The 56,768-nt window shown below is 71.5% G+C and carries 50 protein-coding genes (1 of these 50 running past the window's edge); 30 read left to right on the top strand and 20 right to left on the bottom strand.

Annotation, left to right across the window (positions count from 1 at the left end; translation table 11 throughout):
- The 5 genes in view from ACWD6P_RS16240 to ACWD6P_RS16220 are tightly spaced (at most 7 nt apart) and all read left to right on the top strand, a layout consistent with a single transcriptional unit that may run on beyond the window.
- Positions 1–763 carry the 3' portion of a hypothetical protein gene (locus tag ACWD6P_RS16240; RefSeq protein ID WP_451444732.1) on the top strand. It extends 521 nt beyond the left edge of the window, so the window shows 763 of its 1,284 coding nt (coding positions 522–1,284); its start codon lies beyond the left edge, outside the window; the stop codon is at positions 761–763.
- Positions 760–1,716, top strand: coding sequence for a glycosyltransferase family 2 protein (locus tag ACWD6P_RS16235; protein ID WP_451444731.1), 957 nt, complete (start codon positions 760–762; stop codon positions 1,714–1,716). The genes ACWD6P_RS16240 and ACWD6P_RS16235 overlap by 4 nt, the downstream gene beginning before the upstream one ends.
- Positions 1,713–3,008 (top strand): polysaccharide pyruvyl transferase family protein, encoded by a 1,296-nt coding sequence (locus tag ACWD6P_RS16230; protein ID WP_451444730.1) that lies wholly within the window; start codon positions 1,713–1,715, stop codon positions 3,006–3,008. Before ACWD6P_RS16235 ends, ACWD6P_RS16230 begins: the two co-directional genes overlap by 4 nt.
- On the top strand, positions 3,005–3,556 hold the full coding sequence (rfbC, locus tag ACWD6P_RS16225; RefSeq protein ID WP_451444729.1) for a dTDP-4-dehydrorhamnose 3,5-epimerase: 552 nt from the start codon (positions 3,005–3,007) through the stop codon (positions 3,554–3,556). Before ACWD6P_RS16230 ends, rfbC begins: the two co-directional genes overlap by 4 nt.
- Positions 3,557–3,563: 7 nt before the next feature.
- A complete protein-coding gene (locus ACWD6P_RS16220) occupies positions 3,564–4,916 on the top strand; it encodes a glutamate-1-semialdehyde 2,1-aminomutase (RefSeq protein ID WP_451444728.1) in 1,353 nt (450 codons plus the stop codon).
- A 42-nt stretch (positions 4,917–4,958) separates the two neighbouring features.
- Here ACWD6P_RS16220 and ACWD6P_RS16215 read toward each other — a convergent pair whose 3' ends face one another.
- From ACWD6P_RS16215 to ACWD6P_RS16205, 3 genes are all read right to left on the bottom strand, one after another.
- Complete coding sequence (locus tag ACWD6P_RS16215) at positions 4,959–5,666, bottom strand: phosphatase PAP2 family protein (RefSeq protein ID WP_451444727.1); 708 nt, start codon at positions 5,664–5,666, stop codon at positions 4,959–4,961.
- 110 nt (positions 5,667–5,776) lie between these two features.
- Entirely contained in the window at positions 5,777–6,256 is a 480-nt protein-coding gene (locus ACWD6P_RS16210) for a hypothetical protein (protein ID WP_451444726.1), read from the bottom strand.
- 219 nt (positions 6,257–6,475) lie between these two features.
- A complete protein-coding gene (locus tag ACWD6P_RS16205) occupies positions 6,476–7,633 on the bottom strand; it encodes a magnesium and cobalt transport protein CorA (protein WP_451444725.1) in 1,158 nt (385 codons plus the stop codon).
- Positions 7,634–7,854: 221 nt separating this feature from the next.
- Between ACWD6P_RS16205 and ACWD6P_RS16200 the strand changes: the two genes are divergently transcribed.
- The 10 genes from ACWD6P_RS16200 (at position 7,855) to ACWD6P_RS16155 (ending at position 21,732) form a co-directional block, all read left to right on the top strand.
- The gene (locus tag ACWD6P_RS16200; protein WP_451444724.1) at positions 7,855–8,244 is read left to right on the top strand and encodes a cell division protein SepF; all 390 of its coding nucleotides are present in this window, start codon (positions 7,855–7,857) and stop codon (positions 8,242–8,244) included.
- Between the two features lie 54 nt (positions 8,245–8,298).
- Positions 8,299–9,795, top strand: a complete 1,497-nt coding sequence (locus ACWD6P_RS16195; RefSeq protein WP_451444723.1) for a biotin transporter BioY — start codon at positions 8,299–8,301, stop codon at positions 9,793–9,795.
- Positions 9,792–10,151 (top strand): nucleotide pyrophosphohydrolase, encoded by a 360-nt coding sequence (locus ACWD6P_RS16190; protein ID WP_451444722.1) that lies wholly within the window; start codon positions 9,792–9,794, stop codon positions 10,149–10,151. Before ACWD6P_RS16195 ends, ACWD6P_RS16190 begins: the two co-directional genes overlap by 4 nt.
- 376 nt (positions 10,152–10,527) lie before the next feature.
- Positions 10,528–10,983, top strand: coding sequence for a DUF6099 family protein (locus ACWD6P_RS16185; RefSeq protein ID WP_451444721.1), 456 nt, complete (start codon positions 10,528–10,530; stop codon positions 10,981–10,983).
- Between the two features lie 913 nt (positions 10,984–11,896).
- Entirely contained in the window at positions 11,897–12,820 is a 924-nt protein-coding gene (locus tag ACWD6P_RS16180) for an LLM class F420-dependent oxidoreductase (RefSeq protein WP_451444720.1), read from the top strand.
- Between the two features lie 266 nt (positions 12,821–13,086).
- Positions 13,087–14,706 carry a 3' terminal RNA ribose 2'-O-methyltransferase Hen1 gene (locus ACWD6P_RS16175; RefSeq protein ID WP_451444719.1) on the top strand — a complete coding sequence of 540 codons (1,620 nt, stop codon included), beginning with the start codon at positions 13,087–13,089 and terminating at the stop codon, positions 14,704–14,706.
- Positions 14,703–17,522 (top strand): polynucleotide kinase-phosphatase, encoded by a 2,820-nt coding sequence (locus ACWD6P_RS16170; RefSeq protein ID WP_451444718.1) that lies wholly within the window; start codon positions 14,703–14,705, stop codon positions 17,520–17,522. Before ACWD6P_RS16175 ends, ACWD6P_RS16170 begins: the two co-directional genes overlap by 4 nt.
- Before the next feature lie 156 nt (positions 17,523–17,678).
- Complete coding sequence (locus ACWD6P_RS16165; RefSeq protein ID WP_451444717.1) at positions 17,679–18,914, top strand: arginine deiminase; 1,236 nt, start codon at positions 17,679–17,681, stop codon at positions 18,912–18,914.
- A gap of 137 nt (positions 18,915–19,051) precedes the next feature.
- Entirely contained in the window at positions 19,052–20,056 is a 1,005-nt protein-coding gene (gene argF / locus ACWD6P_RS16160) for an ornithine carbamoyltransferase (protein WP_451444716.1), read from the top strand.
- 200 nt (positions 20,057–20,256) lie between these two features.
- A complete protein-coding gene (locus ACWD6P_RS16155; protein WP_451444715.1) occupies positions 20,257–21,732 on the top strand; it encodes an amino acid permease in 1,476 nt (491 codons plus the stop codon).
- Here ACWD6P_RS16155 and ACWD6P_RS16150 read toward each other — a convergent pair.
- Entirely contained in the window at positions 21,692–22,174 is a 483-nt protein-coding gene (locus ACWD6P_RS16150) for an ATP-binding protein (RefSeq protein WP_451444714.1), read from the bottom strand. The two genes, ACWD6P_RS16155 and ACWD6P_RS16150, sit on opposite strands and share 41 nt — an antisense overlap.
- Before the next feature lie 270 nt (positions 22,175–22,444).
- Here ACWD6P_RS16150 and ACWD6P_RS16145 point away from each other — a divergent pair, with 270 nt between their 5' ends.
- Complete coding sequence (locus tag ACWD6P_RS16145; RefSeq protein ID WP_451444713.1) at positions 22,445–23,272, top strand: enoyl-CoA hydratase family protein; 828 nt, start codon at positions 22,445–22,447, stop codon at positions 23,270–23,272.
- 2 nt (positions 23,273–23,274) lie between these two features.
- On the top strand, positions 23,275–25,539 hold the full coding sequence (locus ACWD6P_RS16140; protein WP_451444768.1) for a bifunctional salicylyl-CoA 5-hydroxylase/oxidoreductase: 2,265 nt from the start codon (positions 23,275–23,277) through the stop codon (positions 25,537–25,539).
- A 118-nt stretch (positions 25,540–25,657) separates the two neighbouring features.
- Here the strand turns inward: ACWD6P_RS16140 and ACWD6P_RS16135 are convergent, their stop codons facing one another.
- The 3 genes from ACWD6P_RS16135 to ACWD6P_RS16125 all read right to left on the bottom strand — a co-directional run bounded on the left by ACWD6P_RS16135 (position 25,658) and on the right by ACWD6P_RS16125 (position 28,389).
- Positions 25,658–26,560 carry a ScbA/BarX family gamma-butyrolactone biosynthesis protein gene (locus tag ACWD6P_RS16135; protein ID WP_451444712.1) on the bottom strand — a complete coding sequence of 301 codons (903 nt, stop codon included), beginning with the start codon at positions 26,558–26,560 and terminating at the stop codon, positions 25,658–25,660.
- Positions 26,561–26,790: 230 nt separating this feature from the next.
- Entirely contained in the window at positions 26,791–27,408 is a 618-nt protein-coding gene (locus ACWD6P_RS16130; RefSeq protein WP_451444711.1) for a ScbR family autoregulator-binding transcription factor, read from the bottom strand.
- 339 nt (positions 27,409–27,747) lie between these two features.
- Positions 27,748–28,389 carry a TetR family transcriptional regulator gene (locus tag ACWD6P_RS16125; protein ID WP_451444710.1) on the bottom strand — a complete coding sequence of 214 codons (642 nt, stop codon included), beginning with the start codon at positions 28,387–28,389 and terminating at the stop codon, positions 27,748–27,750.
- A 456-nt stretch (positions 28,390–28,845) separates the two neighbouring features.
- On the opposite strand from ACWD6P_RS16125, the gene ACWD6P_RS16120 reads away from it, so the two are divergent.
- Positions 28,846–29,610, top strand: a complete 765-nt coding sequence (locus ACWD6P_RS16120) for an HAD family hydrolase (protein WP_451444709.1) — start codon at positions 28,846–28,848, stop codon at positions 29,608–29,610.
- Positions 29,611–29,626: 16 nt separating this feature from the next.
- On the opposite strand, the gene ACWD6P_RS16115 is transcribed toward ACWD6P_RS16120, so the two are convergent.
- Entirely contained in the window at positions 29,627–30,481 is an 855-nt protein-coding gene (locus ACWD6P_RS16115; RefSeq protein ID WP_451444708.1) for a PaaX family transcriptional regulator, read from the bottom strand.
- Between the two features lie 4 nt (positions 30,482–30,485).
- Positions 30,486–32,093 (bottom strand): AMP-binding protein, encoded by a 1,608-nt coding sequence (locus tag ACWD6P_RS16110; protein WP_451444707.1) that lies wholly within the window; start codon positions 32,091–32,093, stop codon positions 30,486–30,488.
- A gap of 174 nt (positions 32,094–32,267) precedes the next feature.
- On the opposite strand from ACWD6P_RS16110, the gene ACWD6P_RS16105 reads away from it, so the two are divergent.
- On the top strand, positions 32,268–33,419 hold the full coding sequence (locus ACWD6P_RS16105; RefSeq protein WP_451444706.1) for an acyl-CoA dehydrogenase family protein: 1,152 nt from the start codon (positions 32,268–32,270) through the stop codon (positions 33,417–33,419).
- A gap of 34 nt (positions 33,420–33,453) precedes the next feature.
- On the opposite strand, the gene ACWD6P_RS16100 is transcribed toward ACWD6P_RS16105, so the two are convergent.
- Positions 33,454–33,996, bottom strand: coding sequence for a hypothetical protein (locus ACWD6P_RS16100; RefSeq protein WP_451444705.1), 543 nt, complete (start codon positions 33,994–33,996; stop codon positions 33,454–33,456).
- A 253-nt stretch (positions 33,997–34,249) separates the two neighbouring features.
- Here ACWD6P_RS16100 and ACWD6P_RS16095 point away from each other — a divergent pair, with 253 nt between their 5' ends.
- Both ACWD6P_RS16095 and ACWD6P_RS16090 read left to right on the top strand, forming a co-directional pair.
- A complete protein-coding gene (locus tag ACWD6P_RS16095) occupies positions 34,250–35,056 on the top strand; it encodes a VOC family protein (protein ID WP_451444704.1) in 807 nt (268 codons plus the stop codon).
- A 93-nt stretch (positions 35,057–35,149) separates the two neighbouring features.
- A complete protein-coding gene (locus ACWD6P_RS16090) occupies positions 35,150–35,638 on the top strand; it encodes a hypothetical protein (protein WP_451444703.1) in 489 nt (162 codons plus the stop codon).
- A 1-nt stretch (position 35,639) separates the two neighbouring features.
- On the opposite strand, the gene ACWD6P_RS16085 is transcribed toward ACWD6P_RS16090, so the two are convergent.
- Positions 35,640–36,461, bottom strand: a complete 822-nt coding sequence (locus ACWD6P_RS16085; protein WP_451444702.1) for a hypothetical protein — start codon at positions 36,459–36,461, stop codon at positions 35,640–35,642.
- Between the two features lie 272 nt (positions 36,462–36,733).
- Between ACWD6P_RS16085 and ACWD6P_RS16080 the strand changes: the two genes are divergently transcribed.
- The 4 genes from ACWD6P_RS16080 (at position 36,734) to ACWD6P_RS16065 (ending at position 43,097) form a co-directional block, all read left to right on the top strand.
- On the top strand, positions 36,734–36,856 hold the full coding sequence (locus tag ACWD6P_RS16080; RefSeq protein WP_451444701.1) for a hypothetical protein: 123 nt from the start codon (positions 36,734–36,736) through the stop codon (positions 36,854–36,856).
- A gap of 192 nt (positions 36,857–37,048) precedes the next feature.
- Entirely contained in the window at positions 37,049–40,009 is a 2,961-nt protein-coding gene (locus ACWD6P_RS16075) for a transcriptional regulator (protein ID WP_451444700.1), read from the top strand.
- Positions 40,010–40,393: 384 nt separating this feature from the next.
- Positions 40,394–41,596 (top strand): hypothetical protein, encoded by a 1,203-nt coding sequence (locus ACWD6P_RS16070; protein WP_451444699.1) that lies wholly within the window; start codon positions 40,394–40,396, stop codon positions 41,594–41,596.
- 127 nt (positions 41,597–41,723) lie between these two features.
- Positions 41,724–43,097: an alkaline phosphatase gene (locus ACWD6P_RS16065; RefSeq protein WP_451444698.1), complete on the top strand. Its 1,374-nt coding sequence runs from the start codon at positions 41,724–41,726 to the stop codon at positions 43,095–43,097.
- A 217-nt stretch (positions 43,098–43,314) separates the two neighbouring features.
- Here the strand turns inward: ACWD6P_RS16065 and ACWD6P_RS16060 are convergent, their stop codons facing one another.
- From ACWD6P_RS16060 to ACWD6P_RS16050, 3 genes are read right to left on the bottom strand one after another with little or no spacing between them, the layout of a single operon-like run.
- Positions 43,315–43,728: a MarR family winged helix-turn-helix transcriptional regulator gene (locus ACWD6P_RS16060; protein WP_451444697.1), complete on the bottom strand. Its 414-nt coding sequence runs from the start codon at positions 43,726–43,728 to the stop codon at positions 43,315–43,317.
- A 32-nt stretch (positions 43,729–43,760) separates the two neighbouring features.
- Entirely contained in the window at positions 43,761–45,164 is a 1,404-nt protein-coding gene (locus ACWD6P_RS16055; RefSeq protein WP_451444696.1) for a DHA2 family efflux MFS transporter permease subunit, read from the bottom strand.
- A 51-nt stretch (positions 45,165–45,215) separates the two neighbouring features.
- Positions 45,216–46,058: an NAD(P)H-binding protein gene (locus tag ACWD6P_RS16050; protein WP_451444695.1), complete on the bottom strand. Its 843-nt coding sequence runs from the start codon at positions 46,056–46,058 to the stop codon at positions 45,216–45,218.
- Between the two features lie 116 nt (positions 46,059–46,174).
- Here ACWD6P_RS16050 and ACWD6P_RS16045 point away from each other — a divergent pair, with 116 nt between their 5' ends.
- Positions 46,175–46,699 (top strand): MarR family winged helix-turn-helix transcriptional regulator, encoded by a 525-nt coding sequence (locus tag ACWD6P_RS16045; protein WP_451444694.1) that lies wholly within the window; start codon positions 46,175–46,177, stop codon positions 46,697–46,699.
- A 133-nt stretch (positions 46,700–46,832) separates the two neighbouring features.
- On the opposite strand, the gene ACWD6P_RS16040 is transcribed toward ACWD6P_RS16045, so the two are convergent.
- The 3 genes from ACWD6P_RS16040 to ACWD6P_RS16030 form a co-directional block, all read right to left on the bottom strand.
- A complete protein-coding gene (locus ACWD6P_RS16040; protein ID WP_451444693.1) occupies positions 46,833–47,243 on the bottom strand; it encodes a VOC family protein in 411 nt (136 codons plus the stop codon).
- A 107-nt stretch (positions 47,244–47,350) separates the two neighbouring features.
- Positions 47,351–47,752 (bottom strand): helix-turn-helix domain-containing protein, encoded by a 402-nt coding sequence (locus tag ACWD6P_RS16035; RefSeq protein WP_451444692.1) that lies wholly within the window; start codon positions 47,750–47,752, stop codon positions 47,351–47,353.
- Positions 47,753–47,925: 173 nt separating this feature from the next.
- Positions 47,926–49,455, bottom strand: coding sequence for a helix-turn-helix domain-containing protein (locus ACWD6P_RS16030; RefSeq protein WP_451444691.1), 1,530 nt, complete (start codon positions 49,453–49,455; stop codon positions 47,926–47,928).
- Positions 49,456–49,552: 97 nt separating this feature from the next.
- On the opposite strand from ACWD6P_RS16030, the gene ACWD6P_RS16025 reads away from it, so the two are divergent.
- From ACWD6P_RS16025 to ACWD6P_RS16015, 3 genes are all read left to right on the top strand, one after another.
- A complete protein-coding gene (locus tag ACWD6P_RS16025; RefSeq protein ID WP_451444690.1) occupies positions 49,553–50,548 on the top strand; it encodes a DUF1648 domain-containing protein in 996 nt (331 codons plus the stop codon).
- 1 nt (position 50,549) lies between these two features.
- Positions 50,550–50,909, top strand: coding sequence for a GntR family transcriptional regulator (locus ACWD6P_RS16020; RefSeq protein ID WP_451444689.1), 360 nt, complete (start codon positions 50,550–50,552; stop codon positions 50,907–50,909).
- A gap of 102 nt (positions 50,910–51,011) precedes the next feature.
- Positions 51,012–51,791, top strand: a complete 780-nt coding sequence (locus tag ACWD6P_RS16015) for a hypothetical protein (RefSeq protein WP_451444767.1) — start codon at positions 51,012–51,014, stop codon at positions 51,789–51,791.
- Positions 51,792–51,968: 177 nt separating this feature from the next.
- Here the strand turns inward: ACWD6P_RS16015 and sigJ are convergent, their stop codons facing one another.
- The 3 genes from sigJ to ACWD6P_RS16000 all read right to left on the bottom strand — a co-directional run bounded on the left by sigJ (position 51,969) and on the right by ACWD6P_RS16000 (position 54,930).
- Entirely contained in the window at positions 51,969–52,859 is an 891-nt protein-coding gene (gene sigJ, locus ACWD6P_RS16010; RefSeq protein WP_451444688.1) for an RNA polymerase sigma factor SigJ, read from the bottom strand.
- Between the two features lie 163 nt (positions 52,860–53,022).
- Positions 53,023–54,162, bottom strand: a complete 1,140-nt coding sequence (locus tag ACWD6P_RS16005) for a GDSL-type esterase/lipase family protein (protein ID WP_451444687.1) — start codon at positions 54,160–54,162, stop codon at positions 53,023–53,025.
- Positions 54,163–54,378: 216 nt separating this feature from the next.
- Positions 54,379–54,930, bottom strand: a complete 552-nt coding sequence (locus ACWD6P_RS16000) for an SMI1/KNR4 family protein (RefSeq protein ID WP_451444686.1) — start codon at positions 54,928–54,930, stop codon at positions 54,379–54,381.
- 315 nt (positions 54,931–55,245) lie between these two features.
- On the opposite strand from ACWD6P_RS16000, the gene acnA reads away from it, so the two are divergent.
- Positions 55,246–56,768: aconitate hydratase AcnA (gene acnA / locus ACWD6P_RS15995; RefSeq protein WP_451444685.1), on the top strand; the 1,523-nt coding region annotated here is incomplete at its 3' end.

Here is a 56,768-nt window from a genome sequence, read left to right as displayed (position 1 = left end):
CCTGGACACCGTGGCCGCCTTCGTGCTCGCCTGGGGGGCCGCCGCCGCGGTGGCCGCGGGGTACGGCTGCCTCCAGTCCGGCATCCGGCCCCAGTTGACCGAAGCGCGCGCGTGGCTTCGCGAGCAGCGCGACCTCGGCTACCGGTACCTGGTCGAGAACGTCGGTGTCAGCGGCGCGGCCCAACTGCGGGCGTACGGCCTCGGCTTGATCGTCGGGGTCGGCGCGGTGGGTGTGGTGCGGGGCGCCGAGCTCCTGCTCGGCCCCTTCCTCGCCGTACTGATGGGGCTTTCGCTGGTCACCGTCCCGGAGGCGGCGCGGGTGCTGCGGCAGGCCCCGGACCGCCTCGCCAGGTTCTGCCTGCTGCTCGGCGCCGGTCTTGCCGCCGCCGCGGTGCTCTGGGGTGCCGCGCTGCTCCTGGTGCCCGACGGGCTCGGCGAGCTCGTGCTCGGCGACGTCTGGGGCTCCGCCTCCGAGCTCATCGTGCCGGCGGCGCTCGGCGTCGCGGGCGCCGGGCTCGGCAGCGGCGCGGCGGCCGGTCTTCGCGCGCTCGCTGCCGCCCGGCGCAGCCTGCGCGTCCAACTGTTCGCCTCCGTCTGCTATGTCGGCGGCGGGCTCGGCGGTGCGGCCGTGGCCGGCGCCGTCGGCTCGGCCTGGGGCGTCGCCGCCGCGACCGCCTGTGGCTCGGCCCTCTGGTGGCTGCAACTGCGGGCCGCCCTGCGCGAGCGCCACCGCAATTCCCTTTCCGAAGTGAGGACCACATGACCGGTTTTGGGCGCAATCCCCGGTTGAGCATCGGCCTGCCCGTCTACAACGGCGAGGAGTACCTCGCCGAGTCGCTCGACGCCCTGCTCGGCCAGACCTACGAGGACTTCGAGCTGGTCATCACCGACAACGCCTCGACCGACGGGACCCAGGACATCTGCCGCAAGTACGCCGAGCAGGACTCGCGCATCCGCTACCTCCGGCTGCCCCGCAACATCGGCGCCGCACCGAACCACAACTACGTGTTCACCCAGTGCCGCGGCGAGCTGTTCAAGTGGGCCTCGCACGACGACCTGTACGCCCGGGACCTGCTGCAGCGCTGCGTTCAGGCGCTGGACGACCGGCCGGACGTGATCCTCGCGCACTCCGGCCAGGCGGTCATCGACGGCGACGGCCAGGTGAAGGTCCCCTACGAGTACGGGCTCGCCACCGACTCGCCCCACGCGCCCGAGCGCTTCCGCAGCCTGCTGTTCGAGCCCGGCGGCGACGACTTCTACGGGGTGATGCGCGCCGACGTGCTGCGCCGGGTGAAGCCGCACGACAGCTACCACCACGCGGACCGCACCTTCGTCGCCGAGATCACCCTGCACGGGCCCTTCCACCAGGTGCCGGAGCTGCTGTACTTCCGCCGCGACCACCCCACCCGCGCCGAGCGCGCGAACCCTTCCAAGCGCTCCCGGTGCGTCAACCTGGACCCGCGCCGGGCAGGCCCGCTGCACCCGACGCCCCGGCTCCTCGCCGAGTACGTCTGGGGCTTCGTCGCGGCGATCCGGCGGGCGCCGCTGTCCCCGGCCGACCGGCGCGCATGCTTCCGCCACCTCGCCACATGGATGACCAGCCGGGCCCGACCGGGCGCCGGCGAGCGGGTCGAGGACCGCGCCCCGGTCGACCCGGCCCGGCTCACCGTCTCCGTCGACACCCTCGTCGCCGGCCGCGAGGGGCGACAGACATGAGGTCCACGATCAACACCCCGGTACGCGTCGGGGTGTTCGGCCTGCTCGGCTCCGGCAACCTCGGCAACGACGGGTCACTCGAAGCCGTGCTCGGCTACCTCCGCGCCGAGCACCCGGAGGCGGCCATCGACGCACTGTGCGGCGGGCCCGAGGCCGTGACGACCAGGTACGGGATCCCCGCCACGCGGCTGCACTGGAACCGCGCGGAGTACCGGACCGCGTCACGTGCGGGCGCCATCGCGGCCAAGGGCCTGGGAAAACTCGTCGACGCCGTCCGCACCGCCGCCTGGGTGCACCGCCACGACGTGGTGATCGTGCCGGGCATGGGCGTCCTGGAGGCCACCCTGCCGCTGCGGCCGTGGGGCTTCCCGTACGCGCTGTTCCTGCTCTGCGCGAGCGGTCGGCTGGTCGGCACCCGGGTCGCGCTGGTCGGAGTCGGCGCCGCCCCGATCCGCAACCGGCCGACCCGGGCCCTCGTACGCTGGTCGGCGAGGCTGGCCACGTACCGCTCGTACCGGGACACCCAGTCCCGCGACGCGATGCGGGAGATGGGCGTGGACACCGCACGCGACGAGGTCTACCCGGACCTCGCCTTCGCCCTGCCGACGCCGACGGTCCGGGAGAGCGCACCCTCGGACCCGCCGGGCCCGCCTGGTCCGGTCTGCGTCGGCCTCATGGCCTTCCACGGCGGCAACGACGACCGCGCCCGGGCCGAGGAGATCCACCGGCGCTACCTCGACGGGACAACCCGCTTCGTCCGCGCCCTGGTTGAGGACGGCAGGCCGGTCCGGCTGCTCACCGGCGACGAGTGCGATGCGCCGGTGGTCGCCGCGATCCTCGACGCGGTGGACTCACCGCTGGTCACCGCCGCCGAAACATCCTCGCTGGCCGACCTGATGAAGGAGACGGCGGCCGCCGACACCGTGGTGGCGACCCGGTACCACAACCTGATCTGCGCGCTGAAGGTCGGCACACCGACGCTCGCACTCAGCTATGCGGCGAAGAGCGATGCGCTCATGGATCGGATGGGCCTCGGCGCGTACTGCCATCCGGCGCGCCAGGTCGACGCCGACCGGTTGCTCGAACAGTTCCGGGCGCTGGAGAAGCGATCGGCGGAACTGCGGCAGACCCTCGCCGAGCAGAACCTGGCCGCCGCACAGCAGCTCGAGCACCAGTTCACCGCCTTGACCGCGGCCCTGTTCCCGACGACCGACCACACCCACACCCCCACTCCCACCCACACCACCACCCCCACCCACACCCACCCCCACGCCCGGCAGGAGACTTCATGAAAGCGACCGCAGTCCCGGACATCGCCGGCGCGTACCTGTTCGAGCCGACCCCGTACGCCGACGAGCGCGGCTTCTTCTGCCGCACCTTCGACGCCGACGTGGTCCGCTCGGTGGGCCTCGACCCGGACACCTTCATCCAGGACAGCGTGTCCCGCTCGGTCCGCGGCGTGCTGCGCGGCCTGCACCTGCGCTCCGGCGAGGGCGAGGCCAAGCTGGTGCGGTGCTCGTACGGAAAGATCTTCGACGTCGTCGTCGACCTACGGCCCGAATCGCCGACCTACCGCAACGTGGCCTCCTTCGAGCTGTCCGGCGAGACGCAGGCGACCCTGTACATCCCGGCGGGGTGCGCACACGGCTTCCAGGCGCTGACCGAAACCGCCGACACCTCCTACCGGATCGACCGCCCGCACGATCCGGCCGAGGACGTGACGATCGCCTTCGACGACCCGGAGCTCGCCATTCCCTGGCCGCTGCCGGTCACATCGATGTCCCAGCGGGACCGGGAGGCGCCCAGCCTCGCCGAGGCCCTGAAGCAGAAAGAGAGCTGAAGTCACCGTGGACACCGAAGAGACCACAGAGACCGCAGAGCCCGAAGAGTTCAGCCTGCCCCGGTCACGGACGGCGAACGAGCGACTGCACGCCCTGATCCCCGGCGGCGCGCACACCTACGCCAAGGGCGACGACCAGTACCCCGAGAACCTCGCCCCGGTCATCAGCCACGGCCGCGGTGCCCACGTGTGGGACATCGACGGCAACCGCTACATCGAATACGGCTCCGGCCTGCGGTCGGTCAGCCTCGGCCACGCCCACCCACGCGTGACCGAGGCCGTACGCCGCGAACTCGACCGCGGCAGCAACTTCGTGCGGCCGTCCATCGTGGAGGTCGAGGCCGCGGAACGCTTCCTGGCCACCGTGCCGACCGCCGAGATGGTGAAGTTCGCGAAGAACGGCTCCGACGTCACCACCGCCGCGGTGCGCCTCGCCCGCGCAGTCACCGGGCGCCCGCGGGTGGCCCTCTGCGGCGACCATCCGTTCTTCTCCACCGACGACTGGTTCATCGCCACCACGCCGATGTCCGCCGGCATTCCGGCGCCGACCACCGACCTCACCGTGACATTCCCATACGGGGACCTGACCGCCACGGAGGAGCTGCTCACCCGCCACCAGGACGAGATCGCCTGCCTGATCCTCGAACCCGCCACCCACACCGAGCCGCCGCCCGGATACCTAGAGGGCCTGCGCGAACTGGCCGACCGCCACGGCTGCGTACTGATCTTCGACGAGATGATCACCGGCCTCCGCTGGTCCGAGGCGGGCGCCCAGGGCCTGTACGGCGTCGTCCCCGACCTCTCCACGTTCGGCAAGGCGCTGGGCAACGGGTTCGCCGTCTCCGCCCTTGCCGGGCGCCGCGACCTGATGGAGCGGGGCGGTCTCCGCCACTCCGGCGACCGCGTGTTCCTTCTCTCCACCACGCACGGCGCGGAAACGCACTCCCTGGCAGCCGCGATGGCCGTGCAAACCACCTACGTCGAGGAGGGCATCACCGCGCGTCTGCACACCCTCGGCGAGCGGTTGGCCGCCGGTGTCCGCGACGCCGCGGCCAGCATGGGCGTCGGCGACCACATCGTCGTCCGGGGCCGGGCCAGCAACCTGGTCTTCGCCACCCTCGACGAGAACCGGCAGCCGTCGCAGCAGTACCGCACCCTGTTCCTGCGCCACCTCCTCGCGGGCGGAGTGCTGGCCCCGTCGTTCGTGGTGAGCAGCGCGCTCGACGACGCCGACATCGACCACACCGTCGAAGCGGTGGCCCAGGCATGTGCGGTGTACCGCAAGGCACTGGACGCCGCAGACCCCACCCCCTGGCTGGCCGGACGACCGGTAAAGCCCGTATTCCGCCGCCTGGCATGACGTCACGTGATGTGACACCACGTCACACCAAGTCACATCACGTCAGCGACGCTCCCGCCGACCGCCGTCGGCCCCCCGATCGACCACCCAACCGACCCCCCGACCGACCCCCCAATCGGCCATCCGGTCGACCAGCCACGCGGTCGCCGGTATCACCGCCAGCGCGGTGCACCAGCCGCCGAGGGCGTCGGTCGGGTAGTGCGCGCCCAGAGCAACCTGCGCCCATCCCATCGCGGCGCCGGCAACCAGCGCCGCGGCGAGCACGACCAACGTCCCGGCCGCCCTGCCGAGGCCGAGCCGGCCGGTCGCAAGCAGCGCCGCCACGAGGACGAGCGCGGTGAAGAAGGCGGTGTGCCCGCTCGGATAGGACAGGTTGCCGTCGCCGTGGATGGTGCGTCCCACCAGGGACTTGAGCACCGTCGTCGTCCCCACGGCGATGCCGACCCCGGCAACGACGAACACCGCCGCGCGAAGCCGCCGAAGCAGCAGGCAGCCCGTCACGATGGCCACGACCAGCGTCGCCGCTCCCACGGGCTCCCCCAAGAAGTCCGTGGCCAGAGCGACGTACCGCCACGGCGGCCCCACACCGTCCACCGCCAGCTGGATCCACACGTCCACCGCGCCGGGCTCGCTGTGGCCGGCGTACAGAACCCCGAGCACGACGACCACCAGCGCGGCGAGGGCCGCAACCAGCCCGAGCCACCCGCGCAGCGACGGAGGCAGCACCGCACGCGCCGCCCGCCCGGTCACACGAACACCCCACTCACAACCGAGACGCGCAAAGCCCGCACACCGTCGCAGACCATCCGGCAGATGCGATACACCTCCCCCTCCTTCCAGGGCGTGGCGGTCCGCTGGGGTCAGTCGGTGAGGCTCTTGCGGCGAACACGCAGTGAGTACGTCTTCCTTCCTCCAGGCCTACCGCTGCTGCCCCAGCCGCCGCTCGTGGCTACGTCCCATCCCCGCTGTTCCTTCATCTGAGCGGCGAAGGCGCGCAGCTCGTGAATCTCGCAGCCGCAGTCCAGCGTGACGCTGAGGCTGACGTAGGGGCTTCGAGGGCTGTTCTTCCCGTAGGGGTCCGGCTCCCAGCGCACGTCGTGGATGTGCTCCTTGAGGCCGGTCCGCTCCTCGTCGTGCTTGAACCCGTGGGCCTTCGCGTACTCGTCCAGGTCGTCGATCACGAACAAGTGGCTCGACCACTCGCCGGGCCAGACCGCGAACAAGCGGGACTTGCCGGCTACGGCCCGTTCGTACGCGGCGCGGTCGTCCCCGTGGGTCACCGTTCCGTCCTCGTGGACCTCGATGTAGCACGTCGTACGTGCGGTGTAGGGGAAATCCATCCCTACCTCCGCGGCACTCCTCGGTTCCAACCGACTCTCCCGGTGTACGCGGTTCCTTGTGGCCGTTCAGTCAACACTCACCGCGACGGCTTATGTAGGGAAATCGGCGGAACTCGGCGGAACTCGGCGGAACTCGGCTGGGCGAGGCGCGCGGAACGGCTGGCGGCGCGGACGGCGCCCTGTTCCCCAGCGCCGCCCATTCGGCCTCGCGGTTCCCCGCTACAGCCAATCCCTCCGCTTGAACACGAAGTACAGACTCACGCACACCACGCCCATCAGCAGAATCGCGAACGGATACCCGAACGCCCACCCCAACTCCGGCATCCGCTCGAAGTTCATCCCGTAGATCGTCCCCACCAACGTGGGTGCAAACAAGATGGCCGCCCAAGAAGAGATCTTCTTGATCTCCTCGTTCTGCTCGAAACCGGCCTCGGCCAGGGCGCGCATCTCGGCGTTCTGCTGTTGGTTCACCAGCGTCGCATTGACGGTGAGGATGTCCTGCAGGGCCTGACGGAAGCTGTCGACGCGGTCTGTGGTGTGCAGTAGGTGGTCGGCCACATCGCGCAGATAGCGGCGGAGCTCGGCGTCGATCGCGTACTTCTCGAAGCCGGCGGTGAGGCTCTCCAGCATGTCGTTCAGGGGGCGGGTCGCCCGCTGGAACTCGACGACCTCGCGGGAGAGTTCGTAGATACGGCGGGAGACGCGGGGGTCGCCGCCGAAGACCTCGGTCTCGATCTCGTCGATGTCGTTCTGGACGCCGGCGACGACCGGTGCATAGCCGTCGACTACGGCGTCGAGGATGGCGTAGAGAACGGCTTCCGGGCCGCGCTTGAGGAGTTCGGGGGCGTCCTCCATGCGGCGTCGTACGGCCGAGAGGTCGGGGGCGCCGCCGTGCCGGACGGTGATCACGAAGTCGCGGCCGACGAAGAGGTGCAGCTCGCCGAAGTCGACCTCTTCGGCGTCGTCCAGATAGCGCGCGGCGCGCAGTACGACGAAGAGGGTGCCGCCGTAGCGCTCCAGCTTGGGGCGCTGATGGGCCTCCAGGGCGTCCTCTACGGCGAGCGGGTGGAGGTCGAACTCCGAGGCGAGGGCGACCACTTCGGTCGGGGTGGGGCGGTGCAGCCCGATCCAGGCCAGGGTGTCGGTGGCGGCGCGCTGCTGCCGGAAGGCGTCGGCGAGGGTGTCGTGGGTGCTGACGCGGTGTCCGTCCCGGTAGAGGGCCGCGCTGATGATGCTGCTGCCGTTGTCGGACGGCGGTTCCGGGGCTTCGGAGCGGTTGGCGGGTTCGGCGGGCGGGGGAGCGGCGGGCCGCTTCTTCGCGGGTTTGCGCAGACCGCGCAGTCCGCGCGGCCGGCGACCCGGAGGTTCAGTGCTCATGGCAGAACCGACCTCCGTCACAAGGGGGGATGAACAGGCACACAGAATCTCGAACGCAGGATATCTGCCGAGGATGTCAGCACAGGTCAGGGGCCATGGTGCAGGATGGAACGGGCGTGGCGCGGTGTGTGTCGCGTCCGCCGGGCTTTGTAGGTTTATCCCTAGAATTGTGCGATGCAGATACCGCAGATAGTCAGTGCCCCTCCAAGTGAGGTGATTCGGTGAACGGCCCCGATGCCACCGACGAGCAATGGGAAGGGCTTGCCGAAGTCGTCCCGCTCCGCAGCAGCCGCGAATGGCCTTCCTGGCCCGACCACCGTGCCCTCCCGGAGGAGGAGCCCACGGAGGAGACGCGGCGGTTCATCGTCATCCGCGTCCAGACCTTCGCGGACGCCCGTGAGGTCGCCGAGTACCTGATGGCGCAGATCCCGGTCCTGTTGGACCTCAGCAGCGCGGACACCGATGTCGCCAAGCGCATCCTGGACTTCTCCAGTGGTGTCGTCTTCGGACTCGGCAGCGGGATGCACCGCGTGGACACCAATGTCTTCCTGCTGGCCCCGGTGGGCACCGAGGTCGCGGAGGCGGCAACGGGCGCCGTCCCCCGTTCGTAGGAAGAGCTGTCGGGCGTAACGGTTCTCCGGACGGCCGCTGCATAGCGTCCACGCATGAATACCGACAGTGTGCGACCGGCGGTCACCGAGTTACGGCTGTCCGCCTTCAAGACCCATCGCGGCGTCACGCTGCCGCTCGGCCCGCTGACGCTGCTGAGCGGGGAGAGCGGAAGCGGCAAGTCCAGTGCGCTGCAGGCGTACGAGATCCTCGCCCGGCTCGGTAGCGGCGAGCCGCTCGCACGTGCCGTACAGGAGGTGGCGGGCAGTGCGTCGGCCTGTGTGCCGGCGGGGGCGCGCCGCGACGAACAGGGGCGGCGCGGGTTCCGCATCGGCTGTACGGTCGACGGCCCGGCCGGCCCTGTCAGCCTCGATCTCGCCGTACAGGCCGAGCCCGAACTGCGCATCGTCGGAGAGCGGTTGATCGGCGGCGGCGAGACGCTGCTGACCACCGCGCTCACCGACCCCACCCGCCCCGCCGTCCAGGCGGCCTGGCACACCGCGGGCGCGACCCCCGTGACCCGCGCGCCGCTGCCCGACGACCGGCTGGGCACCTCGCTGCTGCCGCTGCGGGTCGCGGGCAAGACGGAGGGGCAGCGGCTGGTCCTGGCGGCGGCCGAACAGGTCGTGGTCGCGCTGCGGTCGGCGTTCGTCTGCGATCCGCGACCGGAGGTCATGCGGAGGGCCGGGGCGGGCGGTACGAGTGGTGCCGGTGGGATTGGTGGGATCGGTGGACGGGGTCCGGAGGGGGAGGCGGGGCGTGGCAGCGGGTCCCGGGGCGGCCGGGGAGGGGGCGCGGCAAGCTGCGCGGCCAAAGTGGGCGCGGCGGCCGGTGGGGGCAGAGAGGGCGTCGGGGCGTGGGGTGCGCGGGGGCGCAGGGGGAGTGGCGGCGAGACCGGCGGCTGGGGCCGGGAAGCGGCGGAGGAACGCGACGAGGGACGGTTGCGGTCGTCCTGTGACAACCTGCCCGCGGTCTTGGAACGTACGAGCCGCGAGTGTGCGCGGCGCCATGCGGTGCTGGTCGCGGCCGTACGGGACGCCTGCACGGGCCCGGTCGACGGGCTGCGCGCCGTGCCGTGGCAGTCAGCCGGCGCGGGGGAGGAGGCGGTCCCGGCACGGTCCGGGGGCGGTCGCGGTGCATCGGCGGGCAGTGGCGGAACGGGCGGTCGCGGGGGAACAGGCGGTCCCCAGAGTGGGCAGGTGGTGAAGGCGGCGGGTGTACGGGCCGTCCTGGACCGTGGTGCCCTGGGAGAGATGCCCGTCGAGCAGCTCGGCGACGGGGAGCTGCGCTTTCTCGCGCTGGCGCTGGTGCTGCTCACCGGCCCGGACGTGCTGGCGATGGACCCTGCCGGGGAGATCCCCTCGGCCCATCAGCAGATGACGGTGATGGCGGACGGGATGGACCGCTGCATGGACCGCAGACAGGCGCGCGAGCTGATGTCGCTGGCCGTACGGATGGCCGAGCGCGGGCATGTCCGGCTGTTGGGGACGGTGCGGGACCCGTCGGTCGTCGAGGGGCTGCCCGGCGTACAGGTGCTACACCTAGGGGCATGAGTGAGGATCTTCATGCGCTGCAGCGACGGCTGGCCGAGTTCGCGGCCGCCCGGGACTGGCAGCAGTACCACACCCCCAAGAACCTGGCCGCGGCGCTGAGCGTGGAGGCCGCGGAACTCGTCGAGATCTTCCAGTGGTTGACGCCGGAGGAGTCGGCGAAGGTGATGTCCGATCCGCGGGCGGCCGGCCGGGTCGAGGACGAGGTCGCCGACGTGCTGGCGTATCTGCTGCAGTTCTGTGAGGCCCTGGGGATCGATGCCCTGGCGGCGCTCGCCGCGAAGATCGAGCGCAATGAGTCGCGTTTCCCTGCGGTCCGCAAGGCCCGGCCGGACCGGTCTCGGGAGGGTGAGGAGTAGGGGAGCGGAGGTTCGCGATGCGCGCCCAGTAGCGAAGTGGGGTGAGCGAGCGGAGGTGTGAGGGTGGCGGGTCGGGCGCGGCGGGTGGCGAGAGCGGCGGCCGCCCCGCCCGCCCCGCCCGCCCGCTGATTCATGCCGTTCCGGTGTTTTTCGTGACCTGTGCCGGTCGTGTGGATGGTGAGGGCCCTGTGGCGGGAGGGAAAGGAGCAGAGTCCGCATCCAGCTACCGTCACTCTCCGGAGTGATTGATCTCTCCACAGCGCCTTGCTTGTCCACAGATTTGCGAATTCCCCTGGCTTTTTTGGCTGTTCGCCCTCACTCTGGGTAGTGGAAGAAGTGCAGGGTGCATGCGAGCGGAGAGGAAGGAGGGGAGCGGATGGACGCGGTGCGGATCATCGCAGCCGCCCGGCGCGGTCTGGCGGAGGCGACCACGGTGCAGGACGTGATCGTCGAGGCGTGGCAGGCGCAGGCCCTGGCCGAGGCGATAGGCAGCCACCTCGCAATATTCGGTCCGTACGAAGTGCGGTCCAGGGCCCAAGGGTTGGGCGACGCGGGCGGGCGGTTCAGCGGGGGACCGCTGCGCTCGGCATCGGCCACCGGTGGCCTGCGTGCGGTCCAGCTGACTGAAGTGCGCGATGTCAGGGCCGCTTTAACAAGCCTGAGCCGACTCCTGCGAGAGGTGTGCGAAACGCTGGTGGGAGTCGTCCTGCTGGCAGACGAGGAAGGGATGTACTGGACCTGCGTCGAGGCGATGGACACGGTCGACGAGTCGAGAGACCGCGTCGCCGGAATCCTGGAGAAGCTGGAGGTACGCGACCGGAACCCGGCCTGAGGCCAGACCGGACAAGAGAGCAAGAAGGAGATAGGGAAACAACGCAAGAGGGCCAAGAGGCTAAGAGGCCCACGAAGGCAAGGAAGTAAGGAAGTAAGAAAGCAAGGAAGCACGACACCGTGAGAGCCGCGAGGCACCACGAGCCGCAGAGCAGCAGAGCGCAACGGCAATAGGGCAACACGACAACAGGGCACGCCAGCAACACAGCAAGACCGCAAGAGAGCCACAGGGCCACAGGGCCACAGAGCCACAGAGCAAGAGGGCCACAGAGCAAGAGAGCAATAGAGCCACAGAGCAAGAGAGCGGCGCAGCAACACAGCGACAAGGTAGGAGCGCAGGCACAGCACCACTCCGGTCGCGTTACGCGGGACGAACGCCCCGGGCGGCGCTGCGCCCGACCACAGCCCGGAAGGGCCCGAAAGCGGTCACGCCCCACACGTCAACGGCACGATGTCACGTCCCTTGCACGGGACCGTACGCCCTCCGTCGCGCTCGCCCTCCCACTGCGACCGCCACGGCGGCTGCCACCGCCCACCATCGCAGGTGCCCACCCCTCGCAGGCGCCCGCCATCGCAGGTGTCCCGCCCCGCCACCGCGGCTGCCGCCGTCGCCACCGCCACCGCGGCTGCCGCCACTGCCACCTTGCGCCTGTCTCATTCACCAGCCACTGCCGCAGCTGGCACCGCCGCATCTGCCACTGCCACTGCCGCATCTGCCACTGCCGTCGTTCCTTCGCGCCCTTGCACCCCCGGCCCACGAGCTGGGGTCGACACCGACATGCTGATGCCACCCGGCGCCCAAGGATGACGCGAACTCATCCGGTCCTGACCGGCTCTGATCCGACCTGGCACCGCTACTTGTACATCGACACACCCTGACGGTTGGTCTGCCGCTCGGTGTGCAGGATGGAGGTATGGACCTACGAATCTTCACCGAGCCCCAGCAGGGGGCTTCCTACGACACGCTTCTGAAGGTCGCCAAGGCGACCGAGGATCTCGGCTTCGACGCGTTCTTCCGGTCCGACCACTACCTGAGCATGGGCAACGTCGACGGGCTGCCCGGCCCGACGGACGCCTGGATCACACTGGCCGGTCTGGCCCGCGAGACCCGGCGCATCCGGCTCGGCACGCTGATGACGGCAGGCACCTTCCGGCTCCCGGGGGTCCTGGCCATCCAGGTGGCGCAGGTCGACCAGATGTCCGGCGGCAGGGTGGAACTCGGCCTCGGCGCGGGCTGGTTCGAGGAGGAGCACAAGGCCTACGGCATCCCGTTCCCCAAGGAGAAGTTCGCGCGACTGGAGGAGCAGCTAGCGATCATCACCGGCCTGTGGGCCACGGAGGCAGGAAAGGAGTTCAGCTACGAAGGGACCTACTACCAGCTGGAGAAGTCGCCCGCGCTGCCCAAGCCCGCTCAGGGCAAGGTGCCGGTGCTGATCGGTGGACACGGTGCGACGCGTACGCCGCGGCTGGCGGCGCAGTACGCCGATGAGTTCAACATTCCCTTCGCCTCGCTCGAAGACAGTGAGCGCCAGTTCGGACGGGTGCGGGCGGCCGCCGAAGCCGTCGGGCGGAAGGGCGATGAGCTGGTGTACTCCAACGCCCTGGTGGCCTGTGTCGGCAGGGACGATGCCGAGGTGGCGCGACGGGCCGCGGCCATAGGGCGGAACGTGGACGAACTGAAGGCCAACGGCCTGGCGGGCTCACCCGCCGAGGTCGTCGACAAGATCGCACGCTATGCCGCCATCGGCAGCTCCCGTATCTACCTGCAGATACTGGACCTTGATGATCTGGACCACCTTGAGCTGATCTCGACGGAGGTGCAATCGCAGCTGAGCTGAGCTGAGCTGAGCTGAGGTGACCTGTGGTGAGGGGCCCTGCGCCGAGCTGACCTGTGCTGAGCCGACCTGTGCTGAGGGGGCTGCTGCTGAGGTGATCTGACCTGACCTTTGCTGAGGTGGGCTGAGGTGGGCTGAGGTGGGCCGAGGTGAGGTGGGGTGAGGTGTGCGGGGTCGGCTGGTAGTGGTGATGGGTGGTGTGTGTCGTCGGGTGGTGCTGTCGGAAAACCGTTGGGGAGCGGGGGTGATGTGCGGCGATACTCGGACGCGTGTTCCTGACGATATCCACCACCGGCAGCGCCGACCGTCCCGCGACCGACCTCGGGTTTCTGCTGCACAAGCATCCTGACAAGTCGCAGCAGTTCTCGACGTCGCACGGCACCGCACACGTCCTCTACCCGGAGGCGGACGCGGAGCGGTGTACGGCCGCACTGCTGCTGGAGGTCGATCCCATCGCCCTGGTTCGCCGGGGCCGGGGGAAGGGCCGCGGCGGGGCGCCGGATTCGGCGCTCGGGCAGTATGTGAACGACCGGCCGTACGCGGCCTCCTCGCTGCTGGCGGTGGCGCTGCAGAGCGTCTTCGCGAGCGCGATGAAGGGGCAGTGCGCGGCGCGGCCCGAGCTGGTGGCGCGGGCGCTGCCGTTGCGTATTGAGGTGCCGGTGCTGCCCGCCCGGGGTGGTGCGGAGCTGGTGCGCGAGCTGTTCCGGCCGCTTGGCTGGACGGTGCTGGCCGAGCCGGTGCCGCTGGACGAGACGTTCCCGGAGTGGGGCGATTCCCGCTACGTACGGCTCGTTCTGGAAGGGGAGCGCACGCTCGCCGAGGCGCTGCGGCATCTGTATGTGCTGCTGCCGGTGCTGGATGACGCCAAGCACTACTGGGTCGCGCCGGATGAGGTCGACAAGCTGCTGCGGGCCGGCGAGGGGTGGCTGGAGGAGCACCCGGAGCAGCGGCTGATCGTCGGCCGCTACCTCGCGCGGCGGTGGTCACTGACCCGCCAGGCGATGGAGCGGCTGGAGCTGGAGCGGCTGGCCGAGTCGGACGGCGTGGCGGCCGAGGAGATCGACAATGCGGTGGACGAGGAGGCGGATACCGAGGAGAAGCCGGTGCCGCTCGCCGTACAGCGGCGGGAGGCGATTCTCACCGTGCTGCGTTCGGAGCAGACGGCTCGGGTGCTCGATCTGGGGTGTGGACAGGGCCAGCTGGTCGGTGCGTTGCTCAAGGAGGGGCAGTTCACCGAGATCGTCGGTGTGGATGTGTCGATGCGGGCGCTGCACGAGGCGCGGCGTCGGCTGCGGCTGGACCGGATGCCCGAGCGGCAGGCGGGGCGCGTACGGCTCGTCCAGGGGTCGCTGGCGTACACGGACAGCAGGCTGAAGGGGTATGACGCGGCGGTGCTGAGCGAGGTCGTCGAGCATGTCGATCCGGCGCGGCTGCCCGCCCTGGAGTACGCGGTGTTCGGGTCGGCCAGGCCGCGGACGGTCGTGGTGACGACACCGAACGTCGAGTACAACGTGCGCTGGGAGTCGCTGCCGGCGGGGCACGTACGGCATGCGGACCATCGCTTCGAGTGGACACGGGAGGAGTTCCGGCAGTGGGCGCGGGAGGTCGCCGCGCGGCACGGCTACGAGGTGGCCTTCCGTCCGGTGGGGCCGGACGACCCGGAGGTGGGCCCGCCCACCCAGCTCGCGCACTTCCGTATGTCCGGGGAGGACAGCGGCAGTTCGAGCAGCGGCGGCGCGAGCAGCAGCCGCGGCGTGAGCAGCAGCAGCGGCGCGAGCACCGGCAGGGCGAGCAGTGACAGGGCGAGCAGCGACAAGGTGAACGGCGACAGTGCAAGCAGCGGTAGGGGAAAGGACAGTCCGGTGAGCGGGAAGGAGGTCGTGGCATGACGGGCGTGGAGCGTACGGAGTTCCAGGACGGTGAAGAGCATGGGCGCGGGGACGCGCGTGAGGCGGGGCGGCGCACGCTCGGTGTGCCCGATCTCTCGCTGGTGGTGCTGATCGGGGCCACCGGTTCCGGGAAGTCCACCTTTGCCGCCCGGCACTTCAAGCCGACCGAGGTGATCTCCTCGGACTTCTGCCGGGGGCTGGTCAGCGATGACGAGAACGACCAGAGCGCGAGCTCCGATGCGTTCGACCTGCTGCACTTCATCGCAGGCAAGCGGCTCGCCGCCGGGCGGCTGACCGTTGTCGACGCCACCAACGTGCAGTCCGAGGCGAGGGCCCAGCTGGTGCGGCTGGCCCGGGAGCATGACGTACTGCCGGTGGCGATCGTGCTGGACGTGCCCGAGCAGGTCTGCGCCGAGCGCAACGCGGCGCGGGCCGACCGGGCCGGGCTGCCGCGCCGCGTCATCCAGCGCCATCAGCGCGAACTGCGCCGTTCTCTGCGGCACTTGGAGCGCGAGGGGTTCCGCAAGGTACATGTCCTGCGCGGCCAGGCGGAGGTGGAGTCCGTCGAGATCGTCACGGAACGGCGGTTCAACGATCTGCGCCATCTCAGCGGGCCGTTCGACATCGTCGGCGACATCCACGGCTGCCGTTCCGAGCTGGAGACGCTGCTCGGCCGCCTCGGCTATGCACTGGAGCGCGACGAGCTCGGCAGGGCCGTCGGCGCGACGCACCCGGAGGGCCGTACCGCCGTCTTCGTCGGTGATCTCGTCGACCGCGGACCGGACAGCCCCGGAGTGCTGCGCCTGGTGATGGGCATGGTGGGGGCCGGGCACGCGCTGTGTGTGCCGGGAAACCACGAGAACAAGCTCGGCCGCTACCTCAAGGGCCGCAAGGTCCAGCACACCCACGGACTCGCCGAGACCATCGAGCAGCTGGACAAGGAGGATGACGCCTTCCGCGCCGAGGTCGGGGAGTTCATCCAGGGCCTGGTCAGCCACTACGTTCTGGACGGCGGCGGGCTGGTGGTGTGCCACGCCGGGCTGCCGGAGAAGTACCACGGCCGGACGTCGGGCCGGGTGCGGTCCTTCGCGCTGTACGGCGACACGACCGGTGAGACCGACGAGTTCGGCCTGCCGGTGCGCTACCCGTGGGCCGAGGACTACCGCGGCCGCGCCGCGGTCGTCTACGGCCACACGCCCACCCCGCGGGCTACTTGGCTCAACAACACCATCTGCCTGGACACCGGCTGTGTATTCGGTGGCACGATGACGGCGCTGCGCTGGCCGGAGCGGGAGCTGGTGGACGTACCGGCGGAGCGGGTCTGGTACGAGCCCGCGAAGCCGCTCGCCACGGAGGCGCCGGGCGGGGCGGACGGGCGGCCCCTCGACCTGAACGACGTGGCCGGCCGGCGGATCGTGGAGACCCGTTACATGGGCCGGCTCGCGGTGAAGGAGGAGAACGCCGCGGCCGCGCTGGAGGTGATGAGCCGCTTCGCGATCGACCCGAGGCTGCTGCCGTACCTCCCGCCGACCATGGCGCCCTGCGCGACCTCGACGCAGGAGGTAGGCGACGGGGCCGAGGGCGAGGGCTACTTGGAGCACCCCGCGGAGGCGTTCGCCGGATACCGGGCGGACGGCGTACGGGAAGTGGTGTGCGAGGAGAAGCACATGGGGTCCCGCGCGGTGGTGCTGGTGTGCCGCGACGAGGCCGTGGCGGGTGAGCGCTTCGGTGTGCTGGAGGGGACATCGGGTGCCCTGTACACCCGCACCGGACGCCCGTTCTTCGACGACCCGGAGACGACCGAGCGGATCCTGGGGCGGGTCCGGGCGTGTGTCGAGGAGGCCGGTCTCTGGGCGGAGCTGGAGACGGACTGGCTGCTGCTGGACGCGGAGTTGATGCCGTGGTCCCTGAAGGCGGCGGGTCTGCTGCGCAAGCAGTACGCCGCGGTCGGCGCGGCGGCCGGGGCGGCCTTCCCGGGCGTGCTCGGCGCGCTGGAGGCGGCGGCCGCCCGCGGTGTCGAGGTGGCGCCGCTGATCGACCGGCAGCGCGAACGGGCCGCGGACGCCGCGGCGTTCACCGAGGCGTACCGGCGCTACTGCTGGCGCGTCGGTACGGCTGACGCGACGGCCGACGCGACGGCCGAGGGGCCGGCCGGCGCAGCGGACGGGCCGGCCCCGGCGGACGGCGGTGCGGCAGCTGCCGGGGCGGCGCTGCCCGGTGGGCTCGGGGAGCTGGACGGCGTTCGGCTCGCGCCGTTCCAGATCCTCGCGGTGCAGGGGCGCAGCCTCGCGGGGCTGCCGCACACCGAGCAGCTGGCGCTGATCGACCGGATCATCGCGGCCGAGAGCGCGGTGCGCTCGCCCGACGGCGCGGCGGCGGGCGGTGGTGCGCCGGACCGGCCGGGGCTGCTCGCCACGACCCGGCGGATCCTCGTCGACACCGAGGACGAGGCGTCGGTCGCGGCCGGCGTCCAGTGGTGGCTGGATCTGACCGCGGCCGGCGGTGAGGGCATGGTGGTCAAGCCGGTCCAGGCGCTGATACGGCAGGCCGACGGGCGGCTCGTACAGCCGGGCGTCAAGTGCCGTGGCCGCGAGTACCTGCGGATCATCTACGGGCCGGAGTACACCCGCCCGGAGAACCTCAGGCGGCTGCGCATACGCCATCTGGGCCACAAGCGCTCGCTGGCCCTGCGGGAGTACGCGCTCGGCCTGGAGGCGCTCGACCGGTTGGCGGAGGGCGAACCGCTGTGGCGGGTGCACGAGGCGGTCTTCGCGGTGCTGGCGCTGGAGTCGGAGCCGGTGGACCCGCGGCTGTAGGCGTACCGGAGCGGGAGGGAGGGCGATCGCCGCCCCCTCTCCCCCTCCCTCGTCCTGCGCCCCTGCCGCACGCCGTCGGCGCCGCCCGGTGCGACGGTGCCCCGCGACATCGCCCGACTCCCTTCCCAGCGCCCCGGAAGCGGCCAAGATGGATGGATGGGATTCCATGTTGACTCCGAGGCCGGGCGGCTGCGCCGGGTCATCCTGCATCGCCCCGATCTGGAGCTGAAGCGGCTCACGCCGTCGAACAAGGACGCCTTGCTCTTCGACGACGTGCTGTGGGTGCGCCGGGCGCGGGCCGAGCACGACGGTTTCGCGGATGTGCTGCGCGACCGCGGTGTGGAGGTGCACCTCTTCGGGGATCTGCTGGCCGAGAGCCTGCAGATCCCCGAGGCGCGGACGCTGATCCTGGACCGGGTCTTCGACGAGAAGGAGTACGGGCCGCTGGCCACCGACCATCTGCGTGCGGCATTCGACGAGCTGCCGGTGCCGGAGCTCGTCGAGGCGCTGGTGGGCGGCATGACCAAGCGTGAGTTCCTGGAGCGCCATCCGGAGCCGACCTCGGTCCGCTTCCATGTGATGGACCTGGACGACTTCCTGCTGGGGCCGTTGCCCAACCACCTCTTCACCCGCGACACCTCCGCCTGGATCTACGACGGGGTGTCGATCAACTCGATGCGCTGGCCGGCCCGGCAGCGCGAGACGGTGCACTACGAGGCGATCTACCGCCACCACCCGCTCTTCCGCGGCGAGGGCTTCCACGTCTGGTCGGAGGGGCAGGCGGACTTCCCCTCGACCATCGAGGGCGGCGACGTCCTGGTGCTGGGCAGCGGCGCGGTGCTGATCGGGATGAGCGAGCGGACCACCCCGCAGGCCGTCGAACTGCTGGCGCGCGGGCTGTTCGCGGCCGGCTCCGCGCGCACGATCGTGGCGCTCGACATGCCCAAGCGCCGGGCGTTCATGCACCTGGACACCGTCATGACCATGATCGACGGGGATACCTTCACCCAGTACGAGGGGCTCGGCATGCTCCGCTCGTACACCATCGAGCCGGGCTCGGGCGACCAGGACCTCAAGGTCACCGACCATCCGCCGGAGCATATGCACCGCGCCATAGCGGCCTCGCTGGGGCTGTCCGACATCCGGGTGCTGACCGCGACGCAGGACGTGCACTCCGCGGAGCGCGAGCAGTGGGACGACGGATGCAATGTGCTGGCGGTCGAGCCGGGCGTGGTGGTGGCCTACGAGCGCAACGTCACCACGAACACCTTTCTGCGCAAGCGCGGCATCGAGGTGATCACGATTCCGGGCAGTGAGCTGGGGCGGGGCCGGGGCGGCCCGCGCTGTATGAGCTGCCCGGTGGCGCGGGACGCGGTGCCCGGGGCAGCCTGAGGGTGACAGCCGGGTACGCGGGAGCTGCCGTATATAGATACGGAGCCTTGTATATACTTCCAGGGTGCGGGGTCGTGCGGCCCCGTCATGTCTCCGTACACACCCCGTCCCGACCGCCGCGAACCAGGAGCCCACCCATGGCGATAGACCTCAGGGGCCGCCACTTCCTCAAGGAGCTGGACTTCAGCGCCGAGGAGTTCCGCCGACTGATCGACCTGGCGGCCGAGCTCAAAGCGGCCAAGCGCGCCGGCACCGAGGTCGCCCGCCTCCAGGGCAGGAACATCGCCCTGATCTTCGAGAAGACCTCGACCAGGACCCGCTGCTCCTTCGAGGTCGCGGCCGCCGACCAGGGCGCCTCGACCACCTACCTCGACCCCGCCGGCTCGCAGATCGGGCACAAGGAGTCGGTCAAGGACACCGCCCGGGTCCTGGGCAGGATGTTCGACGGGATCGAGTTCCGCGGCAGCCGGCAGTCCGACGTCGAGGAGCTGGCCGCGTACGCCGGTGTGCCGGTCTTCAACGGGCTGACCGACGACTGGCACCCGACCCAGATGCTCGCCGACGTCCTGACCATGGTCGAGCACGGCGGGGGACGCCCCCTGGAGGAGACCGCCTTCGCCTACCTCGGCGACGCCCGCAACAACATGGGCAACTCCTACCTCGTCACGGGTGCCCTGCTCGGCATGGACGTGCGGATCGTGGCGCCCCGGCAGCTGTGGCCCGAGCAGCCGGTCATCGACCGGGCGCACGAGCTCGCCGGGACCAGCGGCGCCCGGATCACGCTCACCGAGGACGTCGCCGAGGGCGTGCGCGGCGCGGACTTCGTCGCCACCGACGTCTGGGTCTCCATGGGGGAGCCCAAGGAGGTGTGGGACGAGCGGATCGCGCTGCTCGCCCCGTACGCGGTGACGATGGAGGTGCTGCGCGCCACCGGCAAGCCGGCGGTGAAGTTCCTGCACTGCCTGCCCGCGTACCACGACCTGGGCACGGCGGTCGGCCGGGAGATCCACGCCCGGCACGGCCTGTCGTCGCTGGAGGTCACCGACGAGGTCTTCGAGTCCGCGCACTCCGTCGTCTTCGACGAGGCGGAGAACCGTATGCACACCATCAAGGCGGTGCTGGTCGCGACGCTCGCCCGCTGAACGGCGGCCCCATCCGGCACGGAGCGCGGGATGGTACGAAAAATCACACTGCATAGTCATACGTCTCGACGGGCGATCATGCAGTCCCAGCGGCTACCATCGAGCCGCTCGCGGGGTTCGGACCCACCGGTCCGGACCCCGCTTCCGTGTGTGGCCCACCCCGCCGCGCGCACCGCACCACCAGAGAGAGAACCACCCCCATGAGTCCCTCAGGGCCGTCCGGACTGCGCATCAAGTCCCCTGACCTCCTCGTCGCCGAATCAGGCGCCGACCTCGAAGGCAACGGCCTCCAGCGCAGCATGGGGCTCTTCCAGCTCGTGTGCTTCGGTGTCGGCGCCATCGTCGGAACCGGCATCTTCGTCGGCCTGTCCGACACCGTGGCCGAGTCCGGCCCCGCCGTCATCCTGTCCTTCGTGCTGGCGGCCGTCACCTGCGTCTTCACCGCCTTCTCCTTCGCGGAGCTGGGCGGCGCGATACCGGTGTCCGGCAGCTCGTACTCCTACGCCTACGCCACCCTCGGCGAGCGCACCGCCTTCCTCGTCGGCTGGTGCCTGCTGCTCGAATACGGCATCTCGGTCTCGGCGGTCGCCGTCGGCTGGGGCCAGTACCTCAACGAGCTGCTGGGCAGCCTGATCGGCTGGCAGCTGCCGGCCGCGCTCTCCAGCCCGCCCGGTGACGGCGGCATCGTCAACGTCCCGGCCGTCGTCGTGATGCTGCTCGCTGCCCTGCTGCTGGTCCGCGGCATCCGGGAGAGCGCCCGGGCGACCGCCGCGATGGCGGTGCTGAAGCTCGCGATCCTGGTGCTGTTCTGCGCGATCGGGTTCAGCGCGTTCCGGGCCGGCAACCTCGCGCCGTTCGCCCCCGAGGGCATCGCCGGGATCACCTCCGGCGCCTCGCTCGCGTTCTTCTCGTACATCGGCTTCGACGCGATCACCACGGCCGGCGAAGAGGTGAAGAACCCGCGGCGCAACATCCCCGTCGCGATCATGATCTGCATCGGTGTGGTCACCGTGCTGTACTGCCTGGTCGCGCTCGCCGCCATCGGCGCGCTCTCCTCCGACCAGGTCGCCGGCCGGCCCGCCGCGCTGTCGCTGATCGTCAACCGGGTCACCGACTCGACGCTCGGCGGCGGGGTGATCGCCTTCGGCGCGGTCGTCGCCATCGCGTCCGTCGTCCTCGCGGTGATGTACGGCCAGACCCGCATCCTGATGTCGATGTCGCGGGACGGGCTGATCCCGCGGATCTTCGAGCGGATCTCGCCCCGTACGTCCACGCCCGTCGCCAACACCTGGATCGTCGCGGTCGTCTTCGCCGTGCCGGCCGCGGTGGTCCCGCTGGACGTGGTGATGAACCTCAGCACCCTGGGGACGCTGGCAGTCATGGCGGTGGTCAACCTCAGTGTGATGGTGCTCCGCCGCACCCGCCCCGATCTGCCGCGCCGCTTCCGCGTCCCGCTCTTCCCCGCGAGCCCGCTGCTCGGCATCGGCTTCTGCCTCTACCTGATGTACGGGACCGGCCCGGCCACCTGGCTGCAGTTCGCCGGGTTCCTGGCCGCCGGCGCGCTGGTCTACGCGCTCTACGGGCGGCGCCATTCGCGGCTCGGGTCGGGCACGGAGCAGGGCGCCGACCAGGACGTCAGCGGCGTCGGCGCGGTTTCCGCAGCTCGGGAAGGATGAACCAGACGGCCTTGCCGCGCGGCGTCGGCTGACAGCCGGACGCGGAGCTGAGGGACCGGACCAGCAGCAGACCGCGGCCGTGGGCGGCGCGGCCCGGGGCGGTGCGCTCGCCCGCGTCACCGGCGGGCGGCGGCTGCGGGGGAGACTGCGGGGCCGGCGGGGGCCCGCCGAGCCCCTCGACGAGCACCGGATCGCCGTCGTGCACCTCCACCCGGCAGCCCGCGGCCCCCAGCTCCACCACCAGCTCGACGGGGTCCGCGGCACGGGTGTGTCTGAGGGCGTTGGCCACCAGCTCGGCGGTCAGCAGCTGGGCGGTGGTGCGGTCGGCCGTGGCCCGCAGGTCCTGCAGGGCGCAGCGGACCATCGCCCGTGCGATGGGCACCGCGGTCGCGCCCCGGGGCAGCACGATGTGCCAGGTCGTGGGGGTGGGGGGTGCCAGCATGAGCCGCTCGTTCCGTTCACGGGGGCGGTCGGCCGCCCGACGGCCAGATCGGACACCTCCACCGTAGGAACCGCGGCGGCGACCGCGGCAGAGGCGAGTGGCCGGGCCCGTAGGGACTTGAGCCATCCGGCGGAAGGGACCTTCGTCCCGCGGCGTCCGGAGCGGCGGCGTATTGCGCCATCGTGACGGTGGTCACAGGACGGTGATAACTTCGAAGGGCATCCGGAAGAGCATCCACCGGCCGACCCGCCAAAGGGGGCAGGCAGTTAGATGAGCCCGTTCGCAGGATCCGCCCGCAGCACAGATTCCTGGCAGCACATCCGCGTGACCAGGGACGACGGGATCGCCACGGTCACCCTGGCACGCCCGCAGAAGCTCAATGCGCTCACCTTCGAGGCCTACGCCGACCTCCGCGACCTGCTGGCGGAGCTCTCCAGGGAACGCTCCGTGCGCGCCCTCGTGCTCGCCGGGGAGGGCCGCGGCTTCTGCTCCGGCGGCGATGTCGAAGAGATCATCGGCGCCACGTTGGGGATGGACACCGCACAGCTGCTGGACTTCAACCGGATGACCGGCCAGGTCGTACGGGCGCTGCGGGAGTGCCCGTTCCCGGTGGTCGCGGCCGTGCACGGCGTCGCGGCCGGCGCCGGCGCCGTGCTCGCGCTGGCCGCGGACTTCCGCGTCGCCGACCCGTCCGCCCGCTTCGCCTTCCTCTTCACCCGGGTCGGCCTCTCCGGCGGCGACATGGGCGCGGCCTATCTGCTGCCCCGCGTCATCGGGCTGGGCCACGCCACCCGGCTGCTGATGCTCGGCGACGCGGTACGCGCGCCGGAGGCCGAACGGATCGGTCTGATCAGCGAGTTGGCCGAGGAGGGCCATGCCGACGAGGCGGCCGCCGCGCTCGCCCGGCGGCTCGCCGAGGGGCCCGCGCTGGCGCACGCCCAGACGAAGGCGCTGCTCACCGCCGAGCTCGACATGCCGCTGGCCGCCGCCGTGGAGATGGACGCCGCCACCCAGGCACTGCTGATGAACAGCGCCGACTACGCGGAGTTCCACGCCGCGTTCACGGAGAAGCGGACGCCCAAGTGGCAGGGGAAATAGCCATGCGGGTCGCCGTCATCGGCGGTGGACCGGGCGGGCTGTACGCCGCGGCCCTCCTCAAACGCCTCGACCCCACCCGTGAGATCACCGTATGGGAGCGCAACGCCCCCGACGACACCTTCGGCTTCGGCGTCGTGCTCTCCGACGAGACCCTCGGCGGCATCGAGCACGCCGACCCCGAGGTCTACCGCGCACTCCAGGCGGAGTTCGTGCGCTGGGACGACATCGACATCGTGCACCGGGGCCGGACCCTCACCTCCGGCGGGCACGGCTTCGCGGCCCTTGGGCGGCGCCGGCTGCTGGCCGTACTCCACCGGCGCTGCCGCGACCTCGGCGTCGAGCTGCGCTTTCGTACCGAGGCGCCACCCGCCGCCGCGCTGGCCGGCGACTACGACCTGGTCATCGCCGCCGACGGGGTGCACAGCGCGACCCGCACCGCGCACGCCGACGCCTTCCGGCCGCGGCTGACCACCCACCGCTGCCGCTACATCTGGCTCGCCGCCGACTTCGCCTTCGACGCCTTCCGCTTCGAGATCGCCGAGACCGAGCACGGCGTCGCCCAACTGCACGCCTACCCCTATTCACCGGGCGACAGCACCGTCATCGTCGAGATGCGCGAGGAGGTCTGGCGGGCGGCCGGGCTCCACCGCTGTGACGAGCGCGGGTCCGCCGAATGGTGCGCCAAGACCTTCACCGACGCACTGCGCGGCCGGTCGCTGCACTCCAACAACTCCAGCTGGACCGCCTTTCGCACTGTCGTCAACGACCACTGGTCACACGGCAATACGGTGCTGCTCGGCGATGCCGCGCACACCGCGCACTTCTCCATCGGCTCCGGCACCAAGCTCGCCGTCGAGGACGCCCTGGCGCTGGCCGCCTGCCTCCAGGAGCAGCCCGACACCGCCGGAGCGCTGGCCGCGTACGAGGCGGAGCGCCGCCCCGTCGTCGCCTCCACCCAGCGCGCCGCCCGCGCCAGCCTCGCCTGGTTCGAGGAGCTGGCCACCTACGTCGACCAGCCGCCCCGCCAGTTCGCCTTCAACCTCCTCACCCGCAGCCGCCGTGTCACCCACGACAACCTGCGGCTGCGCGACCCCCGGTTCGTCGCGGCCGTCGAGGGCGAGGCGGGCACCCCGGCCGGCACACCACCGATGTTCACGCCCTTCCGGCTGCGCCAACTGACCCTGCGCAACCGCGTCGTCGTCTCGCCCATGGACATGTACTCCGCGCAGGACGGCGTCCCCGGGGACTTCCACCTCGTCCATCTGGGCGCCCGCGCCCTGGGCGGGGCGGGCCTGGTGATGACCGAGATGGTGTGCGTCAGCGAACAAGGCCGGATCACACCGGGCTGCGCCGGGCTCTACACCCCGCAGCAGGCCGCGGCCTGGCGCCGCGTCACCGACTTCGTGCACACCCAGGCGCCCGGCACCGCGATCGGCCTCCAGCTCGGCCACTCCGGCCGCAAGGGCTCCACAAAGCTGATGTGGGACGGCATCGACGAGCCGCTCGATGACGGCAACTGGCCTCTCGTCGCGGCATCCCCCCTTCCGTACAAGCCCGGCAGCCAGCGCCCCCACGAGCTGACCGCGCGCGAACTCGCCGCGATACGGGGGGAGTTCACCGCGGCCGCGCGACGGGCCGTCGACTGCGGCTTCGACCTGCTCGAACTGCACTGCGCCCACGGCTATCTGCTGTCCGGATTCCTCTCCCCGCTGACCAATCAACGCACCGACGCCTACGGAGGTTCCCTCTCCCGCCGTCTGCGCTTCCCCCTTGAGGTCTTCGACGCGGTGCGCGCACTGTGGCCGGACGACAAGCCGATGACGGTCCGCATCTCCGCCACCGACTGGGCCGAGGGCGGCACCACCGCCGAGGACGCCGTGGCCATGGCGGCGGCCTTCGCCGAGCACGGCGCCGACGCCATCGACGTCTCCACCGGGCAGGTCGTACCCGACGAGCGCCCGGACTTCGGCCGCTCGTACCAGACGCCGTTCGCGGACCGCATCCGCAACACCCTCGGTGTGCCGGTCATCGCGGTCGGCGCCATCTCCTCCTGGGACGACGTCAACTCCCTGGTGCTCGCCGGGCGTACGGACCTGTGCGCGCTGGCCCGACCGCATCTGTACGACCCGCACTGGACGCTGCACGCCGCCGCCGAGCAGGGGTACGCAGGCCCGGGCGCCCCGTGGCCGCTGCCCTACCAGGCGGGCAGCCGCACCCCGCCCACCGGACGCACCGACGCGCCGAAGCCCCGCCTCACGCTGCGGTGACGGGGAGGCACGAGCAGCGGGGCGGGGCCGTATGCGGGGGCGTCATGAGCCTTCGGTGACGCCCGTCAGTGGCGGACCGTCAGTGACGGACCGTCAGCGCCAGCGTGCTGACGGCCCGTCAGGGTATCGGTGCGCTGGTGACGCGTGCGGTGATCACCGTCTTGCCGTGCTGTTCCACGTCGACCTCGACCTGACTGCGGCCGTCCTCGGACCGCGCCGCGGCCGGCCCCGTCGTCCGCGCCCGCACCCAGCACGGCGCGTCCAGTTCGGCGTACCGCTCGAAGGTGCACTCCATCCCGACCGGCAGCGTGACCCCGGGGGTCGACGCCTGCGCGGCCTGCCGGGCGGCCTCGATCATCAGCATGCCGGGGGCGTGGTCGACGGGGTGGTCGAAGAGCACCGGGTGGGAGGTGTCCACCCGCAGCTGCCAGCGGCCGGGCCGGCCGGTGGGGGAGAGCACCACATCGCGCTCGCGGTCCCGGGCGACCAGGTGCGGGGCGACGGGCTCGGGCAGCGGCAGCCGGCGGGCGTTGGTGAGCGTCAGATCGCTGTACTTGCCGCGCAGCCGGCGGTAGACGGCCGGGCTGTGACACGAGTAGTCGAGCGTCGCGGTGGCCAGTTCGGCGCCGTCGCACCGCACCCGGAACTCCTGGCGGGCGCTGACCAGCCGCTTGCCGCGGCGCACCACGTCGTGGTCGGTGATGTACAGCTCCACCTCGGCCGGCTCGTCGACGGCGCGCAGCGCCTGCGGTGCGAGGTCGTAGCGCAGCCGCTGCCAGATGACCGGGTGGTCGAGCGGTACGCGGTGCGCGACATGGCTGAGCAGTATCCCGGCCTGCCGCATGGTCTCGATCAGCAGCAGCGGGTCGTGCAGACCGTCGAGCGGACCGTGGCAGCCGTGAGTGCGGGGCCACTGGGCGCTCACCACCCAGCCGCCGGCGACGCCGCGCTGCCAGTTGGTCAGGAACACCTCGGACACCGCGCCGCGGTGGACGTACCCATGGGGCGCGGTGGCGGTCATGGTGGACGAACGGTTTCCTTCGGCGAACGGGCCTCTGCCGTAGTGGCGTTGCTCCGGGGATGACGGCATGAGGGTGGCGCTGGCCATAGGTGTCCTCTCTGAAGTGTGACTCTCAGCGCCCACATGGGCTGAGCCTCGCTGGCGGCCCCCCGCGGCCCCAAGATACGGACCATGTGGTTTGTTTTCTAGTGCAAGGGTCGTTACCCCGCCATCTGCGCGGGGCGGCGGCGTCAGACGGAGACCCGCGCCGCGCGGCCGTGCGGGTCGAGATGGCTCATCGCGCCGGGCGACGCCAAGCCCGGCAGGGTGTGCTTCCACAACGCCGTGACGCGTTCGGGGAGATCGGCCCGGTTGGTCGCGGCGCGCGAGAACAACTGCACGCCCATATAGGCGGCGACGAAGAACTCGGCCGCCCGGTCCGGCGCCACACCGGGCAGCAGCTCCCCGTTGTCCCGGGCTCCGCTGAACATCGTGGTGATGATGTCGGTCCAGGCCTGATAGGGCGCCAGGGGCTCCTCGCTGAACGTCGTCTCGACCGCGATACGGGTGCCGGCCTGCAGCAGCGGGTCGCTGCGCAGTGCCAGCGCCACCTGGTGGGTGAAGTCGATGGCGTCCTGCAGCCGCGACTCGCTGACCTGCGGAAGGAAGGGGTCGGTCTGCTCGGTGATGACCGCACGGGCCAGTGCGCCCTTGGAGGTGAAGTGGAAGTACACGGCTCCTTTGGTGACCCCGGCACGCTGGATGATCTCGGCCATCGTGGCGGCCTGGTACCCCCGGGTGCCGATGACATGGGCCGCGGCTTCGAGGACCGCGCGCCGGGTGCGCACTGCACGTTCCTGCTTGACCACCGATCAGCCTCCGTACTCTCGTGGAGTTGTGCCGAGTGCGATCCGCTGCCATGGCGGCGCAGTCTCCTTCGGCATCATAAGGAAGCCAACCGAGCGGTATTGAATGTGCGCGCCGTTGCGTGTACGGCCACGTGCGTACGGCTCGTCCACCACCCGTGCGTACGGCGGGAGTTCGCGACGGTCGAGGCGGCATGCGGACGACGGCGCGCCCCGGGTGCCGCGCGCACTCGCCCAGGGGCGGCATGTCGGGGCCGCGCCGGTCGAGTGGTGAGCCGCTGCGCCCTTGTGGGGCGTACGGCGCTGCTGTTGCGGGGCGCACGGCCCTTACGGCCGGGTGGGTCAGCCGGCCGCCGGCAGCTGCGCGGCCGGCACGCCGGAGGCCGGGATCCCGCCCGGCGCGGCCGGCAGCAGTCCCCACAGGCCGACCACGGCCTCCCGGTCCCACCACGTCCCGTCCTCACCGCCCAGATGCAGCAGGCCCACCACGATCGAGGTCAGCAGCTGGGCGGTGCGCCGGGGCTCGGCGGCCGACGCGTTCGCCGCGGTCGGCCGGCCGGGCTCGCCGGTCCCGCACGTCACCGCCTTGTCGAGGAAGAGCGCGTACCAGCGCTGCTCCAGGGCGTAGATGCCCAGGCCCGGTGCGGTCTCCGGGCGCAGACGCAGTCCGGCGCGCAGCACCGCGTCCGACTCCACCCGGTCGAACAGCGCGACGGCGAAGTCCTGCGCGGCGGTGGCCAGCGGCTGCGTGGAGCGGGTGAAGCCGTCCTCGATCTCCTGCAGGGTGGCGAGCGCGGCGTCCCGCACCGCGAGGGTGAGGTCGTCCTTGGACGTGAAGTGGAAGTACAGGGCTCCCTTGCTCAGTCTGGCCCGCCGGCTGATCTCGACCATGCCCGCGGCGGGAACCCCCTTCTCCAGGAAGGTCTCTGCGGCCGAGCGGATGAGTGCCTGGCGGCTCTGGATGGCGCGATGCTGGGTGGGCACGGTGTCCGTCCCGTCTCTAGTACGGCTTCGAGCTGAGTGCAGTCTACATAGAAAACCAACCATGCGGTTCGATATGCTCAGGGGGAATGGCCTGAACTGGTGCGCCCTGGCGCGAAGCTGACGATCGCCCGGGATTCCGGTGTCCTGGGGGCGCGTACGGGCGGTGTCTGGCCAGTCTGGCCCTATGGGGGTGTGTTGTCGACCCGTCAGGATGTGACAAAGGCACATTGACAAACAGCGCAGGCGGTTTTTAAATCTCCGAAGGCGGTAAACGGGACGATCCCTTCCGTTGCAGCCGCCGCGACGGTCGCGTGCCGCCCTTGGACAGCGTGTACGCCATGGCGAGACCGCCTCTGCCCTTTACCAGTCGTCGACCGCAGGCCGCTCAACCAGCTGGGCCAGCAACGTCACCCGAACCCCCGCACCCCACATCGGAATCCGGAAAGGTCTCCAGCCATGCGCGTAGCAACGGAAGTCGCCGAACGTCCCGCGAGAGGCGCACGGGGCGCCGGAGTCGACACGATCCGGGCCGCCGTCTTCGATCTCGACGGCACCCTGGCCAACACCCTTCCCGCGATCAGCAAGCTGCTGGTCAAGGTGGCCTCGGAGCAGGGCTGTTCGGTGACCCCGCGGCAGGCGGCCGCCGCCATCGGCAAGCCGCCCGGCCCCGCCTTCGGCCGGCTGCTGGGCAAGCCCGAGGACGACGGCCGGGTGCAGGCCGCCATCTCCCGCTACCGCGAGCTGTTCGCCTACGAAGTCCTGTGCCAGGGGCCGCAGCTGCTCTTCCCCGGCGTGACCGCGGGCCTGTCCGCACTGCGCGCCCACGGCGTCGAACTCGCCGTCGCCACGTCCAAGACCACCCGCAGCGCCGAAGCGCTGCTCGACGTCATGGGCATCCGTGACCTGGTCGGTCCGGTCATCGGCCAGGACATGGTCCGGCGCGGCAAACCGCACCCGGAGATGGTGCTGCGGGCCGCCGGCCGGCTGGGCGTCGCGCCCTGGCAGAGCGCGTATGTGGGGGACACCGTGGGGGACATGAGGATGGCGGTCACCGCGCGCATGGAGCCGGTCGCGGTGACCTACGGCGTCGGCACGTTCGGCGAGCTCGCCGCGGTCGCCGGCACCCGGATGTGCAGCTCGTTCAAGGACGTGGTCTCCGTGATCGCCGCCGCCAGGCCGCGGCCGGCCGTCGCGGTGGGGGCCCAGCAGCGCCGCCGCTGAGGGGCGCTCCGGCGGTCTACGGCACGGCGGCGGTCGCCTCGCGCGCGCAGTGGGCGCCCGCGGCCCGCAGGGTGTCGTGCAGCCGGCCGAACACCTCCGCCGCGCGCCCGCCCGGCCAGCCCTCGGGCAGGAGCGGAGCGGGCAGTCCGGGATCGGCGTAGGGGAGACGGCGCCAGGCGTCCAGGGCCAGCATGTAGTCGTGGTAGGCCGCCTCGGGCGGCACCGTGCGCCGGCGTGACCAGCGGCGCAGCACCGGCTCCTGCGCGTCGAGGAAGGCGCGGTACTGCGCGGCGACGGCGTCCAGGTCCCACCAGCGCGCCACCGCGTCCGCCGTGGGGGCGAAGCCGGCGTGCGCGCCGGTGAACAGATCGACGTACGGGGCCAGTTGCAGCCGCTCCAGGGTGTGCCGGGTCTCCTCGTAGAGCTGCGCGGGGGCGATCCACACGCCGGGTGCGGCCGTGCCGAAGCCGAGCCGGGCCAGCCGGGAGCGGAGCAGATGCCGCTTGTGCCGTTCCTCCTCGGGGACGGAGAAGACGGCCAGCACCCAGCCGTCGGACAGCCGCGCGGCCGGCCGGCCGAAGATCCGCCGGTCGCCGTCCTCCAGGAGCTGGCGGGCCGCGTCGGACAGCCCGTAGGCGGCCGCCCCGGAATCCGTGCGCCCGGGGACCAGCAGCCCGCGCCGCTTGAGCCGGGAGACCGCGGAGCGCACCGACGGCGGGTCCACGTCCAGCACGCCGAGCAGCCGGATCAGCGCGGCGACCGGCACCGGCGCGGCCGCCCCGCCCGCCGCGCCGGGCTCGCCGCGCCCGTAGGCGCCGTAGAACGTGACGATCAGGGACCGTGGGGTGCGCTGTGTTTGCTGGTCGGTCACCGGGTCACTCTAGAGGGGGCGTACGCAGCCGGAAGCGCTGGAGCTTGCCCGTGGGCGTGCGGGGCAGCGCGGTGTGGAAGACGATCTCGCGGGGGCATTTGTAGGGCGCGATACGGGCCTTGGTGAAGGTGCGCAGCGCGGCGACGGTCTCCTCGTCCCGGGGGACGCCGGCCCGCAGTACGACATGGGCGACGACGACCTGTCCGCGGTCCTCGTCGGCCCGCCCGACCACCGCCGCCTCGGTCACGTCGGGGTGCCGCAGCAGGGCCTCCTCCACCTCGGGGCCGGCGATGTTGTAGCCGGCCGAGATGATCATGTCGTCCGCGCGGGCCACGTACCGGAAGTAGCCGTCGGGCTCGCGGACATAGGTGTCGCCGGTGATGTTCCAGCCGCCGCGTACGTACTCCGTCTGCCGGGCGTCCGAGAGATAGCGGCAGCCGGTCGGTCCGCGGACGGCGAGCAGGCCCGGTTCGCCGTCCGGTAGCGGCGTGCCGTCCGCGCCCACCACCTGGGCCTGGAAACCGGGCACCGGGAGCCCCGTCGTGCCCGGCCGGATCGCGTCGTCGGCGGCCGAGATGAAGATGTGCAGCAGCTCCGTGGCGCCGATGCCGTTGATGATCCGCAGGCCGGTCGCCCCGTACCAGGACTGCCAGGTCGCGGCGGGCAGGTTCTCACCGGCCGACACGCACCGGCGCAGTGACGAGACGTCGTACCCGGCGAGCTCGGGCAGCATCGCCCGGTAGGCGGTCGGCGCGGTGAACAGCACCGAGACCCGGTGCGCCGCGATGTCGCCGAGCAGCCGCCCGGGCCCGCCCCAGTCGGCCAGCAGGGCCGAGGCACCGGCCCGCAGGGGGAAGACCACCAGCCCGCCGAGGCCGAAGGTGAAGCCCAGGGGCGGGCTGCCGGCGAACACATCGTCAGGCACCGGGCGCAGCACCTGGGCCGAGAAGGTGTCCGCGATGGCGAGCACATCGCGGTGGAAGTGCAGACACCCCTTGGGGCGGCCGGTGGTGCCCGAGGTGAAGGCGATCAGCGCGACGTCGTCGGCCGCGGTCGCCACCGCGGTGTACGGCGCGCCGCCGGGCCGGGCGAGCTGCCGCAGATCTCCCGGCCCGTCCCCGCCGTACGTCGTGATCCGCAGCCCCGGGACCGCGGCCCGGGAGAGGTCGCCGACCGAGCGGACATCGCACAGCGCGTACCGCACCTGCGCGATCTTGCAGATCGTGGCGAGCTCCTCGGGGCGCTGCGCGGCCAGGACGGTCACCGCGACCGCCCCCGCCTTCATCACGGCGAGCCAGCAGGCGGCCAGCCATGGCGTGGTGGGGCCGCGCAGCAGGACGCGGTTGCCGGGGCGTACGCCGAGCCGGCCGGTGAGCGCTTCGGCGATCGCGTCGACCTGCGCGCGCAGCTGCCCGTACGTCCACACCGGCCCGTTCGCGTCGCGCATCGCGGGCCGGTCCGCGCCGAACCGTTCGATGGTGCCGTCCAGCAGCTCGGCGCCGCAGTTCAGGCGGTCGGGATAGCCCAGGTCGGTGAGGTGCGGCCACTGCTCGCGGGGCGGCAGCCGGTCGCGCGCGAAGGTGTCGGTGTGGGCCGAGGACCGTGGCTCCATGGCGGGTGCGCCCCCTAGCGCGGCCAGGTGGCCGACTCGGTTGGCTGCTCGTCGCGCCGGTCCGGGACAGGTGCGACGAGTGGTCGAGGACTGCCGTTCGGATGCCTCGTCAGCGTAACGTGTTCGTGACGGCAGTCAACAGACCGCGATAGACGCCCACCAGGGAGCCGCCTCGTGACTGTATTCGCGCTGGGACCGCAGGAGCGGGAATGGTGTGCCGAGTTGCGCGCCATGACGGCCGAACGGCTCAGCCCGCTCGCGGAGCGGGGCGCGGCGGGCCGGGTCAACCGCCCGCTGGTCGCCGCCCTCGGCGAACTGGGCCTGCTGCGCCGCCTGTTCCCCGCCGACGGACCGCTGCGCGCGCTGGACCTGTGTCTGCTGCGGGAATCGCTCGCCCAGGAGTGCACGGAGGCGGAGACCGCGCTGGCGCTCCAGGGGCTGGGCGCCTACCCGGTCGTGCAGTCCGGGACCGCGGACCAGCGCGCCCGCTGGCTGCCCGAGGTGGCCGCCGGGCGCGCGGTCGCGGCCTTCGCGCTGAGCGAGCCGGGCGCCGGCTCGGACGCCGCCGCACTGTCCCTGGCCGCCGAGCCGGACGGCCCGGACGGCTGGCGGCTGACCGGTGAGAAGTGCTGGATCTCCAACGCTCCCGAGGCCGACTTCGCCACCGTCTTCGCCCGCACCGGGGGCGCGACCGGCGCGCGCGGCGTCACCGCCTTCCTCGTGCCGGCCGGCCGGCCGGGGCTGACCGGCGAGCACCTGGAGATGCTCAGCCCGCACCCCATCGGGACGCTGGTGTTCGACGGCACGCCGGTGACCAGGGCGGACGTGCTGGGCGAGGTGGACGGCGGGTTCGCCGTCGCGATGGCCACCCTGAACCTCTTCCGGCCGAGTGTGGGCGCCTTCGCGGTCGGGATGGCGCAGGCCGCGCTGGACGCGGCGCTGGCGCACGCGGGCGCGCGCACCGCGTTCGGCGGCCCGCTGAGGGACCTGCAGTCCGTGGGCCACCAGCTCGCCGAGATGGCCACCCGGGTCGAGGCGGCCCGCCTGCTGGTGTACGCGGCCGCTTCCGCGTACGACACCGGGGCCCCGGACATCGCCCGCCGCTCGGCCATGGCCAAACTGCTGGCGACCGAGACCGCCCAGTACGTCGTCGATGCCGCCGTCCAGATCCACGGCGCCCGTGCGCTGCGCCGTGGCCACCTCCTGGAGCACCTCTACCGCGAGGTCCGCGCGCCGCGCATCTACGAGGGCGCGACGGAGGTCCAGCGCTCGATCATCGCCAAGGAGCTGTACCGGCACGGCACGGCCGGCCGCCCGTGCCGGTAGCGAACCCCGCTTGCCGGGTCTGCCCGCCGTCGCCTCAGCCGTTGACCTTCCACACGCTGCCCAGCGTGCACTTGCCGGACGAGGGGCCCTGCTCGCTGGGGCTCTTGATGTAGGTGCCGGTCACGGTGGTGGGCAGGGTCTGGCCGGCGGCCACCTTGACCGACGAGATCTGCACGACGCCGACGTAGCCGCCCGACGCGTCGGTGAACCGCACGCTGCCGTTGTAGGTCGCCGGGCTCTGGGAGTTGCCGTTGGTCACGCTCAGCTTGGCGGTGAGCCTGGCGGCCGTGCTGTCGACCTCGCAGTCGGTGATGCGGATGTCCGACTCGGGCGGCGTGGTGGCTCCCGAGCTCGGCGAACCACTGGTGGTGCCGCTGGTGGTGGTGCTCCCGGAGCTGCTGTATCCGCCGCTGGTGGAGCTGCCCGAGCTGCTGTACTCGCCGCCGGAGCTGCTGCTGGAACTGCTGCTGGAGCTGTGGCTGGAGCCGCAGCCTCCGCCGTGCGAACCGCGGGCGCCGGTCAGCGCGACGACGACCAGTGCGCACGCGGCGACAGCGCGGACATGGCGAATCTTCATCGTGGTTCTCCCCCGTGACGAGCGGCCACCTCGGCGGGCGGCGCTGCGGTACGCGTGGCTATACGCGTACATGATTGACGATGCGCTCGCAGGCGTTCTTGACGAGCGCGCGTCAGGCTAGCAAGCGGAGGCCCGGACGCCGAATCCCGGACGTCAGGCGGCCGACGGGCGATTGTCAGTGGTGGATGTCAGGCTGAAATCACCAGGGATCCGCGAAGGACCGCGAAGGACCGCATCGTTCCTAGGAATGGCCATGATCACTACTGACTTCGTTCCCGGCTCCCCGTGCTGGATCGATCTCGGTGCGCCCGATGTCGAGGTCGCGGCGGCCTTCTACCGCGCCGTGTTCGGCTGGCGGGCCGAACCGCAGGGTGACCAGGGCGCGGGCGGATACACCCTCTTCCGGCTCGACGGGAAGGCGGTCGGCGGGGTCGGCCCGCTCACCGAGGACGGCGCCCGCTCCGCCTGGACGATCTACTTCAACACCCCTGATGTGGACGCCACGGTCGAGGCGGTGCGGCGGGCGGGCGGCGCGGTGCGTACGGCGCCGGCCGGGGTCGGCGCGGACGACGGCAGGTTCGCCCAGCTCACCGACCCGCAGGGCGCGGAGTTCGCGGTCTGGCAGCCGACCAGATATCCGGGCTTTGAAGCCGCTGACGGTCCGGGCAGTCTGGGCTGGACGGAGCTGTACACCATCGATCCGGCGGCCGCGCAGACCTTCTACAGAACCGTCTTCGGCTGGAGCACCCAGGACATGGCGCTCCCCGGAGGCGGCGGCACCTACACCCTGCTCCGCCCCGCGAACTGCAGTGAGGAGAGAATGCACGGCGGGCTCATGGGCGTCCCCGCGGATCTGCTCGGCCCCGGCGGAAAGCCGTACTGGCATCCGGTGTTCGGTTCCAAGGACTGCGACGCCACCGTCGGCCTGGTGTCGGGCAACGGCGGCAGGCTGTCGATGGGCCCGGAGACCGCCGAGGGCGTCGGCCGGCTGGCGGTCTGCAACGACCCGTCAGGCGCGGAGTTCGTCGTCCTCACCCCGCAGGAGGGCGCCCTGGGCTGACGAGCGGGGCGCCACAGCCCCGGCGGGGGCCGTCCGTCCCGGCGGGGGCGTGCCGTCCGTCCCGCCATACCGACGACCCGGGAGGAACCCGCAGTGCCGCACCGCCGATCAGACGACGAGGGCGAGTCGACCTGGAGCTCGCTGTCCGCACGCGACAAGGCGCTCGCCGCCTTCGGCATCACCGGACTGGGCCTCGGCGTCCTGATCCTCGTGCTTCTGGTGCTGCTGCTCGTCGTCCTCATCGTCACCGCGGTCTCCCGCGGCCTGATCGAATCCGACGGCTTCGGCCCCCTCGTCTGGGGCGCCGTACTCGCTCTGCCCTGCGGACTGCTCGCCGCCGTGTTCGTCCTGCCCCTGCGCCTCGGGGTCCGCCTCGCCTCCGTCTCCCCGCAGGCCAAGAGCGGTGCGGAGGCGGTCCTTTCGGCGGTGACGACGTTCCTGGCGGCCATGTTCGTCGCCTCCTTCACGCCGGGGCTGCGCGTACACCACCCATGGCTCCCGGCCCTGCTGGCCGCACTCCTGGTGGCCCTGGCCAACGTGGTCGTCAACCACCGGGAGAGCCGCAAGAAGCAGGCCGGCTAGCTCACGTCGGTACGGACACCAGCGAGGCCGTCACCACCACCGGCGCCGGCCGCCCCGCCCTCCGCAGACCGTCCGCGGCCATCTCCACCAACCACACCGCGATGTCCGGCGACCACTCCCGCGTACGGCAGCCCAGCCGCATCACCTCGCGCATCCCGTCGGTGTGCACCGTACGGCCGAGATCGAGGGCCAGTCCCGGCAGACCGCCCTCCGCCGCGGCCACGGAGACATCCACCGCCCCCTGGGCCGTCTCCCGCACCGCCTCGCACACGGCCGCCGCCGCACCCTCGGCCACCCCGCCCGCACCGGGACGGCGGCAGACGGTCACCGCCACCTCGTACCGGGCGTCCGGATCCGCCAGGCCGAACCACGGCGCCAACTCGGCCTGATGGAAAGCCGTGTTGCGCTCGGCGGCCGGAAGCGGCAGCAGGGCGTGCAGACCGGTGAACGTCACCGCACCCGCGCGAGCCAGCGCCTCGGACAGGACGAGGGCGATCGGCCGGACGGGAAGGCCCGGCCGTGGGGGATCGGTGAGGATTCCGGCACCCAGCCAGGCGAGCTGGTGAACCCTTCCGTCCTGGGTCCAGTCACCGCCGACCTCCTGATGCGCCCAAGCAGTGGGCTCATGGTGCGCCGTGACCTCTCCGCCCTCGTTCAGCCAGCTGCTGACGGTCTGCCAGCCGTAGGAACCGGCCCGGTCGATCGCCAGGCCGAGGAGGTCCTCCTCGACGGAGCCCTCGGCATCCTGCTCGACGACCCGGTCGAACCACGCGTTCCTCTTGAGGATTCCGTGCAGGCCGACGATGACGGTGGGGGGAAACACAGGAACTCCCGGAGAAAGGGGCGGCGGCGCTGGAAGCGACTGGAAGAGTAGTGCCTCTCCCCTCTCCCCTCGCCGTCTCCCCCCTCTCTTCGTACGGACGTTGCGCTCGCACGATGTCACCCGCCAACCGCCGGTCCTCCGCGGCGCGTTGGCGGGGCCCCGCCGCCGGTGCCGTTGCCTCGTCTCAACTCGTCCACGGCGCTGCGCCGTCCGCGAGGGTGGTGTCGGGCCGGCCGTTCGCCGGTCGGACGCGCCGAGATGGGAGACCCGCCATGCCCCGACGACCGCTGAGCCGTCGCGAGCGCCTGACCCTGATGGGAATCATCGTGGGCAGCCTCGTTTCCGCCGTCGCCGGAGCGGCCACCAGCCACGCCCTGCGGGTGCTGCTGCCGTGAGCGAGCGCACTCGATCCATCCGGCGGGGGCGCGGCGAGCTCCCCGCGCCCCCGCCGCTCCCTCACTTTCCGTGTGGCGTCGGTTCCGATACGCGAGGATGCTGTGATGACCGGTCACCGGAGTAGTCCGCGGCAGAGCAGCCAGCGGTGCATTCCCCGTCCCCTGGCCGTGACCCCGGCGGCGCTGCGGGAGATGAAGGACTATGTGTACCGGCTGTACGTGGAGGCCGGGACACCGTCCGTACAGCAGATGGCGAGCGAGATCGGGAGCGACGACACCTTCCTCGGCAGTCCGTCGAAGGCCACCGTCCACCGGATCATCGGCTCCGAGGAGCTGCTGGCGGGCCAGGAGGACGTCGTCTCGGTCGCCGTGCTGCTGGCACGCAGAGCGGGCAGGAACACCGGCGAGGTGGCGGCCCGGACCAAGGAGCTGTGGGTCGCCGCCCGGCTCGCGCAGCCTCTCGGGACGCCGGTCAGGGACCTCGATCCGTTCGCTCTGGAGGTGCACCGTGCCATCACCGTGCCCGGTCAGGAGGAGCTGCCCGTTCTTCCGCTCTACGTGGAGCGGGACCACGATGTCGCGCTGAGCGAGGCGGTGGACCGGGCGGTACGGGGTGAGAGCCTGCTGGTCACGCTGGTCGGCGAGTCGTCGACGGGGAAGACCCGCGCCTGCTGGGAGGCGCTGCGCCGGCTCCCCGAGGGGTGGCGGGTGTGGCACCCCTACGATCCGACGCGTCCGGAAGCCGCGCTGGTGCGCATCGCGGAGGCCGGCCCGCGCACCGTCATCTGGCTCAACGAGGCCCAGCACTACCTCCTCGCCCCGGACGGCAAGACCGCCGAACGCATCACCGCCGGACTGCGCACGGCGCTCGGCGACCGGCGCCGCAGCCCGGTGCTGATCCTGGCCACCGTCTGGCCGCGGTTCTGGGGTCCACTGACGGTCCCGTCCGCCACCGGCGCCGACGACCGGTTCGAGCAGCAGCGCAAACTCCTCACCGGGATGGGCCGGTACATCCTGGTGCCCAAGGCGTTCTCCGACAGCGACCTGCGACAGGCGCGCCGGCAGGCGGACGGCGACCCGCGCCTGGCCAGTGCGCTGGTGGGCGCCGCCGACGGGGAGATCACCCAGTTCCTCGCCGGTGTTCCCAGGCTCCTGACCCGCTACCGTTGCGCGCCCCCCGGCGCACAGGCGCTGATCCACGCGGCCATGGACTACCGACGGCTCGGGCACGGCCCCGCACTGCCCCATGCGCTCCTCGCCGAGGCCGCCGAGGGCTATCTCACGGACCGTGAACTCAGCTGGCTCGGCGACGACTGGCTGGATCACGCCCTGGCGTTCTGTGCGACACCCTGCCACGGGGTGCCGGGACCGCTGACGAGGATTCCGCACCGGAGCAACGGCACCGGCGAAGCGGCGTACCGGCTCGCCGACTATCTGGAACAGCAGGGCCGCGTGGAGCGCCGGCTGCTGTGCCCCCCGGCGTCCTTCTGGGAGGCGGCCGCCCGCCACTGCCACGGCAACGAGGACCGCGTCACGCTGGCGCAGGCCGCAGAGGACCGCGGGCGGCTGCGCGCCGCCGCCGGTCTCTACGCGAAGGCCGTCGCGGCCGGCAGCACCGACGCGCTCCCCGACCTGGCGCGGCTGCGCGAGGGGGCGGGCGATGTCGCCGAGGCGAAGGAGCTCTACGAGGCCGCCTGGCAGGCCGACGGCCTCGCACGCTGGGAACTCGTCCGGCTGCGGGAGTTCACCGGCGAGGTGGCGCAGGCCGAGGAACTGGCCGGCGCGGCCGCCAACCAGGGAGATTCCACCGCCCTGGTCCGGCTGGCCCGGCTGCGGCAGGAGGCCGGCGACGAGGAGCACGCGGAGTGCCTGCTGCGCGCGGCCGCCGCCAGGGGGGAGATCAGGACGTTCGCCGAGCTGGCCCGGTCCATGGAAGGCGTGGGCGACCGGGAGAAGGCGGAGGAGCTCGCCTTCACGGCCCTGCACCGGGCGGGCAGCACCTACGCCCTGTCGGAGCTGGTGCGCGTACGGGAGAAGTCCGGCGACGGCGAGGGCGCCGAGCGCCTGGTGCGGGCCGCCGCCGAGCGGGGCAAGGTCCGCCCGGCGATCATGCTCGCCCAGACGAGGAAGCGGGCCGGCGACAGCAAGGGTGCGGAACGGCTGCTGGAGCTCGCCGCCGGGTCGGGCAGCAGGTTCGCCCTGACCGAGCGGGCCCGCCTGCGGAAGCGGGCGGGGGACAGCGACGGCGCGGAACGGCTCCTCGGCGCGGCTGTGCACCGGGGCAGCACCCTCGCCCTGACCGAGCTGGCGCGGCTGCGCGAGAAGGCCGGGGACGCGGAGGGCGCACTGCGTCTGTACCGTGCCGCGGCCCACAAGGGCAGCACGGATGCGCTGGCGGCCCTGGCCCTGCTGCGGGAGGAGGCCGGGGACGGTGCCGAGGCCGAGCGGATGGCCTGCGGCGCCGCCGATGCGGGCAGCACCTTCGCCCTGCTGGAGCTGGTGTGGCTGCGCGAGAAGACCCGTGACCGCCATGGTGCCGAGCGCCTGGCCGACACCGCTCAGCGCGCCGGCAACACGGGAGCGCTGATACTGCTCGCCCGGTTGCGGGAGGAGGCGGGGGACAAGAAGGGCGCCGAACATCTCGTGCTCCGTGCCGCGTCCGCAGGTCACAGCCTCGCGCTCCATGAGTTCGTCCTCCGGAGGGAGGAAGGCGGCGACAGCGAGGGCGCCGAGCGCCTGGCATCGGCCGGGGGCAGCCAGGTACTGGCCCAACTCGCCCAGCTGCGGGAGGCGTCCGGAAGGGCCGCGGACGCGGAGCGTCTGTACCGCCTCGCGGTCGAGCTGGGGGAGACCCGTGCGCTGGCCGAACTGGCCCGCTTGAAGGAAGCGGCCGGTGACCACGCGGCGGCCGACGGCTTCGCCCGGAGGGCGGCACACGCCGGCCATGTGGCCGCCCTCGCCGACCTCGCCCGTCTGCGCGCCGGCAGTGGCATGCTCCAGGACGCCGACCGCCTCTACCGGGCCGCCGCCGACGCGGGCCACGACACGGCACTGTCCCACCTGGTGGAACTGCGCAAGCGGTGGGACCCCGAGTGGTACGACCTCCAGAGATACGGCCTCACCGCGGACGGCGGCACGTCACCGCCGTGGTGACCCCGGCGGCGATCAACCTGACCTGGAGCCGACGGGCGCCGCTGTGCTCCCGTACTCCGTGACGAAGCAGCTCCACAACGCTCGACAACGCCGGAGAGCGGCTGGGGGCCTGCCTTCCTGGTACTGGCCCTGATCACCGGCGTCCTGATCACCGGCGCCCTGGCCGCGGCCCGGCCGGCCCGCAGGACAGCCCGCCTGAGCTGCGGAATCCGCACGTCGGTGCCGGGCCGATGACCCTGCGTCGTCCGGCCGTCGACCCTCCGGCATAGCTCCGTCCACGCTGTGAACTTTCGCCGCCGCGGCGGAACCCCGGCGTTGGTCGTCTCATCTCACTGGGTGTCCCGATGAGGGACTTCTGGGGCAATGAATGTGATGGGTACCGTTATGCGCGAATTCAGTCGACGAGGGATGCTCGGGCTCGGGATGGGAGCGGCGGCCGCGCTCTCCGTCGCCGGCTGCTCCTCCTCCGGGTCGTCGGCCTCCGACAAGGTCGGAGCCAAGCCCGGACAGAAGGCGAAGGGCAGGCCGATAGGCGACGGCTCCACCGAGTACACCGGCAAGCAGCCGAACCAGCCGCCCAAGCCGGAGCGGCTGGAGCCCGGTCAGAAGCCGCCGCAGTTCGTGGTCTTCTCCTGGGACGGTGCGGGCGAGGTGGGCAACGGCCTCTTCCCGCGGTTCCGCAAGCTCGCCAAGGACCACAACGCCTCGATGACCTTCTTCCTCTCCGGGCTGTATCTGCTGCCCGAGTCGAAGAGGCGGATGTACCGGCCGCCGAACAACCCCGTCGGTGCAGCCGACATCGAGCTCCTCACCGATGAGCACATCAAGGTGACGCTGCAGAACCTGCGCGCGGCGTGGCTGGAGGGCCACGAGATAGGCACCCACTTCAACGGCCACTTCTGCGGCGAGGGCCGCGGCTCGGTGAAGCACTGGACCCCTGCCCAGTGGGACTCCGAGATCCAGCAGGCCATGGACTTCGTCACCAAGTGGCGCACGAACACCGGCTTCACCGACCTCGAACCGCTGCCCTTCGACTACAGCAAGGAGCTGGTCGGCGCCCGTACGCCGTGCCTGCTGGGCCAGGACAACCTGCTGCCGACCGCGAAGAAGCGCGGCTGGCGCTACGACGCCAGCTCGCCCGGCGGCCTCCAGGTCTGGCCCGCCAAGAAGCAGGGCATCTGGGACTTCCCGCTCCAGGGAATACCGTTCCCCGGCCACAGCTTCCCGGTCCTCTCGATGGACTACAACATCCTGGCCAACCAGTCGAAGAACTCCACCAAGGGCCCGCCGGCCAACTACCCGGGCTGGCGCAAGCAGGCCACCGACGCCTACATAGCCGGCTTCCAGCGGGCGTACGAGACGAACCGGGCCCCCTTCTTCGTCGGCAACCACTTCGAGCAGTGGAACGGCGGCATCTACATGGACGCCGTCGAGGAGGCGATCAAGCACATCGCCGACGAGAAGCACAAGGACGTCCGGATGGTCTCCTTCCGTCAGCTGTGCGACTGGCTCGACGCCCAGGACCCGAAGGTCCTCGCCGGTCTGCGGGGGCTCGGCGTCGGGCAGAAGTTCACCCCGCGCGGCTGACGGCCCGTACGGGCTCCTCGCGGCACCCTCCCGTGGGCCACGCGCCACCGGCAGGCCATGCGGTGTTCACCCGCTCCTGGTGAGCTGCGCATGGCCGGCGCCAGCCGGTCGTACACGAGGAGATTTCATGCGAAGACTGCGCCTGTCCCGCCGCCGCGTCATATCCGGCGCCGCCGTGCTGCTCGCCACCGGTGTGGCCGTCCCCGCGGGGGCGGCCGCGTTCGGCCCCAAGGACCAGGCGGCGCGTGCGATCGAGGGCGGTACGGCGAAGAACGTCATCCTGCTGATCGGCGACGGGATGGGCGACTCGGAGATCACTCTGGCGCGGAACTACACCGTGGGCGCGGCGGGCCGGCTCAACATGGACAAGTTCCCGCTGACCGGCGCGTACACGACCTACGCGGTCGACAAGAACGGCAAGCCGGACTACGTCACCGACTCCGCGGCCAGCGGCAGCGGTTGGGCCACCGGACACAAGACGGTGAACGGCCGCATCTCCAAGACGCCGGACACCGACAAGCCGCTGCCGACGATCCTGGAGGTGGCGCAGAAGAACGGTTACGCCACCGGGTCGGTCACCACCGCCGAACTGACCGACGCCACACCGGCCGTGCTCGCCTCCCACGTCAGCGACCGCAGCTGCCAGGGCCCGGCCGACATGGCCAAGTGCGCGGTCGACACGCTCGCCAAGGGCGGCCTGGGCTCGATCGCCGAGCAGAGCGTCAACCACAAGGTGGACGTGCTGCTGGGCGGCGGAAAGCAGCGCTTCGACCAGAAGATCACCGAAGGCCCGTACAAGGGCATGACGGTGGCGGAGCAGGCGCGCAGGCTCGGCTACCAGATCGTCACCGACAAGCAGGGCCTGAAGGAATTCGACGGCGGCAAGCCGGTCCTCGGGCTCTTCGCGCCGGGCACCGTCCCCGTCGAGTGGACCGGCAAGCCCGCCGCCGTCGGAGGCACCGACCCGCAGCGCTGCACCACCAGCAACCCGCAGCGCCCCGCCGGCACCCCGGCCCTGGACGAGCAGGCCGCCAAGGCGATCCAACTGCTGGAGGACAAGCAGAAGTCGAAGCGGGGCCACGGCCGGGAGCAGGGCTTCTTCCTCCAGATCGAGGGCGCCTCGATCGACAAGCAGGACCACGCCGCCGACCCCTGCGGCCAGATCGGTGAGACCGCCGCGTTCGACCGCGCGGTGAAGGTGGCCCGCGACTACGCCGCCAAGCACCCCGACACGCTCGTGGTCACCACCGCCGACCACGGCCACTCCAGCCAGATGGTGCCGCTGGAGGCCAACCCGCCCGGCCTGTCCTCCACCCTCGTCACCGACGAGGGCGGCCGGCTGAAGGTCAACTACTCGACCAACACGCCGGGCCAGGCCCAGGAGCACACCGGCACCCAGGTACGGATCGCCGCCCAGGGCCCCCAGGCCTACCGCGTCCTGGGCGTCACCAACCAGACCGACCTCTTCACCACCCTCCGCAAGGCGATGCAGCGCCGCTGATTCCCGTGGCAGGCCGCTGAGAGGGGAGAGGGAGGGCCGGGGACACACCCGGCCCTCCCTCCGCGCGTCCGCGGTGAACCGCGCCACGAGCGCGCAGCCGACCGGATCAATGCCCCCTGGCGTCCTGAGCCTGACGCTCACTCAGGGCAGCGGGGTGCCGGGGTCGTCAGCCAGGCCGTGGGCGGTGCCGGTCGCGAGGCCCGCGCCTTTGGCGGGCTCATTGTTCTGCCGCGCCCTCCAGGTTGCGGGTCATCCGCTCCAGGACGGTGACGGCGATCCGGTACTCGTCACGGGTGATGCCGGCCGTCGACAGCTCACGGAAGGCGTGCACCCGCTTGGCGACGTCGGCGAGGCGGGTGCGGCCGTCTTCGGTCAGGGTGAGGCGGCCCGGCTCCGGGCGGGCGGCCCATCCGTCGGTGACGGCTGTCTCGACGGCGGCGGCCAGGGCGGCGGCGTCGGCGCCCGCGGCCAGGACGGTCAGCACTTCGGTGTCGGTGGCCTGCGGATCGTCCTTGACGACGTTGAGGACCTGCCATGCGGTCCGGGTGAGGCCGGACTCGGCCAGTACGGCGTTCATCGAGCAGGTGAGGGCGTGGTCGGTGCGGTTGAGCCAGTAGCCGATGGGCTTCATGTCGTGCTCCTGGGCGGGTCAGTGACGGCGGGTCAGTGACGGCGGGGCCGGGCCCGGCGAGGCAGCAGCCGCACGAGGGCGCAGCAGGCGAGGGTGGCGACGGCGACCACGGCGAGGCTGTGGACGGCCGCGGTCGCGGGGGCGCCGGGGGTGTGGAAGTAGACGGTGGTGATGGCCGCGGCGCCGATGCTGTTGGCGAGTTGTGCGACGGCGGAGAGTGAACCGCTGGCGCTGCCCGACTCCTTCGGGCCGACGTCGCCGAGGGTGACCTCGTAGACGGTGCCGAAGCAGCTGCCGAGACCGAGGCCGGTGACGAAGACCGGGGCGACGAGCGTCCACGCCGTCGGGCTGGTGGCGTGGAGCAGGACCAGCAGCGCCAGCGTGCCGGTCAGCGTGAGCAGCAGGCCGATGAGGATGAGCGTGCGGCCGAGGCGGGCCATCAGACGGTGCGCCGCGATCGAGGCGAGGATGATGCCGGCGGCGACCGGGGCGAGGCCGAGCGAGGTCTGGGTCGGGGTGCGGTGCAGCCCGTCCTGGAGGAAGAGGGAGAGAACGAGGAGCAGTCCGGCGACCGCCGCGTTGAAGACGAGGCCGAGGACCAGGCCGGAGGTGAAGCCGCGGTTCCTCAGCAGCGAGGGTTCGATGAGCGGGCTGGCGGCGGTTCGCTGACGCAGGCAGAACAGTGCGAAGAGCAGGGCGCCGGCGGTGAGGGAGAGGACCGGAACGAGCGTCCAGCCGTGGCTGGAGCCGTCGATCAGGCCGTAGAGCAGGCCGAGCATCGTGGCGGCGAGCAGTGCAGAGCCCGGGACGTCGACGGTGACCGTCCGGTCGCCTGCGTCGCGGGGCAGCAGCCGGGCGGCCAGGGCGATCGCGAGGCCGCCGAGTGCGATGTTGATCAGGAACATGGAGCGCCAGCCGAAGCTGTCGATGAGCACCCCGGCGAGGACCGGGCCGCTGATCGCGGACAGGCCGAGGCAGGGGGCGAAGATACCGAACGCCTTGCCGAGCTCGTGCGGGGGGAAGACCGCGCCGAGGATGCCGAACCCCTGCGGGATCACGAGGGCGCCGAAGGCTCCTTGGAGCAGGCGGAACCCGATGACGGAGGCGGGCCCTGCGGCCAGGCCGCAGGCGACGGAGGCGAGGGTGAAGCCGGTGAGGCCGATCAGGAACAGGCGGCGGCGGCCGAACTTGTCGCCGAGCCTGCCGCCGACCACCAGCAGGACGCCCATGGCCAGGGCGTAACCGGCGCCCAGCCACTGGACGAGGGCGTCCCCGCCGTGCAGGTCGGTGGCGATGGTCGGGGCGGCGACGTTGGTGATCGTGGCGTCGAGGAGGTCGAGGACCGCGGCGAAGAGGACGACGGCGAGGACGGCCCATCGTCGGCGGTCGGTCCTGGTCTGCGGGGTGGCGGGAGCCTGGCTCAGGGCCGTGGACATGGAATCCCTTGGGTGGAGGGGACGGGCCCGTGTGGTGTGGGCCCGTCCGGATCAGTGCCCGGTGAAGGCGGCGGCGTTCTCGCGGGCCCACTGCCGGAAGGTGCGGGCGGGGCGGCCGAGCAGGGTCTGGGTGGTGTCGGCGATGGCCGCCGGACCGTGGTTGGCGGCCTCCCACAGGTCGAGCAGCGAGGTGACCATCGGCGCGGGCATATGGCGGCCCATCTGCTGCTCGGCCTCGGCGCGGGTGATGTGCTCGACGGGGATCCGGCGGCCGAGGGTTTCCGCCAGTACGGCGATCTGCTCGCGGAAGGTGAGCGAGTCGGGGCCGGTCAGGGTGACCGAGCGGCCGGTGAGGGAGGTGCCGGTCAGCGCTTCGACGGCGATGTCGGCGATGTCCTCGGGGTGGATGGGCGCGATGTGCGCGTCCGGATAGGCGAGCGGGATCGGCATCGACCGGCCGATGAAGTAGGCCCAGCCGAGGGAGTTGCTGGCGAAGGCGTCCGGCCGCAGGAACGTGCAGGTGAGGTCGGAGTCGGCGAGGGCGCGCTCGACCTGCAGGCTGTGGCCGGCGAGCGGGTCGCTCTCGGCGTCCGGGCCGAGGACCGAGGAGGACGAGAGCAGGACGACGTGCTCGACGCCGGCCGCCTCGGCGGCCTTGACCAGCTCGTGGATGCCGGCCGGCTCGGGATAGAGGAAGACCTGGCGTACGCCGCGGAGCGCGGAGTCGAAGGTCTCGGGCCGGTCGAGGGCGAGCTCGGCGACCTCGACGCCGTCCGGGACGGTCAGTTCGGCGGGTTGGGCGCTGGCGGCGCGGACGGTGAGACCGGCGGAGTGCAGGCGGCTGATGACCGCCTGGCCGACCTTGCCGCGGGCGCCGGTGACGAGAAGGGCCATGGAGAGGCTCCGTTCCATGCGTATCAATGCGTAAAGACATATGCATGCTGACACGCACACATTTGCAAGTCAACACATGCCTTCATGAGGGCACTCATGTCTGTACGATGGAGGGCATGACGAAGCGCGAGTCGAAGACCGCGGATGAGCTGCTGGACGCCGTGGGGCCGGCCTTCGGGAGGCTGCGGCGCTCCTCACTCCTGGAGGTCGAGGACCCGATTTCCCAGAAGGACCTCAGCCGTACGCTGGTGCTCAGAATCGTCCTGGAGGCCGAACAGGACGCCGCGGAGGGCGAGTCGGACGGGCGGTCCGGTACCGGCGAGATCACGGTCGGCGCCGTCGCCCAGCACCTGGGCGTGGATCCGTCGGTGGCCAGCCGCATGGTCTCCGACTGCATCTCGGCCGGCTATCTGATCCGCGCGGCCTCCCAGCAGGACGGCCGCCGCACCGTCCTCCACCTCAGCCCCGAGGGCCGCGAGCTGATGGCCCGCTTCGCCCGCCACCAGCGCTCGGCCTTCGAGCAGATCACCGCCGACTGGCCCGAGCGGGAACGCCTGGACTTCGCCCGCCTCATGCTCAAGTACGTCGACTCCCAGGACGCCCTCAGTCACCGCCCCCCGGGCAAGAACGCTCCGCGCTGACCGGCCCCGGCGCCTCTCCTGCTCCGGGGCATTCGCTGGGGGAGCCGGGACCTGCCCAGAGCAAACCCGGCGAAGGGGGTCCTCACGGTCCTCATCCCGGGGCCGCCCGTAACCTGCCGGACCGGGACTGCCCTCACGCCTTCGGCTGGGTGAAGCGGAGGCGGTTGCCGAAGGGGTCGCGCAGGCCGCAGTCGGTTCCGTACGGGCGGTCGGTGGGTTCCTCGGTGAACTCCACGCCACGGGCCAGCAGCGTCTCGTACGTCTTGCGGCAGTCGTCCGTCGTGAAGATGAGCCAGCCACCCATCGCACCCTTGGTCACCAGCTCGCGGACCTGCTGCGCCGTCTCCTCGGACATCGCGGGCGCACCGGGCTTCTCCAGCAGGATCTCGCGCTCCGGGTGGCCTGGGACGTGGACGGTCAGCCAGCGCATAAAGCCGAGTTCGATGTCGGTGTTGACCTCCAGGCCGAGCTTGCCGACGCAGAAGTCGAGGGCCTCGTCCTGGTCGAGGACGTATATCTGCGAGTGCGTGATGGCGTTGAACATGTGCCTCACGCTACTGGCCACGCCGGACGAAAACTTATCCAAAACTGCTCAGTCGACGGGCGGCAGCGGCGGTAGGTACCGGCGGTCGGTACCGGCAGTACGGACGGTCAGGAGTTCGGCCGCGTCCACGCCATCGTGAAACACGTCGGTACGCCCGCGGCCGCCGCCTGTTCGGCCTCCTTGCGGTAGGTCCGCGGCGAGCGGCCCACGATGTCGCGGAACGTGCGGCTGAAGGTCCCCGGGCTGCCGAAGCCGACGTCGAAGCAGATGTCCGTCACACTGCGATCGGTCTCCCGCAGCAGGAACATCGCCCGCTCCACGCGGCGGCGCTGCAGGTAACGGTGCGGCGTCTCGCCGAACACGGCCCGGAACGTGCGGGTGAAGTGCGCCTCCGACACATGCGCGATCCGCGCCAGGGCCGGGACGTCCAACGGCCGCGCGTAGGCACGGTCCATCGCATCCCGCGCCCGCAGCATGCGGCGGTTGTTCTCTTCGACGGCACGGCTCACGACGCCATCACACCACGGCGCGTCCGGTGTGTGCTGTGCCTGTCGGCTCTCTCTGAACTTCAGGGCCTCCTGCCACAGGCACAAGGCCCCAGAGAAGCGCTACAGGTGCCGCCTGCGCCCCCTCCGGACCCTCATTCGGCCAGGTCAGGAAGGGCGCGGGCGGCACCTGGTCCTCAAATATCCCGGAAGATCTCGATCTGCGCGCCGATCGAGTTGAGTCGCTCCGCCAGGTCCTCGTAACCGCGGTTGATGACATAGACGTTGCGGAGTACGGAGGTGCCCTCGGCGGCCATCATGGCGAGGAGGACGACGACGGCCGGGCGCAGGGCCGGGGGGCACATCATTTCTGCGGAGCGCCAGCGTGTTGTGCCGTCGACCAGGACTCGGTGCGGGTCGAGCAGTTTGACCTGGGCGCCGAGGCGGTTGAGGTCCGTCAGGTAGATCGCGCGGTTGTCGTAGACCCAGTCGTGGATGAGGGTCTGGCCCTGGGCGCTGGCGGCGATGGCGGCGAAGAAGGGGACGTTGTCGATGTTGAGGCCTGGGAAGGGCATCGGGTGGATCTTGTCCAGGGGGGCCTGGAGCTTGGAGGGGCGGACGGTGAGATCGATGAGGCGGGTGCGGCCGTTGTCGGCGGCGTACTCCGTGCTGCGCTCATGGTCCAGGCCCATCTCCTCCAGGACCGCCAGCTCGATCTCCAGGAATTCCACCGGGACCCGGCGGATCGTCAGCTCCGACTCGGTGACAACCGCCGCCGCCAGCAGGCTCATCGCCTCGACCGGGTCTTCGGAGGGCGCGAAGTCCACATCGCGTTCGATGTGTGGCGTGCCGTGGACGGTGAGGGTCGTCGTCCCGATGCCGTCGACCCTGACCCCCAACTCCTCCAGGAAGAAGCAGAGGTCCTGGACCATGTAGTTGGAGGAGGCGTTCCGGATCACCGTGACGCCGTCGTGCCGGGCGGCGGCCAGCAGCGCGTTCTCGGTGACGGTGTCGCCGCGTTCGGTCAGTACGATCGCGCGCTTGGGGGCGACGCTGCGGTCGACCTCGCCGATGTAGGTGCCGTCGGTCGCGGTGATCTCCAGGCCGAAGTGGCGCAGCGCCGTCATGTGCGGGGTCACGGTCCGGGTGCCGAGGTCGCAACCGCCCGCGTACGGCAGCTTGAAGTGGTCCATACGGTGCAGCAGCGGGCCGAGGAACATGATGACGCTGCGGGTGCGGCGGGCCGCCTCGGTGTCCATCGCCGCGAGGTCGAGCTCCGCGGGTGGGATGATCTCCAGGTCGTTGCCGTCGTTGATCCACCGGGTGCGCACACCGATGCTGCCCAGCACCTCCAGGATGCGGTAGACCTCCTCAATGCGGGCCACCCGGCGCAGAGTTGTGCGTCCCGCGTTGAGCAGCGTGGCGCACAGCAGCGCGACACAGGCGTTCTTGCTCGTCTTCACGTCGATGCTGCCGGACAGCCGGCGGCCGCCGACCACTCGCAGATGCATCGGCCCGGCGTAACCGAGCGACACGATTTCACTGTCGAGCGCCTCGCCGATGCGGGCGATCATCTCAAGGCTGATGTTCTGATTCCCACGCTCGATGCGGTTGACCGCACTCTGGCTGGTGCCGAGCGCCTCCGCGAGTTGCGTCTGCGTCCAGCCACGGTGCTGTCGGGCGTCGCGGATCAGCTTGCCGATGCGTACGAGGTAGTCGTCTGCCATGGGGCGACCGTATCTCAGATATGAGATGGATGTGCAATTGCCCGCGTCTGAGTTGTTCTACTAATATGCGAACAACTGAGAGGTGGTCATCACGCATATGAAGAGTGCTCCGCGTTCTGCCTTACTCCCATGCGGCCCCCTGCGGCCGCTGGTTGCCGCCTTTCCCTTCCTCGCCGCGGCCACGGCGGCCGCCGCCGTCTACGCCTCCGTCGCCGACCGGCTGCCCGACCCGCTCGCCACCCATTTCGACGCCGACGGCCGGGCCGACGGCTTCTCCTCCACCCACGGCTTCCTGACGGTCTGTCTCGCCGTGCTCCTGCTCCTGGCCGCCGTCTTCGGCCTGCTCAGCGGGGTGCGGACGCGCGCCACGAGTGCACCGTGGCTGATCGCCACCGGCTACGCCACCGCTGCCGGGATCGGCTACCCCCTCTGCGTCAACCTGCTCGGCAACGCCGGCGCCGCCGACGCCTCGGCGGTACGGCTGCCGCTGTGGCAGGCGGCGGTGACCCTCGCCGTCGCCCTGCTCGCCGGCGCACTGGGCGGTCTGCTCGCCGGGTCCGCGCCGCGCCCGGCCGGCCGTCCGGCGGACGACGCGCCCCGACTCGACCTCCCGGCGGGCACGACGGCCGGCTGGTCACGCACCATCAGCTCACCGCCGCTGGTCCTGATGGGCGCGCTGATGCTCGGCGCCGGGCTCGTCATCGCCCTCGTCGCCAACTGGCTCAGCGGCGCGATCCTCGGCATCTGCGGAGTCCTGGCCCTCGCCGTCACCTCGGTCCGGGTGACCGTCGACCGCCGCGGTCTGACCCTCTCGCCGGTCCTGGCGGCGGCCCTGCGAGTACGCTTCCGGCGCATAGACCCCGCGCGTGTGGCGGAGGTCACCAGCCGTCCGGTCGACTGCTTCGGCGAATTCGGAGGCTGGGGCTACCGCATCCGGGCACACGGCAGCGGACTGGTGCTGCGTTCGGGTGAGGGCCTCGTGATCCGGCTGACCAGCGGCCGCGAGTTCGTCGTCACGGTGGATGACGCGGCGACCGCCGCCGCGCTGCTCAATACGTACGCGGACCGCGCGCGCTCGCGGCAAGGAGGCTGAGGTGCTCTTCCGGGTCGATCCCGGCTCGTCCGTCCCGCTCGGCGACCAGATCGCGGCCTCGGTCCGCGGCGCCATCGCCGACGGCACGGTGGGCACCGGGGAGCGGCTGCCGTCCGCCCGTGAACTCGCCGCCTCCCTCGGCGTGAACGTCCACACCGTGCTGCGCGGCTACCAACGCCTCAAGGAGGAGGGGCTGATCGAACTCCGCCGGGGCCGCGGCGCGGTGGTCACCGGCACCGCCACCCCCGCCCGCGCCCGCCTCGGCGAAGCCGCCCAGCGACTGATCGCGCAGGCCCGCCATCTGGGGCTCTCCGACGAGGAGATCGTGACGGTGGTACGGGTGGGCCTGGCGGGCAAGTGAGGCGGAGGGGTGGCGGAGGGGTGCATGTACGGACTGGGGGGAGGGTGGCCGTTCCGGGGTGGGCGGACCCGGTCAAGTGCCGTGACCTAGATTGACGGTGTGATCACTCGTCGCCCCTCCCGCGCCGTCGTGCTCAGCGTTGTGCCGATCGCCGCGCTGCTGGCCGCAGTTGGCTTCGCGCCGCTGCCGTACTCCGTCGCGCGACCCGGGCAGACCACGGATGTGCTCGGGGTGCACGACGGTGCCCAGGTCGTCGCCATCAGCGGCGCCCCGGTGCGCAGGACCAGCGGTCAGCTGCGGATGGTGGCGATCCGGGCGACCGGGCCGCAGGTCGCCGTCCGCTGGGGAGAGGTGATCGACGGGTGGTTCCGTACGGATCGTGCCGTCATGCCCAAGGATGTCGTCTTTCCTTCGGGGAAGTCCGATGCGGAGGTCGCAAAGCACAACCGCGCGGACATGAGGTCCTCGCAGCGGGCCGCCACCGCGGCCGCGCTCGGGCTGCTGGGGAAGGACCCGGGCCGGGTGACGGTGCGGCTCACGCTCGACGACGTGGGCGGGCCCAGCGCCGGTCTGATGTTCTCGCTGGGCATCGTCGACAAGCTGGACGGTGACGGCAGCGGCGGGGACCTCACCGGCGGCCGCACCATCGCCGGTACGGGGACGATCGACGCCGACGGGACGGTGGGCGCGGTCGGCGGAGCGGCGCTGAAGACGCAGGCGGCCCGGCGCGACGGGGCGAGCGTCTTCCTCGTGCCGAAGACGGAGTGCACGGCGGTGCAACCCGCCCCGGACGGGCTGCGGTTGATCCCCGTCACCACCCTCAAGGGCGCGGTCCACGCCCTGCGCGCGCTGGCCAGGGGCGGCTCGGTCCCCAGCTGCTGAACCGGCCCGGCGGGGCAGCGGCCGCCGGGAGCTGGATCACCGTCGTCGCAGTCACCGTCAGGTCACCGGCACCGTCGCAGTCACCGTCAGGTCATCGTCTCAGTCGCCGACTCGGTCACCGACTCAGTCACCGTCTCGGTCATCGACTTGGTCACCGTCTCGGTCAGCTCGGTCGACTCAGTCATCTCGGTCATCGAGGAAGGTCAGGTCCAGTCGCCGCAGCCGTGCGGCGTCGGCGAGGATGTTGATCTCGATGACCTTCCCGTGCGCGATGGTGAAGCCCATCACGGAGAACGGCTGCCCGTTCACGACCGTGACGAGTCCGGGAGCGCCGTTGACCAGCGCCGGGCGTGCGTACGGGGCGAACCGGGAGAAGGTCAGCGCCTGCTCGACGACCGAGCGCGCCCCGCGGACCAGCTTCGACATGCCGCCGGCCGCCACACCCGCGTCGGCGCGCAGCACCACGTCCGGGTCGAGGACGGCGAGCAGCGCGTCGAAGTCGCCGCCGCGCGAGGCGGCGAGGAAGGCGTCGACGACTTCGCGCTGGCGGTCGAGGTCGGTGTCGGGAGCCGGGCTGCCCTGGACGCGGCGGCGCGCCCGGCTGGCGAGCTGCCGGGTGGCGGCGGGCGTGCGGTCGACGATGGGTGCGATCTCGTCGAACGGCATCGCGAACATGTCGTGCAGGACGAAGGCGAGCCGCTCGGCGGGGGAGAGGCTCTCCAGGACGACCAGCAGCGCGAGCCCGACCGAGTCGGCCAGCATCGCCTCGTGCTCCGGGTCGGCGGAGTCCAGCCGGCCCACGACCGGCTCGGGGACGTGCACATCGAGGGGATCCTCACGCCGTGCCTTGCGCGTCCGCAGCTGGTCCAGGCACACCCGCCCGACGACCGTCGTCAGCCAGCCGCCCAGGTTCTCCACACCGCTCACGTCGGAACGGCTCAGCCGCAGCCAGGCCTCCTGGACGGCGTCGTCCGCCTCGCTGAGCGAGCCGAGCATCCGGTAGCCCACCGCCCGCAGATGGCTCCGGTTCTCCTCGAACCTCGCCGCCAGCCACTCGTGATCGTCCACCGGTCCCTGCCTCCCCGTTGATTCCCCGCCAGAGTTTCAAGATCGGCCATAACAATGCCGTATGCGGCGGGGCGGAAGTGACATCGGATGTGACATCGGATGTGACAGGTGGGTGGCAGGGGCGCCGACGACGGCCGGTCGACGGGTGGCAGGTCCCGGTCGCTCAGCGGAAGGGGCCGTCGTCCGCGAAGGCGTGGGCGGCGAAGCGCCTGCCCATCCGGCGGTACGCGGCGGCGGTGGGGTGCAGGCCGTCGGACAGGTCGTCCGCCTCGTCCGGGCCGAGCAGCTCGCGTCCGTCGAGATAGTGGAGGTGGGGATCGTGGGCCTGCCGGGCCGCCACGATCCGGGCCAGCTCGGCACGGACCACGGTCAACGACAGCGCCCCACCGGCCACATCGGCCGGGTCGCCCAGGGCTGTGATCCTCCCGTCCGGGCCCGTCGTGGTCGGGCCGGGAGTCTCCTCAAGGGTTGGACAGCTCACCGGGGACATCAGCAGCAGTGGCGTGTCCGGGTGCCCGTCGCGGATCGTGTCCAGGAATCCGTGCACCGCCGGGCCGAACGTCCGCAGCCGGAAGGCGGTCAGGCTGACGATGTTGATGCCCGCCTTGAGGCTGATCAGGTCGGCGGGCAGGTCACGGATCGTGCGGGCGACATAGGGGTCCAGCATCGCGTTGCCCGCCTGGCTGAGGTTGATCACCTCCACGCCGCCGAGCGCGGCCGCCACCACCGGCCAGGTGCCGGTCGGGCCGTCGGCCTCGAGGCAGTGGCTGATGGAACTGCCGTGGTGCACCCAGCGGCGCCGCCCGTCCGGCAGCGGCGCCAGCACCTCGCCGTCGGCCCGCAGCGCCACCAGCTCCGTGGGGGTCTGCTGCGGCAGCCACAGCTCGACGTGCTTCATGCCGGCCGGCAACCCGGCGAACCGTACGGTCCCCGGCTCGCCCGGGATCACCCGCTGCACGGTCCCGGGGACCGCCATCCGCACCACGTTGCCCACCGGTGCCTGCCGACGGCCGGCCGGGGCGCCGTCCACCAGCAGCTCCAGCATCCCGGTCGGGCGGGGGCGGGGGTCGGTGTCGAGCTGTCCCGTGGAGGTGAGGACGTCGAACTCCAGCTCACGCGCGTCCGTGCGGAAGACCAGCCGCACCCCCGAAGGCATCACCGTCACCCCGTAGACCGACGGGTCCTGATACTGCTCCTTGGTCCACGCGGGCAACCGGCGCGGCATCACCCCCGTCGGTGTCTCCTCCAGGTCCAGCGCACCCCGTAACTCCACCGGCCCGCCGACCAGTGGAACCGCCCGCATCGCCACCGTCATCACTCCCGCCCCGGGTCGAACGCTCTCAGGTCCGGATGCATGGACGCATCCGCGAGTTCCCCGCGGCCACCCTGGCACACCGGCGCTCCCCGCCACCCGGACCATCGCCGGGACGCACCCGATGATCACCAGCCTTCGGTGACGGCGGTCGGTCTACGGCGGTCGGTCCGGACGGCGCGAGGGGTGTTCACGGGCGAGAGGTGTTCACGGGCGCCGCAGCCACTGGGTGTACCAGGTGCGGAAACCGGGGCTCACCGGGACGAAGCCGGCCCAGTCCGGGTCGATCCGCCAGATCTCGCCCGCTCGCGGCCCGTTCAGGATCAGCCGGATGTAGCTGCCGCAGCCCTCCTCGGCCAGCATGAGCGTGCCCCGGGTCGACTCGTCGGTCAGTGCGCGGGTCCGGCCGGGCAGGGGGTCGCTGAGGGGGAACGGCCCGGCGAGTCGGCCCGGCAGCCGGTCCTCCTCCCACTCGCCGTCCACGGCCCACCCCTCGCCGGCCTCCGCGCGGGGGACGGTCAGCGGCATCAGCCCGTGGCCGGGACCGGCGGGGCCGTTGCCCACCTGCGCGACGAAGGACCGGTACTCCGCCGGCAGATCGATGCCGTGGGCTTCCTCGAACGCCCTGATCTCCTCCTCCGGCAGGGCGGGCGCCAGCTCGTACCGGTGGGTGTCCGCCCCGAAGCGCTCCCGCCCCGGGTCCCGTGCCGCCATCTCCCGTATCCGGGCGTGTACGCCTGCCCCGTCCCAGCTCTCCATCCGGTGACCGTAACCAGCGCGCTCACGCTGCGGTGACCCGGACTCGCGTGCATCGACGTGCGGTGGCACGGGTGGGGGATCCGGTGTGACGGGACAGGGCCCGTCAGGGCATGACCCGGCCGCGGCGATGTACTAGTGTTATCTCGACATCGAGATATCTGCCGAGAGGCGTACCGCTGCCGCGCCAGTAAGGCGTGCCTAACTTAGGCTCACCTTAGCGGATGGGGCAAGAACCTGTGACGGCACCACGTGGCGGCAGCCGCATAGGGTGACAGTGCGGTGGTACGCGCGAATTCATGCATGAAGGAGACTGTCGTGTCGGCGAACAGCTTCGACGCCCGCAGCACGCTGCAGGTGGGCGACGAGTCGTACGAGATCTTCCGGCTGGACAAGGTGGAGGGCTCCGCCCGTCTGCCGTACAGCCTGAAGGTGCTGCTGGAGAACCTGCTCCGCACCGAGGACGGCGCGAACATCACCGCCGACCACATCCGGGCGCTCGGTGGCTGGGACTCGCAGGCCCAGCCCAGCCAGGAGATCCAGTTCACGCCGGCCCGCGTGATCATGCAGGACTTCACCGGTGTGCCGTGTGTCGTGGACCTCGCCACCATGCGTGAGGCCGTCAAGGAGCTCGGCGGCGACCCGGCGAAGATCAACCCGCTCGCGCCGGCCGAGCTGGTCATCGACCACTCCGTCATCGCCGACAAGTTCGGCACCAACGACGCCTTCAAGCAGAACGTCGAGCTGGAGTACGGCCGCAACAAGGAGCGCTACCAGTTCCTGCGCTGGGGCCAGACCGCCTTCGACGAGTTCAAGGTCGTCCCGCCGGGCACCGGCATCGTCCACCAGGTGAACATCGAGCACCTGGCGCGCACGGTCATGGTCCGCAACGGCCAGGCGTACCCCGACACCCTCGTCGGCACCGACTCGCACACCACCATGGTCAACGGCCTCGGCGTCCTCGGCTGGGGCGTCGGCGGCATCGAGGCCGAGGCCGCGATGCTCGGCCAGCCGGTCTCCATGCTCATCCCGCGCGTCGTCGGCTTCAAGCTGACCGGTGAGCTGAAGCCCGGCACGACGGCCACCGACCTCGTGCTCACCATCACCGAGATGCTGCGCAAGCACGGTGTCGTCGGCAAGTTCGTCGAGTTCTACGGTGAGGGCGTCGCCGCCACCTCGCTCGCCAACCGCGCCACCATCGGCAACATGTCGCCGGAGTTCGGCTCCACCGCCGCGATCTTCCCGATCGACGACGAGACCATCAAGTACCTGAAGCTGACCGGCCGCGACGCCCAGCAGCTCGCGCTGGTCGAGGCGTACGCCAAGGAGCAGGGCCTCTGGCTCGACCCGGCCGCCGAGCCCGACTTCTCCGAGAAGCTGGAGCTGGACCTGTCGACGGTCGTCCCGTCGATCGCCGGTCCCAAGCGGCCGCAGGACCGCATCGTCCTGGCCGAGGCCGCCCAGCAGTTCGCGCAGGACGTCCGCAACTACGTCGGCGACGCGGACGAGGAGTCGGGCAAGGAGTCCTTCCCGGCCTCGGACGCCCCGGCCCGCGACCACAACGGCGCGCCGACCAAGCCGACCCAGGTGACCACCCCCGACGGCACCGTGTACGAGATCGACCACGGCGCCGTCACCGTCGCCGCGATCACCTCCTGCACCAACACCTCGAACCCGTACGTCATGGTCGCCGCCGCGCTGGTGGCCAAGAAGGCGGTCGAGAAGGGCCTGACCCGCAAGCCGTGGGTCAAGACCACCCTGGCCCCGGCACCCCGGGGGCCGCCGTGCAGACACAGCGAGCGGGCGGTGATCTCGATGCGGCGGCCGTCGCGGGAGGTGAC

The organism is Streptomyces sp. NPDC002446 (assembly GCF_053595675.1).
This window is presented reverse-complemented; position numbering and strand designations above follow the sequence as displayed.

Coding starts and splice junctions, on each gene's coding strand:
- ACWD6P_RS16210 (WP_451444726.1), bottom strand. CDS start 6,256: ATGGATTTCCCCTACACCGCACGTACGACGTGCTACATCGAGGTCCAC.
- ACWD6P_RS16040 (WP_451444693.1), bottom strand. CDS start 47,243: ATGTTCAACGCCATCACGCACTCGCAGATATACGTCCTCGACCAGGAC.
- ACWD6P_RS16000 (WP_451444686.1), bottom strand. CDS start 54,930: ATGGAGAGCTGGGACGGGGCAGGCGTACACGCCCGGATACGGGAGATG.
- ACWD6P_RS16095 (WP_451444704.1), top strand. CDS start 34,250: ATGATCACTACTGACTTCGTTCCCGGCTCCCCGTGCTGGATCGATCTC.
- ACWD6P_RS16045 (WP_451444694.1), top strand. CDS start 46,175: ATGACGAAGCGCGAGTCGAAGACCGCGGATGAGCTGCTGGACGCCGTG.
- rfbC (WP_451444729.1), top strand. CDS start 3,005: ATGAAAGCGACCGCAGTCCCGGACATCGCCGGCGCGTACCTGTTCGAG.
- ACWD6P_RS16205 (WP_451444725.1), bottom strand. CDS start 7,633: ATGAGCACTGAACCTCCGGGTCGCCGGCCGCGCGGACTGCGCGGTCTG.
- ACWD6P_RS16190 (WP_451444722.1), top strand. CDS start 9,792: ATGAGTGAGGATCTTCATGCGCTGCAGCGACGGCTGGCCGAGTTCGCG.
- ACWD6P_RS16055 (WP_451444696.1), bottom strand. CDS start 45,164: ATGTCCACGGCCCTGAGCCAGGCTCCCGCCACCCCGCAGACCAGGACC.
- ACWD6P_RS16075 (WP_451444700.1), top strand. CDS start 37,049: ATGAAGGACTATGTGTACCGGCTGTACGTGGAGGCCGGGACACCGTCC.
- ACWD6P_RS16030 (WP_451444691.1), bottom strand. CDS start 49,455: ATGGCAGACGACTACCTCGTACGCATCGGCAAGCTGATCCGCGACGCC.
- ACWD6P_RS16005 (WP_451444687.1), bottom strand. CDS start 54,162: ATGCGGGCGGTTCCACTGGTCGGCGGGCCGGTGGAGTTACGGGGTGCG.
- ACWD6P_RS16050 (WP_451444695.1), bottom strand. CDS start 46,058: ATGGCCCTTCTCGTCACCGGCGCCCGCGGCAAGGTCGGCCAGGCGGTC.
- ACWD6P_RS16060 (WP_451444697.1), bottom strand. CDS start 43,728: ATGAAGCCCATCGGCTACTGGCTCAACCGCACCGACCACGCCCTCACC.
- ACWD6P_RS16140 (WP_451444768.1), top strand. CDS start 23,275: ATGCGGGTCGCCGTCATCGGCGGTGGACCGGGCGGGCTGTACGCCGCG.
- ACWD6P_RS16230 (WP_451444730.1), top strand. CDS start 1,713: ATGAGGTCCACGATCAACACCCCGGTACGCGTCGGGGTGTTCGGCCTG.
- ACWD6P_RS16080 (WP_451444701.1), top strand. CDS start 36,734: ATGCCCCGACGACCGCTGAGCCGTCGCGAGCGCCTGACCCTGATGGGA.
- ACWD6P_RS16025 (WP_451444690.1), top strand. CDS start 49,553: ATGAAGAGTGCTCCGCGTTCTGCCTTACTCCCATGCGGCCCCCTGCGG.
- ACWD6P_RS16155 (WP_451444715.1), top strand. CDS start 20,257: ATGAGTCCCTCAGGGCCGTCCGGACTGCGCATCAAGTCCCCTGACCTC.
- ACWD6P_RS16065 (WP_451444698.1), top strand. CDS start 41,724: ATGCGAAGACTGCGCCTGTCCCGCCGCCGCGTCATATCCGGCGCCGCC.
- ACWD6P_RS16165 (WP_451444717.1), top strand. CDS start 17,679: ATGGGATTCCATGTTGACTCCGAGGCCGGGCGGCTGCGCCGGGTCATC.
- ACWD6P_RS16135 (WP_451444712.1), bottom strand. CDS start 26,560: ATGACCGCCACCGCGCCCCATGGGTACGTCCACCGCGGCGCGGTGTCC.
- ACWD6P_RS16150 (WP_451444714.1), bottom strand. CDS start 22,174: ATGCTGGCACCCCCCACCCCCACGACCTGGCACATCGTGCTGCCCCGG.
- ACWD6P_RS16070 (WP_451444699.1), top strand. CDS start 40,394: ATGCGCGAATTCAGTCGACGAGGGATGCTCGGGCTCGGGATGGGAGCG.
- ACWD6P_RS16120 (WP_451444709.1), top strand. CDS start 28,846: ATGCGCGTAGCAACGGAAGTCGCCGAACGTCCCGCGAGAGGCGCACGG.
- ACWD6P_RS16180 (WP_451444720.1), top strand. CDS start 11,897: ATGGACCTACGAATCTTCACCGAGCCCCAGCAGGGGGCTTCCTACGAC.
- ACWD6P_RS16185 (WP_451444721.1), top strand. CDS start 10,528: ATGGACGCGGTGCGGATCATCGCAGCCGCCCGGCGCGGTCTGGCGGAG.
- ACWD6P_RS16170 (WP_451444718.1), top strand. CDS start 14,703: ATGACGGGCGTGGAGCGTACGGAGTTCCAGGACGGTGAAGAGCATGGG.
- ACWD6P_RS16100 (WP_451444705.1), bottom strand. CDS start 33,996: ATGAAGATTCGCCATGTCCGCGCTGTCGCCGCGTGCGCACTGGTCGTC.
- ACWD6P_RS16145 (WP_451444713.1), top strand. CDS start 22,445: ATGAGCCCGTTCGCAGGATCCGCCCGCAGCACAGATTCCTGGCAGCAC.
- argF (WP_451444716.1), top strand. CDS start 19,052: ATGGCGATAGACCTCAGGGGCCGCCACTTCCTCAAGGAGCTGGACTTC.
- ACWD6P_RS16110 (WP_451444707.1), bottom strand. CDS start 32,093: ATGGAGCCACGGTCCTCGGCCCACACCGACACCTTCGCGCGCGACCGG.
- ACWD6P_RS16235 (WP_451444731.1), top strand. CDS start 760: ATGACCGGTTTTGGGCGCAATCCCCGGTTGAGCATCGGCCTGCCCGTC.
- ACWD6P_RS16195 (WP_451444723.1), top strand. CDS start 8,299: ATGAATACCGACAGTGTGCGACCGGCGGTCACCGAGTTACGGCTGTCC.